This is a genomic window from Streptomyces sp. NPDC058246, assembly GCF_042881985.1.
Lineage (GTDB): Bacteria > Actinomycetota > Actinomycetes > Streptomycetales > Streptomycetaceae > Streptomyces.
This window is the reverse complement of the sequence record NZ_JBHVWZ010000006.1, coordinates 323,108-377,850: the sequence shown is the minus strand read 5'-3', so window position 1 is coordinate 377,850 and position 54,743 is coordinate 323,108. Positions and strand designations below refer to the sequence as shown.

General features: G+C 68.9%; 57 protein-coding genes, 2 tRNA genes, 1 pseudogene and 1 riboswitch (2 of these 61 running past the window's edge). Of the genes and pseudogenes, 35 read left to right on the top strand and 25 right to left on the bottom strand.

Translation table 11 applies throughout. From position 1 onward, the window contains the following. Positions 1-674, top strand: the 3' portion of a protein-coding gene (locus ACFVXA_RS12495; protein ID WP_383742635.1) for an FHA domain-containing protein. The gene continues 664 nt to the left of window position 1, outside the view; the window shows 674 of its 1,338 coding nt (coding positions 665-1,338); its start codon lies off the left edge, out of view; the stop codon is at positions 672-674. Between the two features lie 30 nt (positions 675-704). Here ACFVXA_RS12495 and ACFVXA_RS12490 read toward each other — a convergent pair whose 3' ends face one another. Continuing rightward, entirely contained in the window at positions 705-1,688 is a 984-nt protein-coding gene (locus ACFVXA_RS12490) for a methyltransferase domain-containing protein (RefSeq protein ID WP_383742632.1), read from the bottom strand. 203 nt (positions 1,689-1,891) lie between these two features. On the opposite strand from ACFVXA_RS12490, the gene ACFVXA_RS12485 reads away from it, so the two are divergent. Beyond that, positions 1,892-2,305 (top strand): globin, encoded by a 414-nt coding sequence (locus tag ACFVXA_RS12485; protein ID WP_362018015.1) that lies wholly within the window; start codon positions 1,892-1,894, stop codon positions 2,303-2,305. Positions 2,306-2,439: 134 nt separating this feature from the next. Here the strand turns inward: ACFVXA_RS12485 and ACFVXA_RS12480 are convergent, their stop codons facing one another. The 4 genes from ACFVXA_RS12480 to ACFVXA_RS12465 form a co-directional block, all read right to left on the bottom strand. Continuing rightward, positions 2,440-3,129: a hypothetical protein gene (locus ACFVXA_RS12480; protein ID WP_383742626.1), complete on the bottom strand. Its 690-nt coding sequence runs from the start codon at positions 3,127-3,129 to the stop codon at positions 2,440-2,442. Beyond that, positions 3,126-3,539, bottom strand: a complete 414-nt coding sequence (locus tag ACFVXA_RS12475; protein ID WP_362018011.1) for a thioesterase family protein — start codon at positions 3,537-3,539, stop codon at positions 3,126-3,128. Before ACFVXA_RS12475 ends, ACFVXA_RS12480 begins: the two co-directional genes overlap by 4 nt. A gap of 6 nt (positions 3,540-3,545) precedes the next feature. Continuing rightward, a complete protein-coding gene (gene ettA, locus ACFVXA_RS12470) occupies positions 3,546-5,210 on the bottom strand; it encodes an energy-dependent translational throttle protein EttA (RefSeq protein ID WP_362018009.1) in 1,665 nt (554 codons plus the stop codon). A gap of 299 nt (positions 5,211-5,509) precedes the next feature. Next, the gene (locus tag ACFVXA_RS12465) at positions 5,510-6,568 is read right to left on the bottom strand and encodes a zinc-dependent alcohol dehydrogenase family protein (protein ID WP_390024904.1); all 1,059 of its coding nucleotides are present in this window, start codon (positions 6,566-6,568) and stop codon (positions 5,510-5,512) included. Between the two features lie 365 nt (positions 6,569-6,933). On the opposite strand from ACFVXA_RS12465, the gene ACFVXA_RS12460 reads away from it, so the two are divergent. Next, positions 6,934-7,230 carry a DUF1876 domain-containing protein gene (locus ACFVXA_RS12460; RefSeq protein ID WP_383905985.1) on the top strand — a complete coding sequence of 99 codons (297 nt, stop codon included), beginning with the start codon at positions 6,934-6,936 and terminating at the stop codon, positions 7,228-7,230. A 379-nt stretch (positions 7,231-7,609) separates the two neighbouring features. On the opposite strand, the gene ACFVXA_RS12455 is transcribed toward ACFVXA_RS12460, so the two are convergent. Further along, positions 7,610-7,999 carry a LysR family transcriptional regulator gene (locus ACFVXA_RS12455; protein WP_389468318.1) on the bottom strand — a complete coding sequence of 130 codons (390 nt, stop codon included), beginning with the start codon at positions 7,997-7,999 and terminating at the stop codon, positions 7,610-7,612. Positions 8,000-8,117: 118 nt separating this feature from the next. On the opposite strand from ACFVXA_RS12455, the pseudogene ACFVXA_RS12450 reads away from it, so the two are divergent. Continuing rightward, a pseudogene (locus tag ACFVXA_RS12450) lies at positions 8,118-8,366 on the top strand (allantoicase); the annotation flags it as partial. A 157-nt stretch (positions 8,367-8,523) separates the two neighbouring features. Here ACFVXA_RS12450 and ACFVXA_RS12445 read toward each other — a convergent pair. Further along, a complete protein-coding gene (locus tag ACFVXA_RS12445; protein WP_390024902.1) occupies positions 8,524-8,970 on the bottom strand; it encodes an anthrone oxygenase family protein in 447 nt (148 codons plus the stop codon). A gap of 91 nt (positions 8,971-9,061) precedes the next feature. On the opposite strand from ACFVXA_RS12445, the gene ACFVXA_RS12440 reads away from it, so the two are divergent. Next, positions 9,062-9,643, top strand: a complete 582-nt coding sequence (locus ACFVXA_RS12440) for a TetR/AcrR family transcriptional regulator (RefSeq protein ID WP_362017995.1) — start codon at positions 9,062-9,064, stop codon at positions 9,641-9,643. Between the two features lie 238 nt (positions 9,644-9,881). Here ACFVXA_RS12440 and ACFVXA_RS12435 read toward each other — a convergent pair. The 6 genes from ACFVXA_RS12435 to ACFVXA_RS12410 all read right to left on the bottom strand — a co-directional run bounded on the left by ACFVXA_RS12435 (position 9,882) and on the right by ACFVXA_RS12410 (position 13,347). Beyond that, positions 9,882-9,952 (bottom strand) — tRNA-Arg (locus ACFVXA_RS12435). Positions 9,953-10,025: 73 nt separating this feature from the next. Next, positions 10,026-10,274, bottom strand: coding sequence for a hypothetical protein (locus ACFVXA_RS12430; RefSeq protein ID WP_390024900.1), 249 nt, complete (start codon positions 10,272-10,274; stop codon positions 10,026-10,028). A 449-nt stretch (positions 10,275-10,723) separates the two neighbouring features. Beyond that, positions 10,724-11,374 carry a hypothetical protein gene (locus tag ACFVXA_RS12425; protein WP_362017991.1) on the bottom strand — a complete coding sequence of 217 codons (651 nt, stop codon included), beginning with the start codon at positions 11,372-11,374 and terminating at the stop codon, positions 10,724-10,726. Between the two features lie 279 nt (positions 11,375-11,653). Continuing rightward, entirely contained in the window at positions 11,654-11,968 is a 315-nt protein-coding gene (locus tag ACFVXA_RS12420) for a hypothetical protein (RefSeq protein ID WP_362017989.1), read from the bottom strand. A 160-nt stretch (positions 11,969-12,128) separates the two neighbouring features. Continuing rightward, the gene (locus ACFVXA_RS12415; protein WP_390024898.1) at positions 12,129-12,458 is read right to left on the bottom strand and encodes a hypothetical protein; all 330 of its coding nucleotides are present in this window, start codon (positions 12,456-12,458) and stop codon (positions 12,129-12,131) included. 241 nt (positions 12,459-12,699) lie between these two features. Beyond that, positions 12,700-13,347, bottom strand: a complete 648-nt coding sequence (locus tag ACFVXA_RS12410) for a hypothetical protein (RefSeq protein ID WP_390024896.1) — start codon at positions 13,345-13,347, stop codon at positions 12,700-12,702. A 643-nt stretch (positions 13,348-13,990) separates the two neighbouring features. Between ACFVXA_RS12410 and ACFVXA_RS12405 the strand changes: the two genes are divergently transcribed. Continuing rightward, entirely contained in the window at positions 13,991-17,203 is a 3,213-nt protein-coding gene (locus ACFVXA_RS12405) for an NACHT domain-containing protein (protein ID WP_390024917.1), read from the top strand. Between the two features lie 420 nt (positions 17,204-17,623). Then, on the top strand, positions 17,624-18,589 hold the full coding sequence (locus ACFVXA_RS12400) for an NERD domain-containing protein (protein WP_390024894.1): 966 nt from the start codon (positions 17,624-17,626) through the stop codon (positions 18,587-18,589). Here the strand turns inward: ACFVXA_RS12400 and ACFVXA_RS12395 are convergent. Together ACFVXA_RS12395 and ACFVXA_RS12390 are read right to left on the bottom strand one after the other, a co-directional pair. After that, positions 18,562-19,098, bottom strand: coding sequence for a GNAT family N-acetyltransferase (locus ACFVXA_RS12395; protein ID WP_390024892.1), 537 nt, complete (start codon positions 19,096-19,098; stop codon positions 18,562-18,564). The two genes, ACFVXA_RS12400 and ACFVXA_RS12395, sit on opposite strands and share 28 nt — an antisense overlap. Before the next feature lie 19 nt (positions 19,099-19,117). Further along, complete coding sequence (locus tag ACFVXA_RS12390; RefSeq protein ID WP_390024890.1) at positions 19,118-19,891, bottom strand: GntR family transcriptional regulator; 774 nt, start codon at positions 19,889-19,891, stop codon at positions 19,118-19,120. A gap of 163 nt (positions 19,892-20,054) precedes the next feature. Between ACFVXA_RS12390 and ACFVXA_RS12385 the strand changes: the two genes are divergently transcribed. The 12 genes from ACFVXA_RS12385 (at position 20,055) to ACFVXA_RS12330 (ending at position 28,510) form a co-directional block, all read left to right on the top strand. Next, entirely contained in the window at positions 20,055-20,411 is a 357-nt protein-coding gene (locus ACFVXA_RS12385) for a hypothetical protein (RefSeq protein ID WP_390024888.1), read from the top strand. Between the two features lie 2 nt (positions 20,412-20,413). Then, positions 20,414-21,760, top strand: a complete 1,347-nt coding sequence (locus ACFVXA_RS12380) for an FtsK/SpoIIIE domain-containing protein (RefSeq protein WP_390024886.1) — start codon at positions 20,414-20,416, stop codon at positions 21,758-21,760. Positions 21,761-21,840: 80 nt separating this feature from the next. Next, complete coding sequence (locus ACFVXA_RS12375) at positions 21,841-22,044, top strand: hypothetical protein (protein ID WP_390024884.1); 204 nt, start codon at positions 21,841-21,843, stop codon at positions 22,042-22,044. A 269-nt stretch (positions 22,045-22,313) separates the two neighbouring features. Further along, positions 22,314-22,988, top strand: a complete 675-nt coding sequence (locus tag ACFVXA_RS12370) for a DUF2637 domain-containing protein (RefSeq protein WP_390024882.1) — start codon at positions 22,314-22,316, stop codon at positions 22,986-22,988. Between the two features lie 20 nt (positions 22,989-23,008). Continuing rightward, on the top strand, positions 23,009-23,203 hold the full coding sequence (locus ACFVXA_RS12365; RefSeq protein WP_354731531.1) for a mobile element transfer protein: 195 nt from the start codon (positions 23,009-23,011) through the stop codon (positions 23,201-23,203). A 14-nt stretch (positions 23,204-23,217) separates the two neighbouring features. After that, positions 23,218-23,373 (top strand): hypothetical protein, encoded by a 156-nt coding sequence (locus ACFVXA_RS12360; RefSeq protein WP_390024880.1) that lies wholly within the window; start codon positions 23,218-23,220, stop codon positions 23,371-23,373. 22 nt (positions 23,374-23,395) lie between these two features. After that, on the top strand, positions 23,396-23,710 hold the full coding sequence (locus tag ACFVXA_RS12355; RefSeq protein WP_390024878.1) for a SpdD-like protein: 315 nt from the start codon (positions 23,396-23,398) through the stop codon (positions 23,708-23,710). A gap of 92 nt (positions 23,711-23,802) precedes the next feature. Next, positions 23,803-23,988 carry a hypothetical protein gene (locus tag ACFVXA_RS12350; RefSeq protein ID WP_390024876.1) on the top strand — a complete coding sequence of 62 codons (186 nt, stop codon included), beginning with the start codon at positions 23,803-23,805 and terminating at the stop codon, positions 23,986-23,988. A 7-nt stretch (positions 23,989-23,995) separates the two neighbouring features. Next, positions 23,996-25,546 (top strand): DNA cytosine methyltransferase, encoded by a 1,551-nt coding sequence (locus tag ACFVXA_RS12345; protein WP_390024874.1) that lies wholly within the window; start codon positions 23,996-23,998, stop codon positions 25,544-25,546. Continuing rightward, on the top strand, positions 25,543-26,916 hold the full coding sequence (gene repSA, locus ACFVXA_RS12340) for a replication initiator protein RepSA (protein WP_390024872.1): 1,374 nt from the start codon (positions 25,543-25,545) through the stop codon (positions 26,914-26,916). The genes ACFVXA_RS12345 and repSA overlap by 4 nt, the downstream gene beginning before the upstream one ends. Next, positions 26,913-27,116: a helix-turn-helix transcriptional regulator gene (locus ACFVXA_RS12335; protein WP_390024870.1), complete on the top strand. Its 204-nt coding sequence runs from the start codon at positions 26,913-26,915 to the stop codon at positions 27,114-27,116. Before repSA ends, ACFVXA_RS12335 begins: the two co-directional genes overlap by 4 nt. Beyond that, entirely contained in the window at positions 27,116-28,510 is a 1,395-nt protein-coding gene (locus ACFVXA_RS12330; protein WP_390024868.1) for a tyrosine-type recombinase/integrase, read from the top strand. Before ACFVXA_RS12335 ends, ACFVXA_RS12330 begins: the two co-directional genes overlap by 1 nt. Before the next feature lie 179 nt (positions 28,511-28,689). Here ACFVXA_RS12330 and ACFVXA_RS12325 read toward each other — a convergent pair. Further along, positions 28,690-28,762: transfer RNA gene (locus ACFVXA_RS12325), tRNA-Arg, on the bottom strand. Positions 28,763-29,072: 310 nt separating this feature from the next. Between ACFVXA_RS12325 and ACFVXA_RS12320 the strand changes: the two genes are divergently transcribed. The 4 genes from ACFVXA_RS12320 to ACFVXA_RS12305 all read left to right on the top strand — a co-directional run bounded on the left by ACFVXA_RS12320 (position 29,073) and on the right by ACFVXA_RS12305 (position 35,282). After that, complete coding sequence (locus ACFVXA_RS12320) at positions 29,073-30,680, top strand: dynamin family protein (protein ID WP_362017960.1); 1,608 nt, start codon at positions 29,073-29,075, stop codon at positions 30,678-30,680. Then, the gene (locus ACFVXA_RS12315; protein WP_390024866.1) at positions 30,677-32,971 is read left to right on the top strand and encodes a GTPase; all 2,295 of its coding nucleotides are present in this window, start codon (positions 30,677-30,679) and stop codon (positions 32,969-32,971) included. Before ACFVXA_RS12320 ends, ACFVXA_RS12315 begins: the two co-directional genes overlap by 4 nt. A 171-nt stretch (positions 32,972-33,142) precedes the next feature. Then, positions 33,143-33,610 (top strand): single-stranded DNA-binding protein, encoded by a 468-nt coding sequence (locus tag ACFVXA_RS12310; protein ID WP_362017956.1) that lies wholly within the window; start codon positions 33,143-33,145, stop codon positions 33,608-33,610. Positions 33,611-33,890: 280 nt separating this feature from the next. Further along, on the top strand, positions 33,891-35,282 hold the full coding sequence (locus tag ACFVXA_RS12305; RefSeq protein WP_389468310.1) for a Cys-Gln thioester bond-forming surface protein: 1,392 nt from the start codon (positions 33,891-33,893) through the stop codon (positions 35,280-35,282). Between the two features lie 80 nt (positions 35,283-35,362). On the opposite strand, the gene ACFVXA_RS12300 is transcribed toward ACFVXA_RS12305, so the two are convergent. Continuing rightward, complete coding sequence (locus ACFVXA_RS12300; protein WP_362017955.1) at positions 35,363-35,740, bottom strand: helix-turn-helix domain-containing protein; 378 nt, start codon at positions 35,738-35,740, stop codon at positions 35,363-35,365. 100 nt (positions 35,741-35,840) lie between these two features. Then, positions 35,841-36,068: riboswitch (cobalamin riboswitch) on the top strand. A 27-nt stretch (positions 36,069-36,095) separates the two neighbouring features. Between ACFVXA_RS12300 and ACFVXA_RS12295 the strand changes: the two genes are divergently transcribed. Next, complete coding sequence (locus tag ACFVXA_RS12295) at positions 36,096-37,199, top strand: HoxN/HupN/NixA family nickel/cobalt transporter (RefSeq protein ID WP_384397689.1); 1,104 nt, start codon at positions 36,096-36,098, stop codon at positions 37,197-37,199. A 42-nt stretch (positions 37,200-37,241) separates the two neighbouring features. Here the strand turns inward: ACFVXA_RS12295 and ACFVXA_RS12290 are convergent, their stop codons facing one another. Beyond that, positions 37,242-37,982 carry a YcnI family protein gene (locus ACFVXA_RS12290; protein ID WP_362017951.1) on the bottom strand — a complete coding sequence of 247 codons (741 nt, stop codon included), beginning with the start codon at positions 37,980-37,982 and terminating at the stop codon, positions 37,242-37,244. A gap of 30 nt (positions 37,983-38,012) precedes the next feature. Continuing rightward, positions 38,013-38,600 (bottom strand): hypothetical protein, encoded by a 588-nt coding sequence (locus ACFVXA_RS12285; protein ID WP_390024864.1) that lies wholly within the window; start codon positions 38,598-38,600, stop codon positions 38,013-38,015. Between the two features lie 129 nt (positions 38,601-38,729). Between ACFVXA_RS12285 and ACFVXA_RS12280 the strand changes: the two genes are divergently transcribed. Next, positions 38,730-39,689: a D-2-hydroxyacid dehydrogenase family protein gene (locus ACFVXA_RS12280; protein WP_383746534.1), complete on the top strand. Its 960-nt coding sequence runs from the start codon at positions 38,730-38,732 to the stop codon at positions 39,687-39,689. Positions 39,690-39,879: 190 nt separating this feature from the next. Here ACFVXA_RS12280 and ACFVXA_RS12275 read toward each other — a convergent pair whose 3' ends face one another. From ACFVXA_RS12275 to ACFVXA_RS12255, 5 genes are all read right to left on the bottom strand, one after another. Beyond that, positions 39,880-40,746, bottom strand: a complete 867-nt coding sequence (locus ACFVXA_RS12275) for a tyrosinase family protein (protein ID WP_390024862.1) — start codon at positions 40,744-40,746, stop codon at positions 39,880-39,882. Beyond that, on the bottom strand, positions 40,730-41,233 hold the full coding sequence (locus ACFVXA_RS12270; protein WP_383746532.1) for a tyrosinase family oxidase copper chaperone: 504 nt from the start codon (positions 41,231-41,233) through the stop codon (positions 40,730-40,732). The genes ACFVXA_RS12275 and ACFVXA_RS12270 overlap by 17 nt, the downstream gene beginning before the upstream one ends. 241 nt (positions 41,234-41,474) lie before the next feature. Further along, positions 41,475-42,056 carry a vitamin K epoxide reductase family protein gene (locus ACFVXA_RS12265; RefSeq protein WP_384019630.1) on the bottom strand — a complete coding sequence of 194 codons (582 nt, stop codon included), beginning with the start codon at positions 42,054-42,056 and terminating at the stop codon, positions 41,475-41,477. Continuing rightward, positions 42,056-42,190 (bottom strand): DUF5949 family protein, encoded by a 135-nt coding sequence (locus tag ACFVXA_RS12260; protein WP_362017942.1) that lies wholly within the window; start codon positions 42,188-42,190, stop codon positions 42,056-42,058. The genes ACFVXA_RS12265 and ACFVXA_RS12260 overlap by 1 nt, the downstream gene beginning before the upstream one ends. Before the next feature lie 227 nt (positions 42,191-42,417). Continuing rightward, positions 42,418-43,149, bottom strand: coding sequence for a hypothetical protein (locus ACFVXA_RS12255; protein ID WP_362017941.1), 732 nt, complete (start codon positions 43,147-43,149; stop codon positions 42,418-42,420). Positions 43,150-43,650: 501 nt separating this feature from the next. Between ACFVXA_RS12255 and ACFVXA_RS12250 the strand changes: the two genes are divergently transcribed. From ACFVXA_RS12250 to ACFVXA_RS12235, 4 genes are all read left to right on the top strand, one after another. Beyond that, complete coding sequence (locus ACFVXA_RS12250) at positions 43,651-44,037, top strand: hypothetical protein (protein ID WP_383746529.1); 387 nt, start codon at positions 43,651-43,653, stop codon at positions 44,035-44,037. A 620-nt stretch (positions 44,038-44,657) separates the two neighbouring features. Beyond that, positions 44,658-44,978, top strand: coding sequence for a hypothetical protein (locus ACFVXA_RS12245; RefSeq protein WP_362017939.1), 321 nt, complete (start codon positions 44,658-44,660; stop codon positions 44,976-44,978). Positions 44,979-45,040: 62 nt separating this feature from the next. Further along, positions 45,041-45,358: a hypothetical protein gene (locus tag ACFVXA_RS12240; protein WP_362017938.1), complete on the top strand. Its 318-nt coding sequence runs from the start codon at positions 45,041-45,043 to the stop codon at positions 45,356-45,358. 60 nt (positions 45,359-45,418) lie between these two features. After that, complete coding sequence (locus tag ACFVXA_RS12235; protein ID WP_362017937.1) at positions 45,419-45,739, top strand: hypothetical protein; 321 nt, start codon at positions 45,419-45,421, stop codon at positions 45,737-45,739. 519 nt (positions 45,740-46,258) lie between these two features. On the opposite strand, the gene ACFVXA_RS12230 is transcribed toward ACFVXA_RS12235, so the two are convergent. Next, complete coding sequence (locus tag ACFVXA_RS12230; protein WP_362017936.1) at positions 46,259-46,582, bottom strand: hypothetical protein; 324 nt, start codon at positions 46,580-46,582, stop codon at positions 46,259-46,261. A gap of 615 nt (positions 46,583-47,197) precedes the next feature. Between ACFVXA_RS12230 and ACFVXA_RS12225 the strand changes: the two genes are divergently transcribed. The 6 genes in view from ACFVXA_RS12225 to ACFVXA_RS12200 are tightly spaced (at most 39 nt apart) and all read left to right on the top strand, a layout consistent with a single transcriptional unit that may run on beyond the window. Further along, complete coding sequence (locus ACFVXA_RS12225; RefSeq protein ID WP_389759059.1) at positions 47,198-48,382, top strand: glycosyltransferase family 4 protein; 1,185 nt, start codon at positions 47,198-47,200, stop codon at positions 48,380-48,382. Next, positions 48,379-49,836, top strand: coding sequence for an exopolysaccharide biosynthesis polyprenyl glycosylphosphotransferase (locus tag ACFVXA_RS12220; protein WP_390024860.1), 1,458 nt, complete (start codon positions 48,379-48,381; stop codon positions 49,834-49,836). Before ACFVXA_RS12225 ends, ACFVXA_RS12220 begins: the two co-directional genes overlap by 4 nt. 39 nt (positions 49,837-49,875) lie before the next feature. Next, complete coding sequence (locus ACFVXA_RS12215) at positions 49,876-51,180, top strand: O-antigen ligase family protein (protein ID WP_362018405.1); 1,305 nt, start codon at positions 49,876-49,878, stop codon at positions 51,178-51,180. Beyond that, on the top strand, positions 51,177-52,907 hold the full coding sequence (murJ, locus tag ACFVXA_RS12210) for a murein biosynthesis integral membrane protein MurJ (protein WP_390024858.1): 1,731 nt from the start codon (positions 51,177-51,179) through the stop codon (positions 52,905-52,907). Before ACFVXA_RS12215 ends, murJ begins: the two co-directional genes overlap by 4 nt. Next, entirely contained in the window at positions 52,897-53,685 is a 789-nt protein-coding gene (locus ACFVXA_RS12205) for a polysaccharide deacetylase family protein (RefSeq protein ID WP_383734897.1), read from the top strand. Before murJ ends, ACFVXA_RS12205 begins: the two co-directional genes overlap by 11 nt. Then, positions 53,682-54,743, top strand: the 5' portion of a protein-coding gene (locus ACFVXA_RS12200) for a glycosyltransferase (protein ID WP_384017062.1). Its footprint extends 69 nt past the window's final position; the window shows 1,062 of its 1,131 coding nt (coding positions 1-1,062); the start codon lies at positions 53,682-53,684; its stop codon lies off the right edge, out of view. Before ACFVXA_RS12205 ends, ACFVXA_RS12200 begins: the two co-directional genes overlap by 4 nt.

The following is a 54,743-nucleotide window of genomic DNA, read 5'->3' as shown; positions in this document are numbered from 1 at the left end:
CCACTCCCGGTGGCCCCGGCGCGCCGCAGGCCTTCACCCAGCAGCCGGCCGCGCCCTTCACCCAGGGCGGGCCGCCCGGGCCCGGCGGCCCGGCCTTCGGCGCCGACGACGACTGGGTGATCTCCCCGCCGTCGTCCGGTGCGCCCGGCGGCCCCGGCGGTCCGAACGGTCCAGGCGCCGGCCAGGGCGGCGGCTACGGCTACCCGCAGCCCGGCGCGACCCAGGCTCCGCCCGGCTCCGGCCCCGCCTACCAGCAACCGCAGCAGCCGCTGTCCTGGTCGGCGACGATCGGTCCCGACCGCGAGTACTTCATGGCGATGATGCAGCGCTCCGGCCCCGAGGCCGCGGGCCTGAACCTGCCCGCGTACTCCCCGGAGCAGCAGCGCCCGCTCATCGGCAACCAGATCACCATCGGCCGCCGCCGGCACTCCACCGGCGACACCCCCGACATCGATCTGTCGGTGCCCCCGGAGGACCCGGGCGTCTCGCACCAGCACGCGGTCCTGGTCCAGCAGCCGGACGGCAGCTGGGCGGTCGTCGACCAGAACTCGACGAACGGCACCACGGTGAACGGCGGCGAGGAGCCCATCCAGCCCTTCGTGCCGGTCCCGCTCCAGGACGGCGACCGCGTGCACGTCGGCGCCTGGACGACGATCACCATCCGGCGCGGCTGACGCGGGGGATCACGCGGCTGACCCGGGGGATCACGGCAGCGGCCAGGCGTACGGCCCCTCGGGGTCGTCCAGCCACGCCCAGGCGCGCTCACCGCTGACCGTGATCCCGTACCGCTCGCGCACCGGCTGGTCCTCGCGCTCCCACAGCGCGTACGCCTCGTACGGGTCGAGGCTGCCCGCCGTCAGGGTCAGCAGGAACCGGAACAGCTCGTCGCTCCTGACCCGGCGGGGCAGCCCGTCCAGGTGCCGCGGCTCGGGCGCCTCGGGCCGGGTCTCGCCGCGCAGGGGCACGAAATAGGCGGGCGTGTGCAGGAAGCGCCCCTCGGCATGCCCGGCGTCCCGGACGCGCAGCGCGATCAGGCCGGTGGCCAGCGGCGCGAGGATACGGGCGCCCGGGGTGCACTGGGGCAGCCAGGGGCGGGGGATCGAGGTCAGCGTGCAGGTGGCCATGATCCGGTCGAAGGGGGCGCGCTCGGGGACACCGCGGGCGCCGTCTGCGGTGACGACGGTCGGGTGGTGGCCGGCGGCGGCCAGGTGCCGCCGTGCCGATTCGGTGATCTCCGGGTCGAGGTCCACGGTGGTCACCAGCTCGTCGCCGAGGCGGTGGGCGAGCAGGGCCGCGTTGTAGCCGGTGCCGGCGCCGATCTCCAGGACGGCGTCCCCGTCCCGTACGTCCAGCTCGGTCAGCATCTTCGCCATCAGCGACGGCTGGCTGCTGGAGGACACCAGCTCCCCGTCGCGCACCCGGGTGGCCAGCGGGGCGTCCGCGTACGCGCCGCGCACCCAGCGCTCCCGGGCCCGCGGATCGGGGTCCTCGCCCCACACGCGCTCGAAGCCGCCCATGACGCCGATGTAGTAGTACGGCACGAACAGATGGCGCGGGACCGACTCGAAGGCCTCCCGCCAGACCGGGTCGGCGTCCCACGCCCCGCTCCTGTCGATCTCCCGTACGAGGGTCGCCCGCGCCAGGGTGGCGAGGTCGTCCAGGTCGTGGTCGAGAGCGTGCGCGCTCATATCTCCACTGTGCTGCCGGACGGCCCGCGAGGCGAGCGCCGGGCTCGGCCGATCACGTACGCGTGGCACGAACCGCCGATCCCGACGCGCCACATACCGCCGATCCCGACGCGCCACATACCGCCGAGCCCGACGCGGCGCATTACCGCCGATTCCGATGAGTGGTCCTAAGCCTTGAGTCCTCCGCCACCCCGTCTGAGACCATGGGTGATGTGAATGAGATTCGGCGCGGCACGCTTCAGGAGCAGACCTTCTACGAGCAGGTCGGCGGCGAGGAGACCTTCCGGCGTCTGGTGCACCGTTTCTACGAGGGCGTCGCCGAGGACCCGCTGCTGCGGGCCATGTATCCCGAGGAGGACCTGGGTCCGGCCGAGGAGCGGTTCAGGCTCTTCCTGATCCAGTACTGGGGCGGCCCGACGACGTACAGCGACAACCGAGGTCACCCCCGGCTACGGATGCGCCACGCCCCGTTCGCCGTCGACCAGGCAGCACACGACGCCTGGCTCAAGCACATGCGCGTCGCCGTCGAGGAGCTCGGCCTCTCCGAGGAACACGAGCACACGCTGTGGAACTACCTGACGTACGCGGCGGCGTCGATGGTGAACACGGCCGGCTGACATGACCGCTTACGTCGGAGCACCGCCTGCCGCCCGGCGCCGCATCGTCTGCCGCCCGGCGCCGCGCCGCTCGGCGTCCCGCTCGCGACGGAAGTCTCGCGCCCGGTCCCTGACCATGGAGGGGGCGGCGGCGATCAGCGCACGCTGACGTCCAGCGCCCCAAGTCCCGCCCTGCGTACGGCGATCGATCCGTACGGCGTACGCAGCCGGAGCCAGGCGCCGGACGAGTACAGCCCCAACGGGCTTTCGTCGGACGCGACATGGCCCCCGGGACGCAGGAATCCCAGCGACTGCGCCGCGTGCGCGGCCCGCACCGGAAGACCGGCGGCGCAGACCGGCCGGGACCAGATCTCCCGCCCGATCCGGTCGAGTTCGGAGCGGGTACGCAACTCGGGCGCCAACTCCTGTGTACGGGAACGGAATTCGGCGACCGCGGCGGCCACCATCGCCCGTACGGCGTCCGGCGCGGGGAGCCCGGGCTCCTGTCGCCAGCCCCCGCGGGGCGGGAGCACCCCGGCCCACGGCGGCCCGGTGACGGCGGCCGGGACGGCGGCGGTGGCCGCCGACTCGTCGACGGAATCCAGGAGTTCACCCGCGGAGACGGTCACGTCGAGGGTGACGTCGAGCCCGTTCTCGTACGGCTTGGCGAGTCGCGCCGTGCGGATGGCGAGGACCTCGAAGGACGGCGGTCGCCCGAAGACCGCGAGCGCGGTGCCGTGCGCCTGCAGGCGCACGGCGGCCGCACGGTCGTAGTGGATCAGCCGGGAGAGGAAGGCGGCGAGGTCCGCCGCCTCCCCCGCGTCGGCCAGGTGCAGGACGGTCATGCCGCGACGGCCTCGTCCGCCTTGTCGTCGCGGTACTCCTCCAGGAACTCCCGTTCCTCGGCGGTGATGCGGCGCGGTCGCTGGGCCTCGAAGTCGAACGGGACGACCACGGTCGCGGCCCGGACGTACAGCTGGTCCGCGTCCTTGACCTCGTAGGTGATCGTGAAGGCCGCCGCCCGGATCTCCGTGATCCACAGCTCGATGTCCACCGGCTCGCGCCGGTGGACGAGCTGGCGCTTGTAGTCGATCTCGTGGCGCGCCACCACGGACCCCTGCTTGAACTGCTTGTCCGGAGGGGACAGGAAGTCGATACGTGCTTCCTCCAGGTAGCGGAGGAAGACCGCGTTGTTGACGTGGCCGTACGCGTCCATGTCCGCCCAGCGCAGCGGGCAGCGGTAGAGATGCCGCAAGATCGATCAGCCCCGGGTCAGCTTCTTGTAGGTGGCACGGTGCGGGCGCGCCGCGTCCGGGCCGAGCCGCTCGATCTTGTTCTTCTCGTACGACTCGAAGTTGCCCTCGAACCAGAACCACTTGGAGTCGCCCTCGTAGGCGAGGATGTGCGTGGCGACCCGGTCGAGGAACCAGCGGTCGTGGGAGACGACCACGGCCGCACCGGGGAACTCGAGGAGCGCGTTCTCCAGCGAGGACAGCGTCTCGACGTCCAGGTCGTTGGTCGGCTCGTCGAGGAGCAGCAGGTTGCCGCCCTGCTTGAGGGTGAGCGCGAGGTTGAGCCGGTTGCGCTCACCGCCGGAGAGGACACCGGCCGGCTTCTGCTGGTCCGGGCCCTTGAACCCGAACGCGGAGACGTACGCACGCGAGGGCATCTCGACCTGGCCCACGTTGATGTAGTCCAGCTCGTCCGAGACCACGGCCCACAGGGACTTCTTCGGGTCGATGTTCTCGCGGCTCTGGTCGACGTAACTGATCTTGACGGTCTCGCCGACCTTGATCGTGCCGGAGTCCGGGGTCTCCAGACCCTGGATCATCTTGAAGAGGGTGGTCTTGCCGGCGCCGTTGGGGCCGATGACACCGACGATGCCGTTACGCGGCAGCGTGAACGACAGGTCATCGATGAGGACCTTGTCACCGAAGGCCTTGGAGAGGTTATTGATCTCGACCACGATGGAGCCCAGGCGCGGGCCCGGCGGGATCTGGATCTCCTCGAAGTCCAGCTTCCGCATCTTGTCGGCCTCGGCGGCCATCTCCTCGTAGCGGGACAGACGCGCCTTGGACTTGGCCTGACGTCCCTTGGCGTTGGACCGCACCCACTCGAGCTCTTCCTTCAGACGCTTCGCACGCTTGGCGTCCTTCTGGCCCTCGACCTTGAGGCGGGAGGCCTTCTTGTCGAGGTACGTGGAGTAGTTGCCTTCGTAGGGGTGCGCGCGGCCGCGGTCCAGCTCGAGGATCCACTCGGCGACGTTGTCGAGGAAGTACCGGTCGTGGGTGACGGCGACGACGGTGCCCGAGTACTTCGCGAGGTGCTGCTCCAGCCACTGCACGGACTCGGCGTCCAGGTGGTTGGTGGGCTCGTCGAGGAGGAGAAGGTCAGGGGCCTCGATCAGCAGCTTGCAGAGCGCTACGCGGCGGCGCTCACCACCGGAGAGGTTGTTGACCGGCCAGTCACCGGGCGGGCAGCCCAGCGCGTCCATGGCCTGCTCCAGCTGCGCGTCGAGGTCCCAGGCGTTGGCGTGGTCCAGGTCGTCCTGGAGCTTGCCCATCTCCTCCATGAGCGCGTCCGAGTAGTCGGTCGCCATCAGCTCCGCGACCTCGTTGAAGCGCTTGAGCTTGCCCATGATCTCGGCGGCGCCGTCCTGGACGTTCTCCAGCACGGTCTTGGACTCGTCGAGCGGCGGCTCCTGGAGCAGCATGCCGACGCTGTAGCCAGGAGACAGGAACGCGTCACCGTTGGAGGGCTGCTCGAGGCCCGCCATGATCTTGAGAACGGTGGACTTACCGGCACCGTTCGGGCCGACCACACCGATCTTCGCTCCGGGCAGGAAGCTCAGGGTGACGTCGTCGAGAATCACCTTGTCGCCGTGCGCCTTGCGCGTCTTGCGCATGGTGTAAATGAACTCAGCCAAGAGAAACCGTCCGGACGCTTGAAATCGGCAGTGGGCAGATACACCCCATCTTGCCTGACGGCTACCCCTGGGGGGAAACCCGTTCGGTCGGGCGCCCGTGACCTGGACGTTCGCTGCCCCAGCTGGTAGCCGACCTGTCACTGGGCGTCGCCGTCGATCGCTGCCGAGCGCCGTGGCGTGGCACGGGGACGGAGCAGGCCTACCGACCGGGGTGCCCACGCCGTCGCGCGGCCCGGGGACGGGCCAGGCCTACCGGCTGGGGTGCCCCCTTGCTCTTCTACCTGTCGTCTTCGTCCCGGCTACCTGTCGTCTTCGTCCCGGCCGTCCTCGAAGACGAAGAGCGGTTTGGCGCCGTGTGCGGGTGCTTCGGCGAACGAGATGGCTTCGGTGAAGCGTTCGAGCGGGAACGGCTCGCCTTGGGGGATGCTCAGCACTTCATCAGCGACGAGGCCGCGAACCTCGGACAGCGCGCGCAGCGCATCCTCGGGTGAGGCAGTGCCGAACCAGCGGTTCAGCCAGAAGCCACGGACTGCTTTGGTCTCGTAGATGAGCGAGCGTGCCATCAGCGGGATCGTCAGCGCTGCCGGGTCGGTCTGCCGATGGGTGGAGAGCGCGCCGTAGACCACGACCTCTCCACCCGGAGCCAATGCCTGGGACACCTGGGCACCCACCTGGCCCGCGACGCAGTCGACGGCCTTGCGCACGCCGGCCGGTCCCGCGATCTCGGCCACACGCCGCAACAGGTCCTCGTCCTCAGTGCAGATGACCTCGTCACCACCGAGCGCCTTGATCTCCTCGACGGCTTCGCGCCGCCGCACGACATTGATGGTGCGAATACCCAGATGCCTGGCCAGCTGAATGACGAGCCGGCCGACGGTGGAGCCCGCGGCCGTCTGCAACAGCCATTCACCCGGCTGTACGTCGAGTTCGCGAGTCACCAGGAGCAGCGCGGTCAACGGGTTGACGGCGAGCTGACAGGCGCTGGAGTCACTCAGATGATCGGGAACCGGCAGGAGCCTTCGTGTATCGGCAACAAGGTATTCCTGCCAAGTGCCCTCCACATGCGACCCGGGCACCGCCGGAACAGCGACGGCCACCACGCGCTCGCCGATCTTCAGCCCCTCGGTATCCGGGCCCAGGGCTGCAATACGGCCCACGCATTCCATGTGACCCCCGACGGTGGGAAACGCGGGGGAGAAACCGTAGCGGCCACGCAGCACGTGCAGATCACTGGCGTGAATCGGAGTCGCCTTCACGCGGATCAACGCCTGCCCGGCTCCCGGCGTGGGAACAGGACGGGATTCCAGCCGCAGGACATCGGCCGGCTCGCCCACCTTTCCGGCTACGAGCGCGCGCATGGAATGTGGCATGAGTGACCTTCCGTCTCTCAGTGCCCGACGCACTCGGCGAGCGTCTGTGGGCTGCCGGTCATCATTGATCACCTCGATGGACTGGATCCCGGGCGCATGCCCTGCCGCCCTGCCAAGTCCGCCGTACGCACCGCACCCGAGAGCCCCAGAGGCCCCGACATCACGCTAAGCGCCTCTGACAGGCTCTGCAATCCAGCCTCCGGCGGCTGCACGTAGCCAAGCCGTCACTCCTCGTCCGTACCGCCTCCACCTCAGCCGTCACTCCTCGTCCGTACCGCCTCCACCTCATGCGGAGTCGAGCGAAGAAGCACATTCTGGTAGCAGGGGCTGGGCCCGCCCCGGAGGTGATCGTGATGACGCAGACACAGGCACAGACGCAAGCACGGACCGCTGTCGGATGGCACGTCGAGCTGGAATTCGACGAGGACGACCACCGCACCCGCGCGGCCGCCCTCGTACGGCTCCCCGACGGGAGCGAGGTGCGCGCCCATGGGTACGCCAGCCGCCACCCGTCCGACTCGAACCAGCCGAGAGTCGGCGAGGAGGTCGCGGGAGCCAGGGCACTGAACGAGCTGGCGATGCAGTTGCTGACCAAGGCCCACGACGAGATCGACGAGGCGTCGGGCCGGACGTCGCACCCGCTGACCTGACGGGACCGGACGCGGGAGGGAACCCCGCGACCCGTCCGGCCGGTTGCTCAGCGACCTCACCCGCCGTTGCCCGGCTAGAAGCTCCACGGGATCGCGGTGTCCACCGGGCGGGCCGCTGCGGACGTTCCCGCCATGCCGGCGGCCAGTGTGGTGCCGTCAGCGGGGTCGATCAGGACCTCTGGGCGGGACCTATGGGGAGGGAGGCAGATCCGGTACGTATCCCACCCACGCATCGCGCACACTTCGGGCGGTCCCCCCATGGGGAACAAGGAGTTGATCCAAGAGCTGATCCACACATCGGGCGCGGCCCGGAGCGATAGCGATACCCCTCACCGAAGCGGAAGCCAGACCCAGTGCGGGCCCGCCCACGATTCGGGCGTCAGACGCGCGCAGGCAGACCGGAGTGGGCCGCGGGCAGCGGCCGGCGGTGGTGGGCCACCACGGTGCGGCTGTCGACGGCGGCTCGGCCGGCGACGACAGGCCGGCTCGCGGCGGCACCGCGGGCTCCGGCGGCGCCGCGGATCTCCCGGCCGGTCGTCTCGACCGCCTGGAGGATCTGCTCCGCCCGCGACCGCAACAGCGCACCGGCCGCGGTGAGTTCGATCGGGCAACGGCCGCGCCTGTGGAAGAGGGCCGTACCGAGGGAAGCCTCGAGGCTCTTGATCTGTCCGGTGACGGTGGACTGGGCGCAGTGCAGATTCCTGGCCGCCTGGGTGAAGCTCAACTCCCGTGCCACGTCACGGAAGACGCGCAACTGCTGGAATTCCATCGCGTTTCTCCTGCTGTACGAGGTCCGATGCGCGGCAGCTCAGCCGGCGCGGTCGAAGTGGTGCGGCCGATAGACGGAGGTGGCCCGGGCCACGGTCCGCCCGCCCTGGACCGCGGCCAGCGCGGCCGGCTGGGCCTCCCTTTCGGCCCGCGACGGCGAGAACGGCGAGTGGAGCGAGATCCTTCCCCGCACCCGGTTGGAGCCCGACACCCTCCACCGCTTGCCGCTCAGCACCCCGGCCACCGCGACCCACATCCGTCTGGACGTCTTCCCCGACGGCGGTATCGCCCGCCTCCACCTGCACGGCAGCTTCACCGCACAGGGCTCGGCCGAACTGCGCCGCCGTCACGGCGCCCTGACCGCGTAACCCCTCGGGCACGAGCCTGGCAGCCCCGATAGCCGCGGACCCCAGGCCTCGAACCTGTCGGCGGCGAGGTGGACCCTCGGATGTCGGGATTTCGGTGGCCCGCTGCCGCCCGGGGAGTGGGGATTGTGCGCCGCCGGCGCGGTGTCGGCCCGCGGGCTCAGGCGAGGGCGGCGACGAGCAGGGTGAAGGCGGCGACGATGACGGCGACGCGGACGTAGTGGAAGCGGTCCCAGCGGTTCATCTGCTCCTTCCAGTCGGCGGGCCGATTCTCGGGGGTCCATGTCTTGCCCCGGTTGTTGATCGGGACGAGCAGCAGAAGCGACATGATCACGCTGAGGATCAGCAGCGCGCCGGCGGTGACGGCGAGGCCGGCGCCGTCGTGGTGCCATCCGGCGATGGCCCAGACCGCGACGAGGACGAGCGAGCCGATGTACCAGACCGGCATGACGGCGCCGAGCATCCGGCCGCCGTGGCTTCGGCCGCGTTGGCTGCTGTCGTCGGGGAGCGCGTCGAGGATCGGGTTGATGACGAAGGCGACGGAGAACTCCACTCCCACCATCAGGCCGACGATCACGGTGGTGACGATCTCAAGTGCGTTGAGCATGACTACCCATCCCGGAATCTAGTGTTGCTAGATGATGAGGCAACGCTAATCCTGCTGCCGCTTGCTTGTCTAGCGATGCTAGGATCGAATCATGTCGGTACAGGAACGCAAGGAGCGCGAACGGGCGGTCCGCGAGCGCCTCATCGTGGCGACGGCCCGCGAACTCGCCGAGCAGCAGGGCTGGGACGCGGTCACCACCCGCCGGCTCGCCGAGCGCATCGAGTACAGCCAGCCCGTCCTCTACAGCCACTTCCGCGGCAAGCGCGAGATCATCGGCGCCGTCGCCCTGGAGGGCGCCACCGAGATGGCCGCGGCGCTGCGGGCCGCGACCTCCGCCGCGGACGGCCCGCGCGCCCGGGTCACCGCCCTAGCCCGCGCCTACCTCGTCTTCGCCGAGCGCAACCCGGCGGTCTACGACGCCATGTTCCAGCTCGACGGCGGCCTGGCGTTCGCGGACGAGGTGGAGACCCCGGAGCCGTTGAAGAACGCCTTCGCCGCCCTGCTGGAGACTCTCCATGAAGTCGCCGGGGAAGGCGTCCACCCCGGACTGTTCACCGAGGTGTTCTGGGCGGCCCTGCACGGGCTGGCGACCCTGACCCGGGCGGGACGGCTACCCACAGGGGACGCCGAGCGGAGAGCGGAGCTGCTGGTGGCCCGGCTCGCCGTGGTCTGACGCGTCGTACGGCCGGGCAGCAGGGCTCTTCGGGCCCGGCCGCCTGCTGCGGCATCGCTTCCGGTCGAGGTCGGCCCCGCCGGCGTCACGGCGGCCACCGAAAGCCACCGACGCCCCGGATATCGATGATGGCGCCCTGAGGGAAGACGCGGAAGGTGTCGCGGATCGGGCTTCGCCGTGTCGAGTGTCACCCATCCCGACCAGCAAAAAGACCCTCCGATGGGAGGGCTCTCAGCGGCGCCCCCGGCAGGACTCGAACCTGCGGCCAAGCGCTTAGAAGGCGCCTGGTGCGTAAGCCTGCGGCTGGGCTCCGACCTGGGTAATCACCCGCGCCAACGACGGCTTGCCACCCGGCTTCGACAGGCATTCGACACAGCGCGGACTACTCGTAGATGGTCGCGGCTCGCAGGGCTCGTGCGAAGAACGTCCAGTCGCCGCTGGCCGGCAGCTCGCGGCGCGTGCTGCTGTACCAGCCGTCCGCGTCGTCCATCCATGCCGCCAAGGCCTCCAGGAAGCTCGGGAGGTCCGGGTTCTCCCATGAGCTGCCATCCTCGGCGTGGCTGCGCTGTAGGGAACGAACGAAGGCTGGCAGGTCTTCTCTGCTGTCGACGTGCTCAGGAGAAGTAGTCACGCCCGGACCCTACTTGGCTCACCGGCTCCGGGATCCGGTGAGCACCGCCTCGTAGGTTCCACATTGACGTCACCCGTAGATGTCAGAACGGTGCAACCATGTGCGCTCGCGGCACGATGGCCCTGTGGTTGACCTGGAGCGCATCAAGGCGGAGACCACGGCGTACTTCCGAGCGCTCGATGAGAGGGCCACCCTGAGGCACCACTTCCGCGACAATGACGAGGAGGGCGGCTTGTGATACTTCGAAGCCGTCCCTGACCGCGGCGAGTTGGTCGCCGTCAAGCAAGCCGAGCCGACTTCGGCCGACCAACTCCCCCGGTACCGCTGGGAGCACTTGGAAGTCGAGCACCGCTTCCTGACAAGACCATGGCCTCTAACCGGTGGTCACCACTTAGGCAGGCTGACGAACGCGCGCCAGCATCGCCGCCGACTCGCTCCGTAGAGGCCTCTCAGCGTGTACCCGAACCGGGTGGACCTGGTTGGGTGGGTTGAGATTCGACGCGCACAACCACTGCTCCTTGAGCGACATCTTCCACGGACGGAAAGTTGTCAGTTTCCGCGTTTCGGACGACCTTCCTCACCGTTTCGACTTGCTCAAAATACTTATCTAGCTGTTTTTGTTGGTCACTCCCGAAGACGCCCGGACGATCGAGCATCCGGCGATACAGGTCATAGAATTCCGACTCCCCACTCCTGAACGCTTTGTAGTGGGCTTCGACGCGAAATGCTCGAGACAACGCCAGGAGTATGGCCGAGTGCGTGGCAACCACCGTCAGTAACCACTTCGACCAGGGATCTTCAGTGGTTGCCTGCGCCAAGAGAGGAATGCCTACCGATGAGAGACTGATCCAGGTCAGGGAGTAGATGTGGAACGTTCGATAGCGCTCAGCCTGAGTCTTCCAGAATTTCAGCGTTCCTTGCATGCGCTGGAAGTTCTGCACCAGGAGCAACTTGGTGTCATCAGGAAAGTGGGGCGATTCAGCGAATGAGGGGCCGCCGGGCTTTAGATCCACCCATTTAATCAAAACGCGCAGAACCGGCAAAAAGGACAAAAATGCCAGTGAAGTATAGACGATGAGTGCGATAGCCCAAGGACTCACTGGGGGCTCCTTCAATGCCGCATCTGACGTCCAGCAGAGCGTAACCGTAGACCAGCGCAGGGATCACTGGAGCTGCGGTCGACCTATTGGGGCCGCTGGCTCGGCCATGACAAGAAGCGGCCCCATCTTGCCTGACGGCCACCCCTCGACGGAAACCAGTCTCATCGGGGAGCTGTGACCTGGCGGTTCACTGCCCTCGCTCAGACCTGATCTGTCACTGACTGTCGCCGTAGGTCACCGCCGAGCACCTTCGCACGGCCCAGGGACGGCCCAGTGCGCTCACTCAGGCCGGTCCCACTCATCCAACTTGATCTTCACTTGGTGGTTGTGATCTGCATGCCAGATGACCACGCCTGCCACCGCAGCGCCCATGGCGGGCAGCTCCAGCTCATGCGGCATGCTGCCGACCTCGGCTAGCCCCACGGCATCGGGCATCCCATGAATCCGGATGAAGACACCGAACCGCTGACGGCCGATGACCTCTCCTCTGATGCGGGCGCCCTCAGGCAGCGCCGCGACGGTTGCTGTCCAGCTCTGTCGAACTGCCTCCGCTGCCGGCACTCCAGGACCCGCCAGCCATCTGAACTCATCCATGGCTAGAGCATGACTGTGTCGAGCGCCGCTTTGTAAGTTCGATCCGCAGCCGCCCCGGGCGTCGTCGTCGGTTGGCCCGACAGTCATCCAGGGGCGCCGTTGTGTGCCGCTGTCCGGCCTCGTTGATGTCAGCCATGGATGTCAGAAGTTGCGCGAAGCCTTACCGGCCGTCGAGCGACGGCAGCATGGTACTAAGAAGCCACGCGGCACCGTTCGCTTGCTCACCATCACCGTGGGCTGCTTCTACCATCGCCATCAGCGCAGCACCACTGCCAGTGCCAAGGCGGTACACCAGAACCATCCGATCTTGGCGCTTCGGTATCTCGAACGGTGCATGACCGAATCCAGCTGCCCGCAGGCCAGCAGAAATCTCTGCAACCACGTTCTTCTTCGCTCGGGCTGCCCCTACAGCGTTACGAAGCGTCTTGACGCTGACAGCTGCATAGCCCCTACCGTCGTCTACGGCCTTCTCAACCTCACTGAGGTCCAACGTTCCCTCCCCTTTAGCGGGCAGTGACCCTACCCGGCGCACCATGGCCTCATTCATCACTGGGTGCTCGACGGGGTGCCGGTCGGGTAACGGCTCCGGAGGCCGCTTGGGTCGTGGGCAGGGCACCAGGTCACGGCCCTGCATGTGGCAGATCAGGCCCGACGAGTCCATAGATAGGCCACCACCGGCTGAAGACGCTAGCTGCCGGCACCGCAGCGGTCTGCGGACGAGAACCACTCGTTCAGAGGCCCTCCGTCGAGATCGTGCCCATTTCTCGATCAAGTTGGCTCTGGGACGGGACGTCAGCCGTCCAGTCGTCCGCTGAGGGCACCAGATCAGTGATCTTCCCAGTCACGAACTCACAAGCTGCTACGAACTCTTCCGCCGCACTCCGACTCACAGAGACCCCCTCGTGGTTGATCTCTGCACGCATTCGTTGAAGCTGACGTGCTATGGAGTAGACGTTCTGCGAGAGCCCTTCCGAGACGAGCGACTCAAGGATTTTCGTGAACGGCCTGAACCTTCGGGCGTCAGGCTCAGGGTCCACGGCCTCCGCAGCATGGCGGGCCGTCAACTCCATGGCGCGGTGGGCCAGTAGCACGGCCGCTTCCGGTGAGACGTTCACGAGTGCTCGTGGATCATGAAGTCCAGGCAGCGTCAGCGGAGCAGGTTCGGCTACGTCGCCCTCCCTAGCCTGCTCTTCTTGCAACTGCTGGTCCAGTTTGGTGGCTTGATCGTTGAAGTTGAAGGTTCCAGCCGGTGTCTCAGCTGATTTGAGGCGGTCGATGAGACTGGCGAAATTTATCCCAAAACGCCACGCCAGCAAGCCGAAGAACGCTGGCCATACAAAGACCTTCGCATACTCAAGCACCAATTTAGCTATTTCCACGGACACATCATGCCTTCTGGAATGGCTGGAACCTGCGTCACGGAGCAGATGCAAGAAACACCCCATCTTGCCTGAGGTCCAGCCTTGGGTGGTAACCCGTATGGCCGTAGGTCGCTGACCTGGTACTTCGCCGATGGTCGCTGTAGATCGACTGTCACTGTTGGTCGTCGTCGAGTGGCCTCGGCGAGCCTCGGACGGCCCAGGGACGGCCCGAGCTTCACTGCCTTTGCACCGTGGTTGCCCCACGCCTAGGCACGCCGTGACACCCGGACACCAGCTCGGCGCCAGCACTGGCCCGTCTGAGAAGCGGAGCCCGACCCTCCCGTTGTTCGCGGTCAATCGGAGCGCACGCCAGCCCACCGGCTTCGTCGTCCAGCAGAGGCGCACGCTCAGCAGTCCGAGCCTGCCGTGATCCACACGGACGACCGCACCATGATCGACGGTCCCGCGCACCCCCATCCGAGGTCATGAGGCCTGTGTCTCTCCCCAGAGCCGTTTGGAGTGCTGCCGTTTCGGCACCATCAGTCCGGCGGTGGAGCGTCTCAAGCGGTGGCTCTCGTGGTTTGGCCCCCAACCACCTTCCCTTGTCGCTAGTGTTGATGGTTACTGGCGTGTGCATGCAGGGGGACAGACAGTGCTTGAGATGCTGGCAGGGAAGATCGCCGGGGCAGTGCTGGGTGCCTCTGCGGGAGCAGCAGCTAAGCGAATATCGCCGGGCCCGGGTGCCGGGTTTACCTCGAGTCCGGCATTTCCGCGGTTGCGTCTGAAAAAGCCGAATTCGGTGCAACCAAAAGACATAGAAAGCCTTACCAAGCACGTAGCCAATCGCCTTGTCGAGTTGGAGAAGAGGGAGTATTCGAATCTCCAGGAGAACGAAAGGCAAGCCGCCCTCATCCTGGCTGCAAACACTTTAGCGAATAGCTCCATCGACATCTGGGAATTCGACCTTAACCCAGAGTCTTACAGCCAGGCAGTGCTACGGGAATCTTCCAAAAACCGTACATTTGCAGAGCTGTCGGAAGCGGCAGAAGCATATTGCCGGACCCTGATCAGGGACATCTCAGTACAGCTGGTTCAATTCATTACTACCTGGCCAACGTTTGCTGCACGGGTAGAAGTAGAGCAACTAATTAGGTTGCGCTCCCTTGCAGATACTATAGATAGCATTAACACCAAAATGGGGCCTGATCTCCGAGTTGAAGATTCAGACTTCGAAAATCGATATGCAACTCTGGTTATTGATGGGCTTAATCGGCTACAGATCTTCGGCTTGGACCTTGCCGACAGGAGAAACCGATCCTACGATCTGTCAGCCGCTTACATCACACTTACTGTCGCCCCGATGACCCGCCGCGGGACCCCTGTTCTTTCCGCTTCGCGGAATTCTGTTGAACACTTCAACGATGCGGCGGACGAGGATCTGGCGACTTCCGCGAGCGGCATATCGGATAGCGATAAGGGTGTAGGGATGCGCGCAGAGGTTGCCGCAGCTTCCTACAAAAGGATTCTTCTACGCGGTGACGCCGGTTCAGGAAAGACGACACTTCTTCAATGGCTGGCAGTAAACGCAGCCCGCAGAAGCTTCTCCGCTGATCTAGCAGAGTGGAACTCACTGGTTCCCTTCATGCTGCCGTTGCGTAGATATGCTCGAGGCACACTCCCCAGCCCCTCTCAGTTCTTCCCAGTAGTCGGATCACTCCTTTCCGAGGAAATGCCTGACAGGTGGGTCCATCGGCTACTGAGATCAGGGCGAGCTCTTATCCTGGTTGACGGAGTTGATGAGCTTCCCGACGATCAACGTGAGGTAGCCCATGAGTGGCTTCGGTCACTAGTTACTACCTACCCTGACGCCCACTACATTGTCACCTCGCGGCCGGCTGCGGCAGAGATTGACTGGCTCAGCGATGATGGTTTCGCAGTCCTCGACATGCTTCCAATGAACCAAAAGGACGTCGAAAACTTCGTCGAACATTGGCACAACGCCGCTAGAAATAGCGAAAGTGACTCATTTGAGATCACGGCTCTAACTCAGGGTGAAGCGGATCTGATTAAATCCATTCGAGAGGAGCGTCAACTCCGACGCCTTGCTTCCAATCCGCTTCTCTGTGCGCTGTTGTGCACTCTAAATCGTGACCGGCATTCGCAACTCCCTCGCGATCGGATGGAACTTTATCGAGCGGCACTCGACCTCCTTCTCCTACGGCGTGATCGCGAGAGGAAAATCAACTATCCTGCACCCGCGCATCTGGGCGATTCTCAAAAGAAGTCTATATTGGGCGGGTTCGCACACTGGTTGATCAGGAATGGCCTGACGGACGCTTCGAGAGAACAAGCCATTAGGCAGGTTGGTATCTCGCTGCAGTCCATGCCTGCGATTGGGTCAGATTCCCAGGCAGTTTTTGATTACCTGTTGGTTCGCAGTGGCTGCCTTCGGAAACCGGTCCCAGAACGGGTTGACTTCATCCACCGTACCTTCCAGGAGTACCTTGCTGCTGCTCGCATCGTCGAGATTGATGACTTCGAAAATCTCCTCTCCAACGCTCATCTAGACCAGTGGCATGAAGTTTTTGTTATGGCTGTCGGTCATGCAAGGCCGAAAGAGCGTTCATTGCTTCTCTCCGGCCTAATTGAGCGTGGCGATAGGGAACCAAAGCATCGAAAGCGTCTCCATCTGCTCGCTGCAGCTTGCCTAGAGACAGCCATCGAGTGCGACCCTCCGAACATCTACAATCAAGTTCGCGAGATAACCGCTGAACTCATACCTCCGCGCCGAATCACGGACGCTAAGGAATTGGCTTCGGCTGGAGAGATGGTGATTCCGCTTATCCCGGATCGAAGGCTCTCCGCAGGCGAAGCGGCGGCCACCATTAGAATGGCAGCAATTGTTGGTGGAGACGGCGCACTCTCTTTGATCAGTCGTTATGCTCGCGACAAGCGAGTAACGGTGCAGAGGGAAATCCGGCAATCGTGGGAGTATTTCGACGCCGAAGAGTACGCTCAAAAAGTCATGTCGAAGGACCCAGAAAGTTGGCGGTCCATACATATTTACCTGCCGCATATGCTTCCGGCCTTGCATCACCTGCCGGAGTTGCAGGAACTTCACGTAGCTTGCCCTGTCGCAGGGATGGACTGGATCCAGGGACTGACAAAGCTAAATATGCTGCACTTCCGCAGAGAAGTCGCCGATTTTTCCTTTGCAGCTCTCGCCGCAGCCTGCCCTCAACTCCAGCGATTGAGCTTCGCCACCGGGAAGGCAGTTGATTCATTCGGAGATCTTTCGGGGCTGCAACATTTGGAGTCCATGAATATTTTGCGCGTGAGGGGAGATGCCTTTGAGCTGTCAGATTTCCCCAGACTTCCAAATCTGAAGCGGCTTCTCATCCACGGGAGTTCAGGCGGTCTCGACTTCTCAGATCTAGCTCAAAGGGTTCCCGGAATCGAGTTCCTGTTTCTATCCGCTGGAAGGCCAGTTGAAGATATTTCGGGGATTAGCCGGATGGACCACTTGGGGCAACTCACTTTGAGCATGTATCCCTCCCAGGCCGACTTTACTCCCCTGGCCAAGGCTCCTCGTCTTAAGAGACTCACCCTTCGGACTAATGAGCCGGTGGACACAAAGACTTTGGCTGGCTCTGACTCTCTTTCGGAAGTCAGGATTCTACCGCGTGAAGGGCTCAGCAGGTGCAGTCTCAATCAATTTGATCTGCGACCTTTCATTAACTCTGGCCGCACTTGGCAGATCAGTGTCTCGGCGCGATTTGATTGCCTCTTTGTTGGTAACGATCGTCCAGAAGTAGTTGCCGATCTGAGCCAAGATTCTTCACCGATGTGGAGATTCGCAATCAACTCTCCATGAGATACCTCTCCAAGGTCGGCGGAGCGGCTTTGGGCTGGAGCTGCTTTGGGGCGAGTGATCATGGCCCCGTAAGCTGATGGCGAGTCGGGCAGTCTGTGGACCTGCCCGTTAAAGCACGACGTTGGGGCCATGATCTTAGAGGCTCGCCCCAAAGTGGCTGCCTAAAGCCGTGGAGCCGACCGCCCCAGCCACAGAGGGTGTCTCCCACCTCATGCCCGCAGCTCGCCAGCGCGCCGCCTTGGCGCGGCCAGCCGGGGCGAAGACAGAGGCAGGCCGCGCCGTCGAGGCGGCGCGCGCCCGCGCCGTGCGCGGGCCTTGATGAAGTAGGGAAAGTTTGGCCGCATGGCGCCCTTGTACCGGGGCGTTGTCGGCTGCTGCCATGAGTGCTGGGGACAAAGGCGCACTTGGGGGGCGGATCCGATGGCAGACCTCACGGTGAATCCGTGGAAGCGGCACGGCAAGAACAGGCTCTACGTGAACCTGCCGGACGGCACGCCCGTCGCGTGGGCGGACCGGGATTCCAGGGTCATCACCGTCAAGGTCACCGAGCATCAGCACGAAGCTGTGGCGCTGCTCCGTCAACACCTCGGTGATCCGCTGACCGTGCGCACCGACCGGCCAGACTCATCACCTACTCGTCAGCCTCGGCCGGCCGAGCAACCTCAGCAGTCGTCACCCCCGGCGAAGCCCCGGCGTGATCGACGCCCTTTGTCGCTGCCAGAACTCACCGTTGCCGATGACTTGGCGAAGAACCCTCCCGGTGCAGCAATTCTCAGCGACATGGCCGTCCGTGGCCCCTCGGTTGTCGCGCGAGCCTGGTCCAAGCTGCTGCAGCGCCCTTCGGGCTGGGAATCCTGGCTCGATGGCCTCGAAGGGGAAAAGAGGGTAGGCCGTGAGCTGGAACGCCTGACCGTTCACGGCTGGCGTGTTCTGCACGGCATTCCCAAGGGCGATGGCGGGGACATCGATCACCTGCTGATCGGTCCCGGCGGGGTGTTCGTCTTCAACACGAAGCGGCACCCTGGTGCGTCGGTCTGGGTCGGTGACGAGGTGGCCAAGATCAACGGTTCCCCGCACGCGTACCCCGCGGCGAGCAAGTCGGAAGCCGTCTATGTGCGAAGGGTGTTGGAGCGCTACGCCGGCTTCGCACCCGACGTGGTGCCCGTCCTCGTCTTCGTCGATGTCGCTTCAGTGGTCCGCGCACCGACGCAGCACATCGTGCGGACCTATCAGGAACGGGAGGTCTCCGCCCTGGCACCGCTGACCGGTCAACTCACCTTGGATCAGGTTGAGTCGCTGTTTGCGGTGGCCCGCCACAGGCGCGCGTGGCTTCGCACCGACCCGCCTTCGGCACCCGGTCAGGCTTCGGGGGCTGGGGAGACGTAACAGACAGCGTCGATCTCCTGCCCCTCTCCGTACACGTGCCTGGCCGTGCCGAGGCGCTGCATCCCCAACCGTTCGTAGAGCCGGATGGCTGCCTTGTCCTTGGTCATCACGTCGAGAACGACCCGTAGTCCGTGGTCCCGGGCGTAGTCGAACCCGGTCCGCATCAACCGCTCGCCGAGTCCTTCGCCCCGTGCCTCGGGTGCGATGAACAGACGGGCGCCTACGGCAACGTGGTCCGCGGTGTCGCCGCTCTGCTCGAGCCATATCTCCACGGCGTCCTCGCCCTGGGGCCGGCTGAGCATGGCGTGCCCGACGATCTCGCCGTCCTTCTCCGCCACCCACGCCTGAAGAACGCCCGTGGGGCTCAGCCACTCCTGCGAGGCGTCGACACCTTCCACCGGGTATCCGTCAACGGCGTGAACGGCGACAAGTGCCGCCGCCGCTCCTGCCAGGTCTGCTTCAGTGCGTGGGCGGATGGTCGTGCTCTGTCCGGCTGCGTCGCTGTGCATCTCGCTCCTCACCTGGTCCTCACTCGACAGGGACGTTGTAGTTGAGCCCGTTCATATCGGCCCGCATCACGAACTTCGTCAGCTCGTACGGCTCGCCGTCCTGATCAAGACTGGTGTGGGCGACCTCGATCACAGGGACCCCAGAGGGCAGGCTGAGGTATCGAACCTCCTCGGGAGTGGGCATGCGCGCCGTGATCTCGTCGTTGATCCGGGTCATGACGTGACCCTTCTCTTCGAGAATGCCGTGGATGCCGTACTGGTGAGGAACTTCCTCCTGGAGTAGCCCGGTGCCCTCCGCGATGCTCCACGGGATCCATGTCGTGACCCGGTAAACGGGGTCGTCGTCCGCGTAGAACACGTTTTCCCGCCGCAGCACCGACTTCGTCTTGCCGGGCACCTTGAGCTGCTTGGCCAACTCGGCATCCGGCTTCACTCGCTCGATGCCGAGCACTTCGAACCGGCCGGTCTTTCCCTGCTTCGCGCACTCGATCAGGAACGGGGACAAGCCGGTTTCCCGGTACTTGGGTGAGTACCTGTCATTCCCCAGGCGGATCAGTGCCTGCTTCTCCCGCACGAACACCCCGCGCCCCCACTCCGAGGTGACGAGTCCCTCGCGGCCGAGGATCTTGAACGCTTCGTCCACGGTGTTGCGTGCTACGCCGTACTGCTCCGCGAACGCGCGCTGAGACTTCAGCTTCTCCCCGGGCTCGTACTCCCCGCCTTGAATCGCGGCGCGTAGTTCGTCGGCGATCCGCTGGCTGGGCGGCTTGCTGTCGCCGGCCTGATCCGTCATCGAGTCTCCTAACTGGCTGACGTCACTGTATCGCCTGGCTCAAGCCAGTTGAGGCAAAGGGGTTGACGTCACTGGCTTGAGCCAGTTCTACTGGTGCAAGCCAGTTCAACTGGCCTGCGCCAGTTGCTACTTGAGGTCAACACTCACCCAAGGAGTACGCAAGATGCGTCAGATCCCCGTCGACACCTCCGCCGCCTCCGTGATGGTGGCGCAGCCCCCGCAGCCCAAGGTCAAGGACCGTCGTACCGGTGAGATCGCCACGGACGCCGAGACCGGTGCTCCCCTGGTGACCGTGGACGTGATGTTCGTCCTCGACGGCAACGCCGAAATCCTCACCGTGACTCTCCCCGAGACCGGCGTCTCCGGTGAACTGACCATGGGCACCCCGGTCGCACTGACCGGCCTGATCGCCCGTCCGTGGGAGAACGACTTCAACGGCCAGAAGCGCCACGGCATCGCCTTCCGTGCGGTCGCCGTCACCTCCTTGGCGGCCGGCGCCACGAAGCCGAAGGCGGCCTGACCGTGGACCGGTTAACGATCGCGCTCGTCGCCGTCGTTGTCGTGGCGCTGCTCCTGAAGTGGCGGCGTCCGGCCTGGTACTGGATGAGCTTCGGCGTCGTCCTGGCCGCGCTGCGGGTCCTGATCCGCTACCGGTCAGTGATGGACGCGTGCGGGCTGACCGTCCCGCCCTCCCGCTGGCGTCTGGCCTTGGCGCGCATGGCCGATCGGCCAGTGCCCGGTCCTCGCGCGCCTCGTGTCTGCCGGGTGCGTCCGACCCGTACCGGGCTGGTGCTGCGGCTCAAGCTCCGCGCCGGACAGGACGCCTTCGACATCGCCGCCGCTACGGACCGTCTGCGGCACTCGTTCGCGATGTACGGGGTCACCTCCCGGGAACTGCGCTCCGGCGTCGTGGAGCTGAGCATGACCGGCTACGACGTACTGAGGCGCGTGCAGATGCCCGCCACCAGGGCAGAGGCGGGAGCGCTCAAGGTTCCCGTTGCCCTGCGGGAAGACGGGACCGTGCACTACCGCGATTACCGAGCGGTGCCGCACGCGCTCACCCTGGGCGCCACGGAGTCAGGCAAGTCGGTCTACCAGAGGAACCTGGTCGCCGCGCTCGCTCCGCTCGATGTCGCCCTGGTCGGGATCGACTGCAAACAGGGTGTGGAACTGTTCCCGCTCGCCCGGCGGTTCTCGGCCCTGGCTGACAATCCGGATGCTGCGGCTGACCTCCTTGACTCACTCGTGGATCACATGGAGTGCGTCTACCGGACGATCCGCGCTCATCAGGGCGTCGCTGTCGGGATGCCGGATGCGGAGATCGCGGCCGATATCTGGGATCTGCCCGCCAACCTGCGACCCACACCGGTCGTCGTCCTGATCGATGAGGTCGCCGAACTCGCGCTCTTCGCGAACAAGGAACAGGAGAAGCGACGGGACCGGATCATCACTGCCTTGGTCCGCCTCGCCCAACTCGGACGGGCCGCCGGGATCTACCTGGAGGTGTGCGGGCAGCGCTTCGGCTCCGAACTCGGCAAGGGCATCACCATGCTCCGTGCCCAGCTCACCGGGCGGACTGCCCACCGGGTCAACGACGAGACCTCGGCGAACATGGCGTTCGCCGACATCGCACCGGACGCCGTCCTCGCCGCGGTCCAGATCCCCACCGACATGCCCGGTGTCGCCATCACCGGCGACTCCACAGGCGGATGGGCACGCATCCGCGCTCCGCACACCTCGCTGCGGCAAGCCGCGAACACCTGCAACCGGTATGCCGACCGCGTCCCGGACCTGCCCGCGCTGGAGCCGTTCCGGCCCGCGCTCGCGCACCTCGAAGTGGTCAAGGAACCGGCCCCGGCCGCTGCCTGACGCGCTCCCGTACTGCGGCCGGCGTGACCGACTTCGCGCCCTGTCCCTACCCGACCCATGCCTGAAGGAGGGAAACGGCGATGTGCGAGCACTGCGAGGACTTCCACCGCACGGTGCTGATGCTCGGGGACCTGGCCCTGTACGCCGACACCCCCGGCGCCGACCCGGTGTTCATCGACTTCCTCGGCCCGGCCCTGGCGATCTCCCTGCCGGACCCGCCGCCCGGCCTCTTCCCGCCCGGCTACGACCCCGACCAGGGTCCCGACTACCCCGGCGGGTGGTGATCGTGGCCACCGCCAAACGCCAGACCCGTCGCGAGGCGGCCACCCCGGAACCGCCGAATGCCCGGACTGCGAGGGCACCGGCGAGATCTCCGAAATCGTCCAGGTCGGCAGCCGTAAGAAGCGCGCGACCGACGACCGACAGACCGGCTTGTGCCTGACGTGCCTCGGCACCGGCGACGCCCCGACCACCTGACCCGCCGGGGGGCGGGACGACCGGACCTAATCCTCGCTCCGTCCCCTGGCACCAACCCCGACGGGAGGTGACGACCGTGACCCGCTCGATCCGACTGGACGCCGTACTCGTACAAGCCGTGATCGCCGGTGCTCTGTCCTTCGCCCACCTGCACGACATCGCCGAAGCGGCCGGACAGACGGGCTGGAAAGCCTGGGCCTACCCGATCAGCGTGGACCTGCTCCTCGTCGCAGCCTGGCGACGGCTGCGCGCCGATGGTCCGTCCCACCTGGTGTGGTCCTGGTTCGTGACCGCCCTGGTCGCCTCGCTCGGCGCGAACATCGCCACCGCCGGACTCCTCGACCTGCACGACGTTCCGGCCTGGCTGCGCATTCTCGTGGCCGGCTGGCCCGCCCTCGCCTTCCTGGGCGGAACCCTCCTCGCCCACAACGCACACGCCGACACGACCACCGAGCCAGCGGCCACCGCCTCGGGCGACGCGCCGGAGGAACCGGTGCGCGTGGCACTCGAACGCGACCCGGACCCCGCTCCGCTTGCTCCGGCCGACAGCACCCCGGAACGCCCGGCCGTCGAGCCCACACCCGACCCTGCCCCGGCTCCGACGGTGCCCGCCGCCTTGGTCGACCACGCCCGAAAGGTCGCCGACGCGCACCGCGCTCGGACCGGCTCCGACATCGACACCGACACCCTGCGCGTCCGCCTCGGCGTCCCCGCGCCCTTGGCCGACGCCATCGCGGCCCAACTCATCTGACCAGACAAGGAGAACCGCTCATGCCCGCCCGTGACCACTTCCACTCCGTGATGCGGATCGGCCCGGTGCAGATCGGCACCCATCGAGACCGGCACGGCCACACCAAGCACGCCGCGGTGTGCACCTCGAACCGCTGCGGCTGGTCGGCCGACTACTCCAGCCAGTCCGCCGCCCAGCTCGCGGCCCGCACCCACCGCTGCCGCCTCGCCGACTGAGAGGAACCACCGTGATGGATGTCCCGCTCTGGCTCGCCGTGATCGTCGTCGGCTGGCTCGGCGTCAAGCTCTGGCGTCCGGCCTGGTGGCTCGTGGCCCTGCTCCTTCTGGGCGGCTACCTCCTCGCGGACAGCATCCTCGCCCCGGCCATCGACACCGCCATCAAGTAACTCCGAAGGGAGAACCCTCGTCATGTTCCGTCCGAAGATCCCCACCAACCCGATCCCCACGGGCACCGTAATCCGCCCGACCGTGGTGCAGCCCACCGCCATCGTCCCGTCGGCGCAGACCCCGCCCCCGGCAACCGTTCCGGTGTCGACCCGCCCCACGGTCCAGCTCACCCCGGGCTCGCTCGCCCTGGTGGTCGGCGGCGGTGTGGCCGTGGTCCTGGTCGTCGGGGTCGTGCTGGTCTCGATGCTCCTCGCCATAGCGGTCGCCGGCGCCTCGGTCGCCGTGTGCGCGGTCGTCCTGCGCTCCCTGCTCAAGTCCGAGCGCGCCCAACGCTGAACGGCCCCCGGAGCGGCCTCAGTCGGCAAACTCCGTCCGCTCCGGGCGCCTCCACCCTCCAGATCCAACGGACCCGAAAGGGAAAGCCCATCATGCCCCAGCACCACCCTGATACGCGTGTCTGCCCGGACTGCAACGGCTTCGCCTCCGTCGCCGTCACCACCGGTGCCCGCCACCGCGACGGCTCCCGCGTCACCCTCCGCATCGACTGCCGAGCCTGCAAAGGCGCGGGCATCGTCCTGGTCCGCCGACCCATCCTTGCCTCGGTCGGGAGGTGACGGGACGATGACGCACCGACCGCCCGACAGTCGCCCCTCCGTCCGTCCGGTCCGTCGTTCCGCCACGTCCCGGCCGACTTCCATCCACCTGTTCTGCGGTGCCGGAGGTGACTCCGACGGTTTCCGCCGCGCCGGCTTCGATGTCGTCCTGGGCGCCAATCACTGGAACCGCGCGGTGGAGACCCACGCCGCGAACTTCCCCGAGGCAGACCACCTGTGTGTGGATCTCGACCACTACGACATGCGGCGCCTGCCCAAAGCCCGGGTCCTGGTCGGCTCCCCCATCTGCACCGAGGGCAGTCCCGCCGACGGAGTCGCCCGGCCCAAGCCCGCTCCGACCGCCGGGCAGCTCTCCCTTCTCGAAGAGGGGCCGATGGAAGACGCGGCCTGGGAGCGCACCCGGGCCACCGCGTACGACATCCTGCGGGCCTGCGAGGTCCACAACTTCGACGCCGTGGTCTGCGAGAACGTGCCCCGGTTCGCGACCGGTTGGCCGCTGTTCCACTGGTGGCTGCACGGCATGGAACTGCTCGGCTTCCGGGCGCAGATCGTCTCCGTCTCCGCCGCTCACGTCGGGGGTGAGGGCAACCCGCACGCACCCCAGTGGCGTGACCGGATCTTCATCGTCTTCACACGCACCGACATGCGGGCCCCGGACCTGAGCGTGCGCCCGCTGGCCTGGTGCTCGGGCTGCGAGCTGGACGTGCAGGCTGTCCAGTCCTGGCGCAACGGACGGACGGTCGGCCGCTACCGGCAGCAGTACGACTACCGGTGCCCCAACGACCGATGCCGCCATCAGATCGTGGAGCCGTACGTCCGCCCGGCCGCCTCCGCGATCGACTGGAGCGATCCCGGTGTGCGGATCGCCGACCGGGGCGAGCACAAGATGCGCCCTCTGGCCGCGTCCACACTCCGCAAGATCAAGCTGGGGCTTGCCAAACACCGCGTCCCGTCCGTCATCACGGTCACCCACGCCGACCAGGGCGACGGCCGTGCGATCCCCGCCCTCGTGGCGCCCCTCGCCACGCGCACGGTCCGGATCGGGGACGGCATCGCCCTTCCGCCCCTGCTGATCCCCACCGGCGGGAGCTGGAACCGCGACGCGGCAACGGTGACCACTCCGATGCGCACCCGCATGACGCGGGAGAGCGAAGCGCTGCTCACCCCGTTGCCCTTCATCACCGAACTGCGCGGTGGCGGCTCCACCACCCGCGCAGTCGCCGACCCGCTCGCCTCGATCACCGCCGGTGGCAACCATCACGGCCTCGTCATCCCGTACCGCAAGGGCAACCCGACCACCACCGCCGGCCCGCTCCACACCATCGCGACGCGCGAGTCCGCCGGTGTCGTCCTCGGCGCCGACAGCCTCGGCGAGGAAATCGAGCTCAGGGACTGCTACTTCCGGATGCTGTCTCCCCGCGAACACTTGCGCGCCCAGCGCTTCACCGACGACTACACGGTCCTCGGCCATGGGGGCGAGCAGACCAAGCAGGCCGGAAACGCCGTTCCCAGCAACGTCGCCCAGTGGATCGCCTCCCGTCTGCTGGAGGTTCTGTGACAGTCGACCTGCTGAACGACCCGGCCGCCCTCAGCGACGCACTGCGGGTGGCTGGCTCGCCCGACTTCCGCCGCTGGGAAGACCAGATCATCCGCACCGGAGGCTGCTCCAACCCTGTCCACCTGGCCGGATGGATGATCACGAAGGACAAGATCACGGGTGAGGTCCTGAACCGGTACTCGACCGAGCATGAGCCCGGCGGCCGACTGCGGATCGCCTGCGGCAATCGCCGGGCCTCCCGCTGCCCGGCCTGCGCCTTCACCTACGCGGGCGACACCTACCACCTGATCCGCGCGGGCCTGGCCGGAGACGACCGTCGCGACATCCCCGCCACCGTGCGCGAGCACCCCCGGGTGTTCGCGACCTTCACGGCACCCTCGTTCGGCCCGGTCCACAACCGCCCCGATCATGGCCGCTGTCGCTGCGGAGTCCTCCACGCCCCGGATGATCCGGCGCTCGGCACCGCACTGGACCCGGATAGCTACGACTACGCCGGGGCAGTGCTGTTCAACAACCATGCCGGGGAGCTGTGGCATCGCCTGGTCAAGCGGCTGCACCGGGAGATCGCCGCACGCGCGGGACTGACTCAACGGGCCCTGAAAGAGGTATGCCGCCTCTCCTACGGCAAGGTGGCCGAATTCCAGAAGCGTGGCGCGGTGCACTTCCATGCCGTGATCCGCCTCGACGGACCGGACGGCCCCGACACGCACCCGCCGGCCTGGGCGACAACGGAACTCCTGGCCGACTCGATCCGGGCCGCCGCGGTCCACCGGTACGCCTCCGTGTCCGTTCCCGCCGCAGGGGACCAACCCGCCCGTACTTTCCAGTGGGGCAGGCAACTCGACATCCGCCCCGTGCAGGCCTTCGGCGACGGCTCCGCGCTCACGGAACAGGCGGTCGCCTCCTACGTCGCCAAGTACGCGACCAAAGCGGCGGAGACGACCGGCACTCTCGATCGCCCGGTGGGCAACCGCGAAGCTGTCGCGCTCCTGGGCGTTCCGGAGCACACCCGGCGCCTGCTGGATGCCTGCTTCGATCTCGAACCGCTCTACCCAGACCGGCGATTACGCGCTTGGGCCCACATGCTCGGCTTCCGGGGCCACTTCTCCACCAAGTCCCGTCGCTACTCGACCACGTTGGGCGCTCTGCGCGAGGCACGCGCCGACTACCGCGCCCACGAGGAACGTGAACGTCTCGGCCTGGACGACACCGAGCCGGACACCGTCCTCGTCCTGGCCTCCTGGCAGTACGCCGGCCACGGCCACACCCCCGGTGAATCCGCCCTCGCCGCCTCCATCACACGAGACCTTCAGCTCAACCGCGAAACCGCACGCGAAGCCTTGGCAGAGCTGGAAGGAGCTATGCCGTGACGACGTCCACTGTGAGGTCGCGAGACGAAAAGCTCACCCTCGCCGAAGTCTGCGTAGAGCTGAAGATCTCTCGTTCCACCTTCTACGACTGGCGAGCCAAGCGGCGTGCGCCGCGCTGCATCAAGCTCCCGAACGGCGACCTCAGGATCCGGCGGAGCGATCTCGATCACTGGCTTGACGACCGTGAGGACGCCGCCTGATGGAGACCACGTACGACGTCAAGGTTTACAAGATCCTCACGTACAAGGGCGCCCGGAAGACCACGTACACCGTGCGCTGGATGGTGGCGGGCAAGCCCTGGCGTGAGCCGTTCGGCACTGTCGCGCTCGCCGAGGGCTTCCGCTCCGACCTCATCCGGGCGACGGGCAAGGGCGAGGCTTTCGTCATCACCACCGGGCTGCCGGTGTCCCACCGCTCCAAGTCGGCTGCCATGAGTTGGTACGCGTTCGCCGTCGAGTACGTGGATGCCCGCTGGCCGGAGCTCGGGGGCAACAGCCGCAAGAACACCGCCAAGACCCTGACGGCGGTCACTGTCGCGCTGCTGCGTGCCCAGCCGACCCAGTACGCCCCGGTGGCCGTACGGACCGCGTTACGCGAATGGGCGTTCAACGCGACACGCCGTGCGGACGCCCCGCGGGATGTGGTGGCCATCCTCAGATGGGTGGAGCGCAACTCGCTGCCGGTCTCGGTCTGGGAGGAGGCGGAGAGGGTCGATGGAGTCCTGCGGGCCGTCGACACGCGGCTCGACGGCAGGCAGGCGGCGGCCTGGTCCAGGAAGCGTCACCGCCGGATCCTCAACGTCGTCATGAAGCACGCGGTCCGGCGGCGCGTCCTGCGGGCCAATCCGCTCCCCAAGGGCAAGGAGTCGACGGCCGTCGCCAGGACCAGCAACGCCGTGGACAAGCGGTCCCTGATGAACGCGGACCAGGCGGCGGCGCTCCTCGACTGGATCCGGCGCCGGCCCCGCGGTGGAAAGCGGCTGCACGCGTTCTTCGCCACGCTGTACTACTGCGGTCTGCGGCCGGGGGAGGCGGTAGCCATGCGCGTGCAGGACGTCACCCTCCCCGGGCCCGATGCCGCCGACCAGTGGTGCGAGCTGCTGATCCACACCGCGACCCCCGAGGTCGGCAGGCAGTGGACCGACACCGGAGAGATCCATGAGGAACGCGATCTGAAGGGCCGCGCCGAGGGCGAGACCCGCACCACGCCGGGGCACCCCGCCCTGACGCGCGTCCTTCGGCAGCACATCGAGGACGAGCGGCTGAAGCCCGGGGATCTGCTGTTCCAGGGTGAGACGGGCGGCATCCTCGCCGGTTCCGTGATCCGCCGGGCATGGCGCGGTGCGCGCAAAGCCGTCCTGCCCCCGCACGTCTTCGAGTCGCCCACGGGGAGGCGGGTCTACGACAACCGGCACACGCGGCTGACGAAGTGGCTCAACGACGGGATCCCGCCCGCCCAGGTGGCGGACTGGGCCGGGAACAGCGTCCCGGTGCTCCTGGCGACCTATGCCCGGTGCGTCGAGGGGCAGCTTCCTGACCTGAAAAGGCGCCTCGAAGCCGCCGGAGATCTTCCGGAGCCGCCCGACGCGGGCTGAGGCTCCTCGCCGAAAACTTCGACACGTATTCGACAGGGCCACCCGCGAAAACCCGGTCACAGCCGGACGGCCCCGGACCCTTCCCTTGATCATCGGGAAGACGTTCGGGGCTTCGTCGTATCGAGTGAAACATGCTCTGACCAGCAAAAAGCCCTCCCGAACGGGAGGGTGGAGACTTGCGCCCCCGGCAGGACTCGAACCTGCGGCCAAGCGCTTAGAAGGCGCCTGCTCTATCCACTGAGCTACGGGGGCCGGGTGTGGCGGCCGGTGTCCTGGTGCCCGGGTGCGGGCTGATCCGTGACCTTGCCGGGGACAAGGATAGGGCTCCCGCATCCCTGCCCCTCACGCTTCGCCTCCGTGGCTCAATGTGGAGGTTCGGTGAAGCGGTCCTGATAATCGCAGGCGGGTACGAATCGTGCACCGCTTTTGGCGTCTCACGCATCGGGTGTTGTGCACTCGTTATGCCTGCGCCCCAGTCATCCCTTCCGCCCCGTGTGTCCTGTCGGCGCGCAGACATACTCATATGCTTCAGAAAGCCTCCAAAATTGGGCATTCTTCGCATGTGGTGACCTTGGACGTACGGCCTCAGCTGCTCGACGCACTCTCCGCCCTGCGCGACCGTGTCGCCGCCGCACGCTTCCCGCTGCCCCTGGCTGGGGCTCCACGCGCGCGTGCCAACCGCGACGAACTGCTCGCACAGCTCGACGACTATTTGGTGCCCCGGTTGAGAGACCCCGAAGCACCACTCCTCGCCGTCATCGGCGGGTCCACGGGCGCGGGCAAGTCGACCCTCGTCAACTCCCTTGTGGGGCGCCGGGTCAGCGAGGCCGGCGTGCTGCGGCCGACGACCCGTACGCCGGTGCTGGTGTGCCATCCGGAGGACCATCACTGGTTCAGCGGGATGCGGGTGCTGCCCGAGCTCACGCGCGTGTGGGTGCCCCATCAGGAGCCGGGCGACGAACTGCCCTCGCTCACCGAACGCGGGGAGCGGGTGCTCCGCATCGAGACCGCGGACACCCTCCCCCGCGGCCTCGCCCTCCTCGACGCGCCCGACGTCGACTCCCTGGTGGCCGACAACCGTGTCCTCGCCGCCGAGCTGATCTGCGCGGCCGACATCTGGGTCATGGTCACCACCGCCGCGCGGTACGCCGACGCCGTGCCGTGGCACCTGCTGCGTACGGCCAAGGAGCACAAGGCGACCCTGGTGACCGTGCTCGACCGGGTGCCCCACCAGGTGGTGTCCGAGGTCTCGCGGCAGTACGGCGCCCTGCTGACCAAGGCCGGGCTCGGCGAGGTGCCCCGCTTCACCGTGCCCGAACTGCCCGAGTCGGCGTGGGGCGGCGGCCTGTTGCCCGCCACCGCCGTCGCGCCCCTGCGTACCTGGCTCACGTACCAGGTGCAGGATCCGGCGGCCCGGCACCACGCGATGGCCCGTACGGCCTACGGAGTCCTCGACTCGCTGAAGTCGCGCATGCCCGAGCTGGCCGGCGCGGCCGCCGCGCAGTACGCCGCCGCGCTACGGCTCACCGCGGCCGTCGACGGGGCCTACGACAGCGAGCACGCGCGCGTGAAGGGGCGTTTGCAGGCCGGAGCCGTGCTCTCCGGGGACGCGCTCAAACGCTGGCGCGCCTATCCCCTCGACTGCAGCGCCGGCGAACTGCTCGACGCGCTCGTCGAGAGCCTGGGCGCCCTGCTGCTGTGCGCGGTCACGGCGGCCGACGAGCGCGTGAACGAGGCCTGGCGGCGCGAACCGGCCGCGGGTGCCCCTGGGCTGACGGACCGTGATCCGACGCTGGAGAGCGCCGAGCACCGGATCGGGATGGCCGTACGACGCTGGCGGCGCGTCCTGGAGGAGTACGCCGAGGAGGAGGTGCGCGTCCTCGACAGGAGCGTCGCGCCGGACCCCGAGGCGATCGCCGCGCTGGTCGCCACCGCGCTCCTGGGCGGCCACAGGGCCCGGACAGCGGGCGAGGGGCTCGCCGAGCGGATCGGTGCGCATGGTGCGCTACGGCTGCGCGACAAGGGCGGACGGCTGCTCACGGACTACCTCGACACGGCCCTGTACACCGAGCGCGAGCGCCGTCTCGCGCCCCTCGACGCGCTCGACGTCCATCCAGAACCCCAGGCCGAACTCATCGCCGCGCTGTCGGTACTGCAGAAGGAGAGGTGACCGCGGTGACTGCCGTCACTGACCACACGGATCACGCCGACCGCCCCGGAGACGATCACCCCGGAGACAACCGCTCCGGAAACAACCGCTCCGGAGACGACGACTCCAGAAACGGCCACCCGGGGGCCGGCCATCCCGAGGACGGTCACACCGGGACCGCCCATACCGAGGACGGCCACCCCGAGGACGGCCATCAGGAAGACCGCCACCCCGAGGACAGCCATCAGGAAGGCGCCCCCTCCGGGGGAACACCCTCCGGGGGAACGCCCTCCGAAGAAGGCGCGTTCGCTGACAACACCTCTGAAGAGGGCACTCTCGAAAACAGCCCCCCTGGGGAGGCGACTTCCAAGGCTTCCGAGGCTTCCGAGATTTCCGAGGCCTCCGACGCCCCGAAGGCCTCCGACGCCCCGAAGGCCTCCGACACCCCCGAGGCTTCCGAGGCCCCCGAGATTTCCAAGGACGCGCCCCAAGGGCGCGCCAGGGACAGCGTGACCTCCGAAAAGGGCCTTCCTGGAGGACCCGGCAACAGGCACGCACGCGTGCCTGAGAAGGACAGAGCCGACGACACATCCGCGCGCCCGGACGGCAACCCCGTCTGGGACGACGGACTCATCGCACGCCGCGTCTCCGAGACCGCCCTCCCGCACGAGCCACCGGTGGTGCAGCCCAAGCCCCCCGTACAAGGCCCACCGGCCCCGCTCGCCTACGACGGACCGCTGCGCTCACGTCTGGACGCGCTCCGCGAACTGGTGGGCCTCTCGCGCACCCGGCTCGACAGCAGGACACTCTCCGAGGCGGGCCGCGTCCTCGACGAAGCGGCGGCGCGCCGCAAGCTCTCCGGTGAGCACACGGTCGTCGCCATCGCCGGGGCCACGGGGAGCGGCAAGTCGCAGCTCTTCAACGCGCTCGCCGGGGTGGCCATTTCGGAGACCGGTGTCCGTCGGCCGACCACCGCGGCGCCCATCGCGTGCAGTTGGAGCGACGGCGCGGCGACGCTCATCGACCGGCTCGGCATCCCCGGACGGCTGCGCAGGCGTCCGCTGCAGAGCCCGGAGGCCGAGGCGCAACTGCGCGGCCTCGTCCTGGTCGACCTGCCCGACCACGACTCCGCGGCCGTCCAGCACCGCGAACAGGTGGACCGCATCCTGGCGCTCGTCGACGCGGTCATCTGGGTCGTGGACCCCGAGAAGTACGCCGACGCCGTCCTCCACGAGCGCTATCTGCGGCCCATGGCCGGGCACGCGGAGGTCACCTTCGTCGTGCTCAATCAGGTGGACCGGCTGCCCGGGGAGGCCGCCGACCAGGTCCTCGACGATCTGCGGCGGCTGCTCGACGAGGACGGGATCGCCCTCGGCGAGTACGGCGAACCGGGCGCGACCGTGCTCGCGCTGTCCGCGCTGACCGGCGACGGCGTCGGTGAACTGCGCGAGTCGCTCGGCCAGTTCGTGGCCGAACGCGGTGCCGCCGCACGTCGAATTTCGGCCGACTTGGACGCGGCCGCCGCGCGCCTGTGGCCCGTGTACGCGACCGGACGGCGCGTCGGGCTCAGCGAGGAGGCGCGCGACGAGTTCGCGGGCCGCCTCGCGGACGCGGTGGGCGCGGTCGCGGCCGGCGAGGCGGCCGAGCGGGCGTGGCGCCGCAACGCCAACCGCGCGTGCGGGACGCCCTGGCTGCGGCTGTGGCGCTGGTACCAGGATCGGCGCGAACCCTCGACCGGCCGCCTGGCCGTAAGGGCCCCCGCGGACGAGGAGGCCACCGCGCGCCAGCGCGTCGAGCAGGCCGTACGGACGGTCGCGGACCGGGCGGTGTACGGACTTCCCGCGCCCTGGGCCCAGGCGGTGCGCGAGGCGGCCGTACGGGGGGCGCAGGGGCTGCCCGAGGCGCTGGACGAGATGGCGGCGCGCGCCACGAGTCCGGTGGGGCGTCCGCCGCGGCCGGGCTGGTGGCCGGTCGCCGTGCTGGCACAGGCCTCGATGACGATCCTGCAAGTCGTCGGCGGACTCTGGCTGCTGGGACAGATCATCGGCATCAGCTCGCCGAATCTCGGGGTGCCGGTGCTGCTGATGGTGGCGGGCATCATCGGCGGTCCGGCCGTCGAGGGAAGCAGCAGAATGGCGGCACGCGGACCGGCCCGGCGCTACGGACTCGAAGCGGAGCGACGGCTGCGTGAGGCCGCCGCCGGTTGCGGCAGGGCCCGCGTCCTGGATCCGGTGGCAGCGGAGCTGCTGCGCTACCGGGAGGTGCGCGAGCAGTACGGGCGGGTGACGGGGGCGGCGGCGCCTGTCGGGTGACCCCCGGGCGTCGCTCGTCGGTAGCCCCGGCGGGTGACGCGGTTTTCCACAACCGGCCGGTAGCCCACAGCGCTCAGCGGGCTCGGCCCGGCGAAGGCAGTCTGAACTCGCGGCGATCGCAGCGCATGCGATCGCAGCGACAGACGCATTCGTACGGGAGAGGGGTCCGGGATGAACGAGACGATGGTGTGCACGGTGGGCAACGTGGCGACACGGCCGGTGTACCGGGAATTGGCGAACGGGGCGTCGGCGAGGTTCCGGCTCGCGGTGACCTCGCGGTACTGGGACCGCGAGAAGAGCGCGTGGACGGACGGACACACCAACTTCTTCACGGTGTGGGCCAATCGTGCGCTCGCCACGAACGTGGGGGCATCGGTGTCGGTGGGCGATCCCGTCATCGTGCAGGGCAGGTTGAAGGTCCGCACCGAACAACGCGACGGGCAGAGCTGGACGTCGGCGGACATCGACGCGGTGGCGATCGGCCACGACCTCTCGCGGGGTACGTCGGCCTTCAGGCGCCCGTCCAAGGAGGGGGACGCGACGGCGGCTGCCCGAGCCGAGCCCTCTTGGGAGACCGAGCCGGACAGCCAGCCGGAGACCGCGTCCCAACAGCGTCCGGAACCCGCGGGGGTGACGTGATGTTAGGGATTCACACATCCTGACCGAAGTGCGGCTTATCGACAAATCCATTGCGAACGGTCCCCATGGATTTGTCGATAAGCGCAGCTCACAGCTGTGCGAGCGATAACGATTCCGAGTCGGATCGGTTATCGGATGACATGCCTGGGGAGCGTGGTGCGCCGCGTCCTTAGGATGCCGGGCATAGCTCTCGTGGCTTCTGATTCTGCTGGCGGGACCGTCCCCCCATGTCAACGGGTCCTGCACGAAGGGGAATTCTGTGCTTTCTTCGCTGTCTGCGTTGTCCGCGCGCAGGCGAGGGGCCGCCGCCCGCCTCGCCGCCGCGACGTTGGTGTCCGGGCTCTTCGCCGCGGCGGCGATCGCCACCGCCGGTACGGCCGTCGCCGACGAGACTCCGCAGAACCAGGGCGGCGCGACGGCCACCATAGGCGACCTGAAGACGTACGGGTCCGCGGTCATTCATGACGGCGGCGAGGACTCGTGGGTGTCCGCGGGGCTCTTCGAGATGTCCGTGGACAACGGCGGCATGCTGCAGACCTACTGCATCGACATCCACAACCCGACGCAGCGGGACGCCAAGTACCAGGAGACCTCCTGGAGCGGTACGTCGCTGAGCGGCAACAAGGACGCCGGCAAGATCCGCTGGATCCTGCAGAACTCCTACCCGCAGGTGAACGACCTGGCGGCGCTCGCCAAGCAGGCCGGCGTCAGCGGCCTCACCGAGAAGGACGCGGCGGCCGGCACCCAGGTGGCCATCTGGCGGTACTCGGACGGCGCCGACGTGGACGCGGTGGACCCGCCGGCGGAAAAACTCGCGGACTATCTGCAGAAGAGCGCGCGGAACCTGGCGGAGCCCAAGGCGTCCCTCACACTCGCCCCGGCCGCGGTCTCGGGTCACGCCGGTGAGCGGCTCGGTCCGGTCACGGTGCACACCAACGCGGACAGCGTGACGGTGACCCCGCCCACGGACGCCGCCGCCAGCGGGGTGAGGATCGTCGACAAGAACGGCAAGGCGATCACCTCCGCGGCCGACGGCAGCCGGCTCTACTTCGACGTGCCGAAGGACAGCGCGGACGGTTCGGCCTCGCTGACCGTGCAGGCGTCCACGACCGTGCCGGTCGGTCGCGCCTTCACCTCGGAGACCCACTCCCAGACCCAGATACTCGCGGGCTCCAGCGAGTCGACGGTCTCCGCGACGGCGACCGCGAACTGGGCGGAGAGGGGCGCGATACCGGCCCTGTCCGCCGAGAAGAACTGCGCCAAGGGTGGCGTGGACATCACGGCGGCCAACAAGGGCGACGAGGCGTTCACCTTCGAGTTGATGGGGATCGAGCACACCATCGCGGCGGGCGCGACGCAGACGGTGACCATCCCGCTCCAGGAGGACCAGGCCTACGACTTCACGATCACCGGTCCGAACGGCTTCGCGAAGCGCTTCAAGGGCGTGCTCGACTGCGAGACCCAGGGCGGCGCGCACGACGTCACGACGCAGACGGTCAGTGAGCCGAGCCCGGCGACGGTGGGCGGCACCTCCACCGGGGGCACCGACCTCGCCGCGACCGGCGGCACCAGCGCGACGCCGCTCATCGCGGGCACAGCCATCGCCCTGGTGGTGATCGGCGGCGGGGCGGTCTTCCTCGTCCGCAAGAAGAAGGCACCGACGCAGGACTGAAGACCGGACCGGACAAGAGCGGAGGCGCAGGCCTCCAGCCTCAGCACCTTGGCAACTCGACAGTGAGCGACCGGAGCGGCTCAACCGCCGTCGGACGTGCGGTGTTCGTCGGACGAGCAGTGTTCGAGGAGTTCGGCGATCGGGCCGTCGGTCACCCGGTAGCGCACGACGCGCCCGTCCTTGTCGCCCTCGACCACCCCGGCGGTACGGAGCAGACGCAGGGCCTGGGACACGGCGGGGTCGTTCATGCCGGTCGCGATGGCGAGGTCGGAGACGGCAAGGGGCCCGGCTCGGTGCAGGGCCAGGAGCAGAGCGAGGCGGCGTGGGTCGGCCAGCAGGGAGAAGCGGTCGGCCCACGTGCGTACGTGCCCGGGCTCACCGATGGCGGCGACGGCGTCGCAGACCCGGTGGCCGTCGATGGTCCGGCGGTCGGCCCGCTCGGCGGGGACGAGGTGCATGGCGGCCATCTTCGCAGGCGGACACGGGACGCACGCCGCCGTCCCCGCGGCGGCCCGGGCGAGGTGCCCCATGTGATCTTCAATACCTGCGCAGCTGTGCAGCTTTGCAGGAGACCTCGGCCACCCCTACGGTGGGTGGGCCGTGGTGTTCGGGAAGACCGGTGACGACCCCTCAGGAGGTCCATACCGGAGCGGCCCTCGCCACTGTGATCGGGGAGTTCCCGTCCCGTGCCGCCTTCGGCGGCGCCACTGGCCGCGAGGCCGGGAAGGCAGGGTCGGGCGCGTGCACCCGTAAGCCAGGAGACCGGCCACGGCATCTCACGAAGTGATCCACGAGGTGCTGGAGCGTGACCGAATGACCCTGCCCACTCAGTCGTCCCCACCCGCCGCCGGGTTCCGCTGGCGCCGCGAGGACACCCTCCGAACCGCCGTACTCCTGGCCGTGATCGCGGCGTTGCACGTCGTCGCGTTCGGCATCCTGTTCCTGCTCGTGGTGCCGGAGCACTACGAGGTCGGCTCCAAGGCGTTCGGCATCGGCCTGGGCGTCACCGCGTACACCCTGGGCATGCGGCACGCCTTCGACGCGGACCACATCGCCGCGATCGACAACACCACCCGCAAGCTGATGGCCGACGGCAAGCGGCCGGTGTCGGTGGGCTTCTGGTTCGCGCTCGGGCACTCCAGTGTGGTGGTCGTGCTCGCCGCACTGATCGCCGGCGGCACCCAGCTGGCCGGTCGGATCATGAACGAGGGGTCCAGCACCCACCAGGTGCTGGGCGTCATGGGCACCACGATCTCCGGGTCGTTCCTCTACCTCATCGCCGCCCTCAACCTCGTCGCGCTCGTCGGCATTCTGCGGGTCTTCCGCGCGATGCGCGCCGGCGCCTATGACGAGGCCGAACTCGAACAGCACCTGGATTCCCGGGGTTTCATGAACCGGATCCTCGGCCGCTTCACGAAGTCCATCACGCGGCCCGGGCAGATGTTCCCGCTGGGCTTTCTCTTCGGGCTCGGCTTCGACACCGCCACCGAGGTCACCTTGATGGTGATGGCGGGCAGCGGCGCGGCGGCCGGACTGCCCTGGTACGCGATCCTGTGCCTGCCGCTGCTGTTCGCGGCGGGGATGAGCCTGTTCGACACGCTGGACGGCACGTTCATGAACTTCGCCTACCAGTGGGCCTTCTCCAACCCGGTGCGCAAGGTCTTCTACAACCTCACCATCACCGGACTGTCCATCGCGGTGGCCTTCTTCATCGGCACGATCGAGCTGGTGGGCGTCCTGCACGACAAGCTCGACCTGCGCGACGACGTGACCGGCTGGATCGCGGGACTCGACCTGGACAACGTCGGGTACATCATCGTCGGCCTGTTCGTGGTCGTCTGGGCGGCGGCCGTGGCGTACTGGCGGCTGGCCAAGGTCGAGCAGCGGTGGGCGGTCCGCCCCGCCGACGGGAGTTGACACCGGCGGGGCGGTAGCCGCGTCAGCAGCCAGGCGTACCGGCTAGGAGCGGGCGCTCCGGCCGCGCGCGAGGGCGAATCCGGCCGCGGCCAGACCGAGGACGCCGACGACCAAACCCGCGATGCCCAGACCACGAGCGGTCGAGTCACTGGACTTGCCGTTCGCGGTCGAGGTCTTGGGGGTCGAGGCGGACGGCGAGGCCGCGTCGGACGACTCGCCCGACGAGCCCTCCCCGGCGCCCTTGGCGGTGAGCTTGAGGACCGGCGCCGGGTTCTCAGGCTCCGCGCCGCCCTGCTGCGTCTCCTCGATCCAGCGGACGACATTGCCGTCCGAGTAGGTCTGCAGCGTCTTGAAGCTCAGCTGGTCGGTGTTGTCCGGAAGTTGGCCGAAGGCGACATCGAAGTCCTGGTACTCGCCGTGGCGGATCCTGCCGCCGGTCCAGGTGATCTCGGAGACGGCGTCGGTGATCGTGCCGTCGTCCGTCTTGATGGGCGTCTTGAGCTTGGTGGTGGTCACCTTCGCGGTCCAGCCCGCCTGCGGGGTGACCAGGACGCCCAGGACCGGATGGTCGGTGGGCAGGAAGACCTGCACCTTCGTGGTGCTGGCGGTGTCCTCCTCGTTGGGGACCCGGAAGGTCAGCACGCCGTCCGTGGCGCCCTGGGCGTAGCTCTCGGGGTGGACCGTCACATGCGCGAAGGCGGCGCCCGCGGCGGTCAGGACGCCGGCCGTGGTGAGGGCGGCGACAAGGCCGGCCCGGCGCAGGGTGGTACGAATCGGGGACATCAGGGCAACTCCGTACTGGTGTGGGTGCGATCAGGGCGTGTACGCGAGCCCTGCCGGCGGTCCCCGTCGGCAGACCGCATGCCGCAGCAGCGCCTGCCCGAGCGGGGAAGGCGCAAAGGCATTCCGGCGTACGACGTCCCGGCGCGCCGGTGCGTGAGACGGTCCCGTCCGCACCCGCCACCAAGCCGCGAGCCCGGGCACGAGCGCCACGGCCCACCGCAGCGAGGACCACAGAGCCGCCTCACCGCGCCGCAGCCACCAGGTCGCGAGCAGGGCGGCGGCCACATGCGCCACCGTGGCGTGGGGCGTCATGGCGTGGGCGTGCGCGGGCATCATGTGCGCCCCGTGCATGTGCATCGCCATACGTGGCCGGGCGGCCTCGAAGCCGAGGTGGAGTCCGGCCTGCGTGGCCAGCATCCCGCCGCCGATCCCGAGCAGGGACCGTTCCCGGCCGCCGAGCAGACAGCCGACCGCGAAGACGGCGAGGAACCCGACGCCGTCCGCCCACAGCGGCGGCGCCTCCCCGGTCGCCAGCCCGTGGCCCCCGGCGGCCAGCAGCACGCACAGCACGGCGAACACCGCCGCGCGCAAGCTCCGTACTGCCAGGGACGCACTCATGAAGCCCAGATACTGCCATGGGGAGCGAGCGGCCGTCGTGGCTTCCGGCGCAGCGCCTCCACCCGGGCCGCCCCGGGGGCCCCGCCGTCGGTCGGGTAGGGTCCGGTTGAGCCTGGGGAGGGACCTGACATGCGACTTCGCTGCGCCGTGCTGGACGACTTCCAGGGTGTCGCGACCGCCATCGCCGACTGGTCGCCGATCGCGGACGAGGTGGAGGTGGTCAGCTTTGCTCGGCACCACCCCGACGAGGACGCGCTGGCCGCAGACCTCGCGGACTTCGACATCGTCGTCACCCTGCGCGAGCGGGTGCCCTTCCCCGCCTCGCTGTTCGCCCGGCTGCCGCGGCTGAAGCTGCTGATCGCCTCCGGTATGCGCAACTCGGTGATCGACTACGCGGCCGCCGAGGCACACGGCGTGACGGTGTGCGGCACCCCGAGCTCCTCGACGCCTCCGGTCGAACTGACCTGGGCGCTGCTGCTCGGCCTGGCGCGGGGCATCGTCACGGAGAACAACGCGCTGCGGGCTGACGGCCCCTGGCAGAGCACCGTCGGCGCCGATCTGCACGGCCGCCGGCTCGGTCTGCTCGGGCTCGGGAAGATCGGCGGCCGGGTGGCCCAGGTCGGCCTCGCCTTCGGCATGCGGGTCAGCGCGTGGAGCCGGCACCTGACCAAGGAGCGCACCGCCGAGGTGGGGGCGGAACTGGCCGCCTCCAAGGAGGAGTTGCTCGCGAGCAGCGACTTCGTCTCCGTCCACCTCGCGCTCGGCGACCGCACCCGGGGCCTGATCGGCGCCGCCGAGCTGGCCCTCCTCAAGCCGACGGCCTACCTCGTCAACACCTCACGGGCGGCGATCGTCGACCAGGACGCGCTGCTCGCCGCGTTGCACGAGGGCCGGATCGCCGGGGCGGGCGTGGACGTGTTCGACATCGAGCCGCTTCCCGCCGACCACCCGATGCGTTCGGCCCCCCGCCTGCTGGCCACCCCGCACCTGGGCTATGTGTCGCGGGCCAACTACGAGACGTACTACGGCGCGGCGGTCGAGAACATCCAGGCGTTCCTGGCAGGCACACCGGTACGTCGCCTCGGCTGAGCCGGGCAGACCACCGGTACACCGTCCCGACTGAGACGCACCCCCGTACGCCCGCCCGCCTCGGCTGAGCCGAGCACACTACAGGGGATCTCCCGATGTACGGCCTGACCAGCCGTGGGTGGCCGGGCCGGCCGCTGATCAAGAGCCCCGGCGCCTCGAGCGCCGGGGCAATTCCCGTACACGCAGCCGGTCAGGCGTACCGATAGATCCGGCTCACGTCTTCCATCTCGTCCGGCGTCACGCCCCAGGGCGGCATCTTCTCGTACCGGGCGATGATCCGGCCGCGCTGCTCACTGCCCGGGTCGGGCGGGTCGGCGGGCAGGTACCGGGCGCCCTTGTGCTGTCCCTGCCAGCGGGTCCACTGCAGGTCGATGAAGGCGTGGTGCACCCAGAAGACGGGGTCGTTGACGGAGGCGCCGCCGAGCATGGCACCGCCGACCCAGCGGTGGACGAGGTTGTGGTTGCGCCAGGCGACACTGTCCCCCCCGGTCCCCCACCCCTCCAGCTTGTTGCGGAGCCCCTTGGTGCACGTGGAGTCCCAGGGCGAGGTGTCGTAGACCGGGTCGGCGAGCGCGGACTCCAGCTCGGCCTTCGTCGGCAGTGCGAGCGGGGCGCGGGCGCGCCCGAGGTCCCGGGTGAGGAACTCCCCGTTGGTGACGCCCTCCCTGATGGTCCACTTCCCCTGCGCGTAGGCGAACGGCCCGGTGATGACCTGGTGGTCCGGGCTGCGCCCGTTGCCGCCGAGGAGGTCCTCGGTCCAGGGCACGGCCGTCGTCGAACGGTCCCGCGTCCAGTCCCAGTACGGCACCGTCACCGACGAGTCGACCCGGCGCAGCGCCCGCTCCAGGTCCAGCAGGAAGCGGCGGTGCCAGGGCAGGAAGGAGGGCGCCATGTGGGCCGCACGCAGGCCGTTCTCGCCGTCGGAGGTGTAGTACGCGATGTGCATCCGCACGAACTCGTCGTACTCGCCCCGCCGTTTGACCTCGAGCAGCGCGTTGACGAACCGCAACCGCTCGGTGCGCGTCAGCGTGCTCACGTCCTTACGCACGTACACCATGCTGGTCCCCCATGTGCAGATACCTCCCGCCGGTCGGGCCCGAAGCCAGGTCGCGCAGCCGCTGCCCGGGGCCGAGTTCGTCGACGGCCGCCCGGGTGGCCTCCAGCGAGGTCCGGTACGAGCTGTAGTGGTCGACCATGGTCAGCCAGGTGCCGTCGGCGCGGCGCATCAGGTGCAGCGGGCGGCCGTCCACGGTGACCTGCCACTCGCAGCCGTCGGCGCCGCATCCGGTGGCGGGGAGGAGGGTGCCCTGGATGCGACGGCCGTGGTAGATCTCGTCGAAGGCCGTGTCCGCCGCGTCCACGGGGCCGTCCGCGGGCCGCCAGGCGCGCGAGGCGGCCACGACGGGAGCGAGCGCCAAGGCGGCGACGGCGGCGAGCAGCCCGCGCCCTATGTCCCGCCGCGTCCGTCGCTGCGGTCCGCTTCTCGCCGGGCTCCCGGTCCCCTGCTCCGCACCCATCGGTACTCCGCCGGCACCGACGACCATGGCTCGCTCCCTCGTACTGGTTTCGGATGTCCGTAGCGGTAACCGCCAGGCGGGCCGTACGGTCACCACCGGTACGGCCATACGGTGCTGTCCGCACCCGGAACGCCGGCGGGCCCGACGCGCTCCCCGGCTCCCGGGCCCGTCCGTGTCTCTCCTCGCACCGGCCGGAGAATCGAGGTCCGTACCGCGGAACGAGCGCGAAGACGCCATCAGTTCAAGAATCCCCCGGCCGCAGCACGGGTCAGCTCGTCCAGAAGTCCCACCAACGGGTCAGGATCAGCATTGCGACGACTCCGATGTGCAGCAGCGGCAGCACCCAGGAGAATTCCGCGAAGAAGGCCTTCAGCAGGCCCGGCGCGGGCAGGAAGCCGTTGCGCACGTTGAAGGACGTCACGTACCAGAACAGCAGGATCGTCGCGAGCCAGGCCAGACAGCACCACAGGCACAGCGCGCCGATCCGGTACAGCGACTCGAACTGCAGCCAGGACACGAACCCGATCCCGAACAGGCAGCCCCCCTCGAAGGTCAGCCAGTACCAGCGGGGGAACGCCGCACCGGCCAGCAGGCTCACCCCGACGCAGATCACGATGCCGTAGGCCACCAGGCCCAGCATCGGGTTGGGGAATCCGAAGGCCGAAGCCTGGTCGCTCTTCATCACGCTGCCGCAGGACACCACCGGGTTCAGGCTGCACCCCGGGACGAAGTGGGGGTCCTCCAGCAGCTTGAACTTGTCGAGGGTGATGACCCAGGAGGCCAGTAGCCCGGCCGCGCCCGTGAGCACCAGCAGCAGGGCGAACGCGGAGCCGCCCGCGGCCCGCCGCATCAGCCGCGCAGACCGAGGGCCGGCAGGTACTGCATGTCGGTTCCGTCGGGGGCCTCGCCGCTCCAGCGCGGCGCGACGAACGTGCCGGGCTCGGCGCTGCGAAGGGAGCGCGTTTCGCTTGGGGTTGAGGTCACCACGTGACCTTATCGACGGGCTGGAGAACGGCCCGGCGCCTGCTCACCCGACCGGCCGATGCCACCGGGGCCGTCCACACGGACGAGGGACGCCCCTCCATGAGATCTCTGAAGGATCGCGGCCGTACAACACCTCCGCCGTTGGGACGGCCACAACGACCGGCCCAACGGCGGAGAACGCGGTCCGCTTCAGATCATCGCAAGGTCACCAGAGGCTCACCCGAGGATCACTTGACCGGCAACGGCACCGGCAGGGGCAACGGCACCGGCAGGCCCGGCAGGCTCGGCAGCGGGGGCAGGCCCGGCAGGTTGGCCGCGGGCAGTCCGCCGCCGAGCAGCTTCGCGACGAGGAAGTTGACCAGGCCGGTCACCACGCCGGTGACCGCCGGGAGGACCTGGGCGACGTTGCCGGAGGTGACGGCCGCGAGCAGGGTGTCGACCGCCTTCTGCAGGCCGGCGAGCGCGTCACTCGCGAGGTCCTTGGCCGCAGGCGCCTTGCTGTCGCCACCGTGCTTCGCGAGCGAGGACAGTGAGGACGGCGAGGCCGGCGAAGACAGTGAGGACACCTCGGACGCCGAGGTCCCAGTCGGCGCCGCGGCGGTCTTCGGCGTGGCCGGAGCCGCCGGGGCGCCCGCGGTCGAGGCCACCGCGGTGATCTTGGCGATGGCGTCCTTCACGGCGCTGACGAGCTTCTGCGCCGCCTCGGGGGAGAGTTGGCCGTTGTCGGCCTTGAGCACTTCGTTGAGCAGGTCGGTGACCGGAGTGAGCACGCTGCCAAGATCGCCGAGACCCTTGACCTGGGCGATCAGCGCGTCCGCGCCGGGGACGGGTGCATGGGACGCCGCGTGGGTGCGCTCTCGGGCCGAGTCGGCCGCGACGGCGGCCGGACCGGCGATGCCGACCAGGAGGGTGGCGCAGAGAGCGGTGGACGCGATACGCCGTGCGGGCAGACCACGCATGGGTGTTCCTTTCGATGTTCATCGGATCTTGAGCCCACCGTGAAATCGCCCGTCGCCGTCTGCAACCGCTCACACCCGATCCGTCACCACCCGTTGCCCGCGGTGGCGGCATCGTGCCTGGTGAGGCCGCCTGTCAAGGGCGCCCCGCCGGGTTGCGGCGGTAACCCCCCGTTAGGGGTAACACGCACTAATAAACCGTTGAAGTACCCGCGCCCCCGGCCGGTGCGGACAGGGCGCGCCGTGGAGCGGCCGGCCCCGCCAAGGTGCCGGCCGCCATACTGAGATTCCTCTTTCGTATTACCGAGTGGCCGAAACCGGACGCACCATACGATCAATCGATTCACCGACCAGATGTGAATCCCTCTGACGGCACCATACGCACGGCATTGTTCACTCCTTTGACCTTCATACGTATGGAGTAACGCGTCGCTTTTGCAGAGGGCATGGACTGCTATGTTCTCCAGCCGTCGGATCAGAGGTAACTTTCAAACGAGGTGAATCATGAAGAAGGCAGTTTTCACCACTGCGGCGTTGGCCATCGGCGCGAGTCTCGTGGGCGGCTCCGCCGTCGCGGCCTCCGCCGCCCCGGCACCCGTCCCCTCGACCGGTCCGCTCGGTCTCATGTCCCCCACCAAGGTGTCTCCGGCGGTCCTGCCCGCGGTCGACACCGTGACGCGGCTGGCCCGCAACGGCAAGCTCGCCAACGGGAGCGCGTTCGACGAGAAGAGGCCGGAGGGGGTCTCTGGCGTGTACCTGGACGGTATGGACCCGCACGCCGCCAAGAAGCCCACGATTCCGGTGAAGAACCCGGCCGGCAAGGGCTCCGTTCAGGTCCACCCGCTGCAGGCGCCGACCGCCATCGGGCTCGGCACCCTGCTCGGCAAGTGACCTCACGGAAACCGTAAGAGTCGGCCGTACCGGCGAAAGTCCTCACTTCTCGGCGATGCTTTCGCTGCCTCATGGTCCCGTCGGTTCGCGGGACTCCGGCGGGCCCGGAATTCTGAGGCTCTGATCCGGTTCGCGACAACCGGAGACCGACACCGCAGGTGCCGCGGGCGGTTCGGCCCGCTGTCGGCCCTGGTTCCCCACACGTCCGTCACCTCGGAGCCGCAAGGCCGGGCGCTGGATCCGGACCGGCGGCTCCACATCCTGACTCGGCGGAACCGAACACCGCCGGGACCCGCGAACCATCTGTCCGGCCCACCGGCCCTCTCCCTTCCGGTGGGCCGGACACACGTCGACGCTCGTTCCGTACGCGGCCCGGTGCAGCCCGACGGACGGGGTATTTCTCCAAGCTGCCGTCGGCCGCGGCCTTTCGGGTTGTCGTGCACCCTGATGAGCCGCACGGAATTTCCCCCTCTATTCCAGCTCGGCCTGCCGGGACACCCGGCATTGCGCCATCCGATGGAATCAGCCCCCGTTAGGCCCTCTTCCCGTGACTTATGTGCGCATATCAAGGTTTCCTGGTATGTAAGCGTGCGCAACGGTGAATTCAGGAAGGAACCGAGTTGCCCAGGAAGTTCGCGGTCATCACTGCCCTCGCCCTCGGCGCTGTCGTCAGCAGCGTCGGCGGTGCCTCGGCCAGCGACAACAGCACCCAGGTCCAGGGTGGTGGCGGCTTTTCGTCGTCCCCGGTCGTCGTGAACGCCCCTCAGCAGGGTGTTCTCATCGTCAACGGCACGCTCGTTGACGGTCGCTGCATCGCGCCGTGGTCCAACGGAGCCGTCCTCGCCGGCGTTCTCGCGCCGAACTCGCACTACGCCGCCTGCAACACGGCGCAGATCAACCAGTCGCAGAACGCCCCGTCCGCGGGCGGCCTGCTCCTCTGACCCCTGTCCCGAACAATTCGGCGCAGGTGAATCCCCAAACGCAGCCCGGAAAGGCGCATCTCATGCGTAACAAGGTTACGGCCATTTCCGCCCTCGCCGCGGGCATGGTCCTCGCGGCGGCCGGCGCCGCCGCGGCCGACAACTGCACCACCGTCAAGGGTGGTGGCGGCTTCTCGTCGTCCCCGGTCGTCGTGAACGCCCCCCAGCAGGGAATTGCCGTCATCAACGGCACGGGCGTCGACCTCCGTTGCGTCGCGCCGTGGTCCAACGGCGCTGTCCTCGGTGGCGTGGCCGCGCCGAACTCGCACTACGCAGCGTGCAACACGGCGCAGATCGACCAGTCGCAGAACGCCCAGTACGAAGGCGGCCTGCTCCTCTGACCTGCTCCGAGCAATTCGGAGCACGGAAAACCCCAACCGCCCCACCGAAAGGCGCATCTCATGCGTAACAAGGTTACGGCCATTTCCGCCCTCGCCGCGGGCATCGTCCTCGCGGCCGGCGGCGCCGCCGCGGCCGACGACAACAACACCACCGTCACCGGCGGTGGCGGCTTCTCGTCGTCCCCGGTCGTCGTGAACGCCCCCCAGCAGGGCGTTGCCGTCGTCAACGGCACGCTCGTCGACGGCCGCTGCATCGCGCCGTGGTCCAACGGCGCCGTCCTCGGCGTCATCCTGGCCCCGAACTCGCACTACGCCGCGTGCAACACGGCGCAGATCAACCAGTCGCAGAACGCCCCGACCACGGGCGGCCTGCTCCTCTGAACCGTGCTTCACCCGATGGCGGGCCGCCGGAGTTCCGGCGGGCCGCCATCGGCTTTTCCGCGCCGTTCGTTCCGGCGACGGAGCGCCGAGGTCTGCTGAGTTCCACAGAAGCCCGCGGGGCCTGTCCGCATCAGACGCAGACAGGCCCCGCGGTCGGGAGGCGGCCGACGAAGGCCGGCAGGCACGTCGCCGGTCGAGGAGGGCGCGCCAACAAGGAGGAAAGGCGCCCTTCCGCCTACGGCATTCCTGCCGGCGCGCCACAAAGCGGCCGACGCCGACGGATGCGCCACCTCACGAGATGGCCGCCTCCGCAGCGGAAGACCCCGATGCATGAATCGAGGACATTCCAATAGAACCAACGACGCACCGCCACTCGGGGCATCCTGAATCGTTCGTTCGGCCTAGCGCGCAGAGCGATCGCAGTCCCCTCTCAAAGGCGGTCGCACTCCCCCGTACATGCCGAAGGGCCGGCTCCGAGGAATGCGGAGCCGACCCGAATCGTCGAACAATAGGGATTGCCTACTTGCCGACCGGAAGCCCACCGAGCAGTCGGCCGCCGTCGGCGAGGTTCGGCAGAGCGGGCTTCGGCAGCGTACCGCCGACCACGGGAGTCTTCACGACTCCCGACTGCTTCACACCGTCCTTCACATCCTGCGCCACCTGCTCGACATTGTTGCCCACGTAGCCCGTCGACACCTTGGCTGCCGTGGGAACGTTGTCCGCGACCGTCATTCCGCTGTCCACGAGCCCCTGCGCCGGCATGTCCGCCGCGATGGCGGGCACGGCGACACCGGCGATGGCAAGGGAGCCAGCAACGACGGCGGCAGCCTTCAGAGTCTTCATCGTGTGCCTTTCTTTGGTAACTCGTCTTCCGTAACCCGCGGTCGCCAGAGAGTGCTTCTTTCTTCAGACGTCGCGAGAGACTCGTTCTCACTTCTCCTGGCCTAACGAGAGTGGAGCTTTCTGGAAACCCTGTCGCCGGCACTTCCAGGAACTCATGCACAAGGGCCCGTTGCGCCGAACTGCGCCGGGCAGATCCGCTGCGGCAGGCCGCCTGCGGAGAGGGCCGAAGCGGCGATACGCCGTGTGGACCGTGCACGCACGGGTGAGCCTGCGAGCGCGTTTCAGATGATGTGACCGCTCTCGGACCGGCATACCGAGTCCGGAACCGATCGCGCTGATGACAGGCCCCTTTTAGCCGGTCACCCCGAATGGAGCACGGCTCCGCCATTCGGACGACCGCCAGGGATCACACCCCACCACGACTCCAAAAGGGTGATCCCACGCGAGAAATAGCCGCGGAGGAAGGACGCCATTCCGAAACAGTTGACGGCTTCGCAGATAAGTACGGATAAGCGGCTACTGTTGCGTCCCGAATCCGGCGCATTCTATATCGGGCGTGCGACCGCACATCTTGTGCTGGGTTCGGAGTCTTTCTTCGGAAGGGAAGCCTCGGTCATGCGCAGTCCCCTGGGACCCGTCCCGCACCATGCGACGCCGTCCGCTGCACGTGGGCCACACGTCCTGCACGTCACTCAACCGGTCGAGGGCGGTGTCGCCCGGCTCCTGACGGACCTGGCGGCGGCACAGCTTTCCGCAGGGCTGCGCGTCACCGTGGCCTGCCCGCGAGGCGGTTCACTGCCGGACGCACTGCGCGCGGTGGGCTGCGAGGTGCTCCCCTGGGACGCGACCCGCGCACCGGGGCGTCAGCTCCCGGGCGAGGTACGGCGGCTGGCGCGGCTGCTGCGCGACGTGCGGCCCGACGTCGTGCACGCGCACAGTGCCAAGGCGGGGCTCGCGGCGCGGCTCGCGGTACGCGGCCGACTCCCGACCGTCTTCCAGCCGCACGCGTGGTCGTTCGAGGCCGTGGACGGAGTCATGGCCCAGGCGGCTCTGCGGTGGGAGCGGTTCGGGGCGCGATGGGCGACGCGTGTCCTGTGCGTGAGCGAGGCGGAACGGCGTACCGGGGAGCAGCGTGGCATCACCGCCCCATGGCAGGTGATCCCCAACGGCGTCGACACGTACAGGTTCCGGCCGGAGGGGAACAGCGCTCGGTCCGGAGCGGGTCCGCTCGTCGTGTGCGTGGGACGGCTGTGCCGCCAGAAGGGCCAGGACGTGCTCCTGGAGGCCTGGGCCGCTGTCGCGCGGCAGGTGCCCGCCGCCCGGCTGGTGCTGGTCGGCGACGGTCCGGACGCGGACCGACTGCGCTCTGGTGCGCCCGCTTCGGTGGAGTTCGCCGGCGCGGCACCCGACGCCGCCCCCTGGTACCGGGCCGCCGATGTCGTGGTCCTGCCGTCCCGCTGGGAGGGCATGGCGCTCGTCCCCCTGGAGGCCATGGCGTGCGCCCGGCCGGTCCTCGTCACGGACGTGGACGGGGCGCGCGAGAGCCTGCCCCCCGGCCATCTGCCGTACTGCCTGGTACCGCCGGAGGACCCCGACGCGCTGGCGCGGGCCCTGACGACGCTGCTGCGCCGCGCGCCGCTGCGCGCGGCGCTGGGCGCACAGGGCCGCTCCCACGTGCTCACCGCCCACGACGTACAGCACGCCACGGATGCGGTGATCGACGTGTACCGCGAACTGCTCGGCGCTGTCACCACGCCGGTCGTCGTACCCAACCAGAGCAGGGAGTCCATCAACACATGACTGCGGAAAGCACCGTTCCCTCTCCTGGCCGGCAGCCTCGGGCGGCGGAGCGCGCCGTCTCCGTCCTCGAACCGACCGGCACCGCCCGGCGCGGGCTGCCCTCCGGACGGGGATCCCGTCCGCGGCGGACCTCCTGGACGCCCTTGCTGATCGTCGACGGCAGCGGCACCCTGCTGGGCGCCCTGGTCGTGCCCGGGGCTCAGCGGTACCCGTTGCTCATCGCCTTCCTGGGTCTGTGCGTGATCGGTCTGAACCGACAGGCCTCGTTGTACGACACCTCGGTCGTTCCCGGCGTGCTCGACGAACTGCCCGCCGTCTGCGGGCGGGTCGCCGTCGGCTGGGCGGTCGTCGCGGCGCTCTCCCCGCTGCGGCCGCTGCCGATGACCGTCCTCGTCACCGCGTGCGCCGTGCACTGCCTGGTGGCCTGCACGGGTCGCGGAGCGGTGCACGGGCGTCGCCGCAGGGCGCTGCAGCACCGGCCCCGTCCCGCTCTGTTGGTGGGTCCGGTCCCGGCGGCCATGCGTGTCGCGGCCGCCTTGCAGCGCTGCCCGGGCAGCGGAGTGCGGCCGGTGGGTATCGTCGCCGACGCCCCGGACTCCGTCCCCGATTCCGGCGACGGGCCCGCGCTGCCGGTCCTCACCACGGGTGAGGAGGCGCATCGCGCGCTGATCCAGAACGGTGTGGAGACGGTGCTCGTCGTGGGGCCCGCGACCCGGGTGCGGAAGTCCTCCTTGCTGGGGGAGCTTGCCGCGTTCGGATGCGAGCTGTGGGAGCTCGACGTGGACTCGCCGTCGTACGACCCGCGTGGGCAGCGTGCGCGGACGGGGCACCTCGCGGGGTTCTCCCGCAGGTTGCTGTGTTCCGGCGCCGGGCAGCGCGACAGCGTGGGCAAGCGGGTCCTCGACGTGGTCCTCTCCGGCCTTCTCCTGCTGCTCGCCAGCCCGGTGCTGCTGGTGTGCGCGAGCGTGCTGAGGGTCGTCGAGGGGCCGGACGTGGTGTTCCGGCAGGAGCGGATCGGCAAGGACGGGCGGCCGTTCACGATGCTGAAGTTCCGCACCCACCGGCCCGCCAGCGCGCACGAGGCCGCGACCCGCTGGAGTGTGGCGGACGAGCAGCACATGAGCCGCTTCTGCCATTTCCTCCGCCGCACCTCGCTGGACGAGCTGCTCCAGCTGTGGAACGTCTTCCGCGGCGACATGAGCCTGGTCGGACCGAGACCCGAACGGCCTTACTTCGTCACCAAGTTCGGCCAGACCTATCCGGGTTATCCGGCGCGCCACCGGATGCGGACCGGGATCACCGGACTCGCCCAGATCCAAGGGCTGCGCGGCGACACCTCGATCGAGGATCGGTGCCGCTTCGACAACGCCTACATCGACAACTGGTCGCTGTGGCAGGACGTCTGCATCCTGGTGCGCACGGCGGCCCTGTTCGTACGGCCGACGGGAAGCTGAGCACCGGTGAGCACTCCCTCGGCAGCCTCGCCCGCGCTGGTGCTGCCGCAGCCGGCGCTGCGCCGGGCCGGCTCCGTCCTGTCCGTACTGCCCGTGGTGGCGGTCATCGTCCTGCTGGGGCTGCCGGTCGCACCGGACAGCAACGCCACACCCGCCGACGCGGCCTCGGGGCTGGTCGTGCTGTGGGCCGTCGTACGCACCGCGCGGCAGGCGCGGCGCCCGCTGACGCGGACTGCGGCGGTCGTACTCGGGCTGCCGGTGGTGGGCATCGCGGTGGCCGCGAGCGGGGCGGCGACGCCCGGCGACGCCCTCACGGGACTGGCCCGCTATCTGCAGGTGTTCGTGCTCGTCCCGGTCGCGGTGGTGCTGCTGGTGCGGGACCGGCGCGACGCCCGGGTGGTGCTGTGGTCGCTGGTCGGCCTCGCGCTGTGGCAGGGCTCGGTCGGGGTGCACCAGTACCTCACCGGAACCGGGGCCTCGTATCAGGGCGCCTATATCCGGGCGGTGGGCACCTTCGGGCCGACCGACGTGATGGGGATGGCGACGGTCGTCGCGTTCGGACTGGTGGTGGCGACGGGTCTCGCCCTCGGGGCCCGCGGGCGGCAGCAGCGGGCCGTGGCGGTGGTATGCGCGCTCGCGCTCCTCGTGCCCCTCGCGCTGTCCTTCAGCCGGGGTGCCTGGATCGCCACGGCCGCGGCGTGCGGGGCGCAGCTGCTGATGGCCGGTCTGCGGCGGGCGGTGAAGTTGTTCGCGGCGGCGGTCGCGGCGGCGGTGGTGCTGGTGGGCGGGCTCGGCATCGGTACGGCGGTGCTGCAGGAGCGGCTGACCAGCATCACGCAGGTCACCGCCGCACCGGACCAGTCGGTCGTCGACCGTTACACCCTGTGGGCGGCGGCGGCCGGCATGTGGCACGAACACCCCGCGACGGGCGTGGGGTTGAAGGCCTTCCCCCAGCACCGGGACGGGCACGCCTCGCTCGCGCTGTCGTCGGGCAGCGACACCGAGGGAGCGGGCCGGGCCTTCCGGCGCCAGCCGCTGCTCTCGCCGCACAACATGTACCTGCTGGTCCTCAGCGAGCAGGGCCTGCTGGGCGTGCTCACAGTGGCGGGCAGCTGGCTGGCCCTGCTGGTCTGCGCCCTGCGGCGGCTGCGGCGGGCGGGACGCGCCCGGGACTGTGCCATCGCGGCCTGCGGGCTGCTGCTGTGGCAGCTCGTTGACTTCCTCTACGCCGACATCGGCGGGCCCTCCACCGTCCTGACGGCCGTGAGCTTCGGCCTCTGCGCCTGGTGGGCACTGGCACGTGACGCGGCGACGGCCACCGCCCCGGAGGCGGGTACGCGATGAGTCCCACATCCGCCACGCCGGGACCCGCATCCGCCACGGCAAGGGGCGCGTCCGCCACGACCGGGGATACGTCCGGCCGGGCGACCGGTGCGGACGGCCTCGGTCCGGTCGACGGCCGCCCGGGCCCGGCGGCCGTCGACCGGACCGACACATCCTCCGGCGGCTTCGTCGCGAGGGCGACGCTTCTCTCCGCTCTGCTGTCCGTGGCCGGGTCGCTGCTCGGACTCGGACGGGACCAGGCGCTCGCGCATCTCTTCGGCGCCGGCGAGGGCACCGACGCGTTCCTGGTGGCCTGGACCGTGCCGGAAATGGCATCGACGCTGCTGATCGAGGACGGGATGGCGTTCGTGCTCGTGCCCGCGTTCAGCGTGGCGCTGGCGCGGCGGGCAGCCGGGAGCGCTTCCCCCGACCCGGTGCGCGCGCTGGTCGCCGCCTCGCTGCCGCGGCTGTGCCTCGCCTTCGCCGCCGCGGCGGCCGTGCTCGCGGCCGGGGCGCCGCTCCTGGTCCGCGTGCTCGCGCCCGGCCTGCCCGACCCGTCCCTCGCCGTGGCCTGCACCCGGCTGACCGCGACCTGCGTGCTGAGCTTCGGGCTGGCCGGGTACTGCAGTGCCGCGCTGCGGGCCCACCGCGCGTATCTCGCTCCGGGGGCGATCTACGTCGCGTACAACGCCGCGATCATCGCCACGATGTTCGTCCTCAGCGGGCGCTGGGGCGTGCGGTCCGCTGCCCTCGGTGTCGCCCTCGGGGGGTGCCTGATGGTCGCCGTGCAGGCGCCGTCCCTGTGGCGCCGGATCGCCGAGCGGGCCGACCGGCCCGCCGCCGCGAGCGGCGGGGACGGCGACCGGCGGCTCACGCTCGCCCTCGTCTCCACGGTCCTGCTCTTCGCCCTGTGCCGCCAGTCGCAGGTGCTCATCGAGCGCCGCTTCGCCTCCGGGCTGCCGGCCGGCGCCATCTCGCACCTCAACTACGCCCAGAAGGTAGGGCAGTTGCCGATGTCCCTGGCGTTGATGCTGTGCGTCGTCACCTTCCCGGTGCTGGCACGGGCCATCGCCGAGGGCGACACACAGCGGGCCCGGGACCGTATCGAGCGGGATCTGGTGATGGTGGCCGGCATCGCGCTGCTGGGCGGCGCCGCGATCATGGCGTGCGCCCCGCAGATGGTCCAACTCCTTTTCCAGCGCGGCGCCTTCACGGCCGAGGACACCGCCGCGACCGCCGCGGTCATGCGGGTGTACACGCTCGGGTTGCTCGGCCACACGCTGGTGGGCGCGCTGGTGCGGTCGTATTTCTCTGCGGGCCGCGCCACCTGGTACCCGACGGGTGTGATGGCCGTGGGCATGGTCGCCACCGCTGTCATCGGCGCCTGGGCCGTGGGGCCCTGGGGCGCGTGCGGTATCGCCGCGGCCAACACGGTCGGCATCACTCTCACCGCACTGCTCCTGCTGCGCGGGCTGGGCAGGCGCAGCCTCGCCGTGCGCGTCCGCCGCGTCGCCGCCGAACTGGCCAAGCCGGTGGGCGCGGCCGTGGGCGCCGCCGGAGCCGGCTACGTCTTTGCACAACTGTTCACCTCGCCGCCGGCCGCCCTCACCGCGGGCTGTCTGAGCGTCACCGCCGTCTACCTGCTGCTGGCCTGGGTCCTGGACGCCGCAGGCGCCAGGTCGCTGGCCCTCCTCGCTTCCCTCACCATCCGTTGCTCCCTCACACGAAAGCTGCGCCATGGTCGTTGACGCCTTCGAAGCTCCCCGTACGGCTGAACCGGCCCCTGGGCCGGTCGTACGGGGACGTCCCCGGCGGAGCCCCGCCTGGGTGGCCATGTACCACTCCGTCTCGGACTGCACGGAAGACCCGTTCAACGTCACCGTCTCCCCCGCCCGCCTCGACCGCCAGCTCGCCTGGCTGCGTGGCCGCGGCCTGCGCGGGGTGAGCGTGCGGGCGCTGCTCGACGCCCGCGCCCGGCGGGAGGAGCGGGGGCTGGTCGGGCTCACCTTCGACGACGGGTACGCCGACTTCCTCACCACCGCGCTGCCCGTGCTGAGCCGCTGGGAGTGCGGTGCCACCGTGTTCCCGGTGGTCGGGCGACTCGGCGAGGAGAACGACTGGGAGGTGTCCGGGCCACGCAAGCGGCTGCTCGACGCGGACGACCTCCGCCACCTCGCGGCCGCGGGCTTCGAGGTCGCCTCGCACGGCCTCACTCACATCGACCTGACTCGGGTCCCGGACGACGTGCTGAACGCCGAAGTCCATGGCAGCCGCGCCCTGCTCGCCGAGCTCACCGGCCATGAGATCCAGGGTTTCTGCTACCCGTACGGCACGGTCGACGCACGGGTCAGAGCCGCCGTGCAGAGCGCCGGCTACCGCTACGCCTGCGCCATCGCGCCCGGCTCCGAGAACGTCGGTGACCTGGCGCTGCCCCGTATCCACATCGGGCAGTCCGACACCGCGCCGCGTCTGGAAGTGAAGCGGCGGCTGGCTCGTGCCTGGGGACGCGCGGTGGAGGCGTCATGAGGGTGCTGCACATCATCACCGGTCTCGGCGTGGGCGGAGCCGAGCAACAACTGCGCCTGCTGGTACGCCATCTGCCCGCCAAGTGCGAGGTGATCACCCTGACCAATCCCGGTCAGGTCGCCGACGGCCTGGCAGCCGACGGCGTCCGCGTCATCAACCTGGGCATGCGCGGCAACCGAGACCTCGGTGCCCTCTTCCGCCTGGCCGGGCAGATTCGCGCCGGCCGCTACGACGTGGTGCACACGCACCTGTACCGGGCGTGCGTGTACGGCCGGATCGCGGCGCGCCTCGCGGGTGTCCGGGCCGTGGTGGCCACCGAGCACTCGCTGTGCGCGACGCGGTTGGAAGGCAGGACCCTCAACGCGGGTATCCGGGCCCTGTACCTGGCCACCGAACGCCTTGGCCGTGTCACGGCCGCCGTCTCACCGACGGTCGCCGGACTGCTGCGCCGCTGGGGCGTGCCCGATGAGCGCATCCACGTCGTCCCGAACGGCATCGACGCGGCCCGCTTCCAGTTCGACGAGGTGCGCCGCAAGGAGGCCCGCGCGTTCTACGGACTGCCCGAGGACGCGTACGTGGTGGGCTGCATCGGCCGCCTCGTCCCCGCCAAGCGCTTCGACGTGGCCGTGCGCACGATGGCCCTGCTGCCCGGCGACGTACGGCTGCTGTTGGCCGGCGCCGGGCCCGAGCGGGAGGAACTGCGGCGCACCGCGCGAGAGCTGGGGATCGCGGACCGGGTGGTACTGACCGGCGAGCTCCCCTACTTGCCGGATCCGCGCAGCGATGTGCCCGAGCTCCCCGCGCTGCTGTCCGCGATGGACGTGCTCGCCGCGCCCGGCACGGACGAGACGTTCGGCCTGGCCGTGCTGGAGGCGCTCGCGGCCGGGCTCCCCGTGCTGTACACGACCGCCCCTGCCCTCGCGGATCTGCCACCCGACGCGGCGCCGGGCGCCAAGTGCCTCACGGGCGGTGCCGAGACGTATGCGCGGGAACTGCTGCGGCTGCGTGCGGCCGGCCCCGGTGAGCGAGCCGTCCCGGACGCCGTGCGGCATTACAGC

What these genes read in the sequence shown, in the direction of transcription:
- ACFVXA_RS12490 (WP_383742632.1), bottom strand. Translation starts at nt 1,688, where the DNA reads ATGAGCGCGCACGCTCTCGACCACGACCTGGACGACCTCGCCACCCTG.
- ACFVXA_RS12485 (WP_362018015.1), top strand. Translation starts at nt 1,892, where the DNA reads ATGGGTGATGTGAATGAGATTCGGCGCGGCACGCTTCAGGAGCAGACC.
- ACFVXA_RS12480 (WP_383742626.1), bottom strand. Translation starts at nt 3,129, where the DNA reads ATGACCGTCCTGCACCTGGCCGACGCGGGGGAGGCGGCGGACCTCGCC.
- ACFVXA_RS12465 (WP_390024904.1), bottom strand. Translation starts at nt 6,568, where the DNA reads ATGCGCGCGCTCGTAGCCGGAAAGGTGGGCGAGCCGGCCGATGTCCTG.
- ACFVXA_RS12460 (WP_383905985.1), top strand. Translation starts at nt 6,934, where the DNA reads ATGACGCAGACACAGGCACAGACGCAAGCACGGACCGCTGTCGGATGG.
- ACFVXA_RS12455 (WP_389468318.1), bottom strand. Translation starts at nt 7,999, where the DNA reads ATGGAATTCCAGCAGTTGCGCGTCTTCCGTGACGTGGCACGGGAGTTG.
- ACFVXA_RS12445 (WP_390024902.1), bottom strand. Translation starts at nt 8,970, where the DNA reads ATGCTCAACGCACTTGAGATCGTCACCACCGTGATCGTCGGCCTGATG.
- ACFVXA_RS12440 (WP_362017995.1), top strand. Translation starts at nt 9,062, where the DNA reads ATGTCGGTACAGGAACGCAAGGAGCGCGAACGGGCGGTCCGCGAGCGC.
- ACFVXA_RS12420 (WP_362017989.1), bottom strand. Translation starts at nt 11,968, where the DNA reads ATGGATGAGTTCAGATGGCTGGCGGGTCCTGGAGTGCCGGCAGCGGAG.
- ACFVXA_RS12405 (WP_390024917.1), top strand. Translation starts at nt 13,991, where the DNA reads ATGCTGGCAGGGAAGATCGCCGGGGCAGTGCTGGGTGCCTCTGCGGGA.
- ACFVXA_RS12400 (WP_390024894.1), top strand. Translation starts at nt 17,624, where the DNA reads ATGGCAGACCTCACGGTGAATCCGTGGAAGCGGCACGGCAAGAACAGG.
- ACFVXA_RS12395 (WP_390024892.1), bottom strand. Translation starts at nt 19,098, where the DNA reads ATGCACAGCGACGCAGCCGGACAGAGCACGACCATCCGCCCACGCACT.
- ACFVXA_RS12390 (WP_390024890.1), bottom strand. Translation starts at nt 19,891, where the DNA reads ATGACGGATCAGGCCGGCGACAGCAAGCCGCCCAGCCAGCGGATCGCC.
- ACFVXA_RS12385 (WP_390024888.1), top strand. Translation starts at nt 20,055, where the DNA reads ATGCGTCAGATCCCCGTCGACACCTCCGCCGCCTCCGTGATGGTGGCG.
- ACFVXA_RS12375 (WP_390024884.1), top strand. Translation starts at nt 21,841, where the DNA reads ATGTGCGAGCACTGCGAGGACTTCCACCGCACGGTGCTGATGCTCGGG.
- ACFVXA_RS12365 (WP_354731531.1), top strand. Translation starts at nt 23,009, where the DNA reads ATGCCCGCCCGTGACCACTTCCACTCCGTGATGCGGATCGGCCCGGTG.
- ACFVXA_RS12360 (WP_390024880.1), top strand. Translation starts at nt 23,218, where the DNA reads ATGGATGTCCCGCTCTGGCTCGCCGTGATCGTCGTCGGCTGGCTCGGC.
- ACFVXA_RS12355 (WP_390024878.1), top strand. Translation starts at nt 23,396, where the DNA reads ATGTTCCGTCCGAAGATCCCCACCAACCCGATCCCCACGGGCACCGTA.
- ACFVXA_RS12350 (WP_390024876.1), top strand. Translation starts at nt 23,803, where the DNA reads ATGCCCCAGCACCACCCTGATACGCGTGTCTGCCCGGACTGCAACGGC.
- ACFVXA_RS12345 (WP_390024874.1), top strand. Translation starts at nt 23,996, where the DNA reads ATGACGCACCGACCGCCCGACAGTCGCCCCTCCGTCCGTCCGGTCCGT.
- ACFVXA_RS12330 (WP_390024868.1), top strand. Translation starts at nt 27,116, where the DNA reads ATGGAGACCACGTACGACGTCAAGGTTTACAAGATCCTCACGTACAAG.
- ACFVXA_RS12310 (WP_362017956.1), top strand. Translation starts at nt 33,143, where the DNA reads ATGAACGAGACGATGGTGTGCACGGTGGGCAACGTGGCGACACGGCCG.
- ACFVXA_RS12300 (WP_362017955.1), bottom strand. Translation starts at nt 35,740, where the DNA reads ATGCACCTCGTCCCCGCCGAGCGGGCCGACCGCCGGACCATCGACGGC.
- ACFVXA_RS12295 (WP_384397689.1), top strand. Translation starts at nt 36,096, where the DNA reads ATGACCCTGCCCACTCAGTCGTCCCCACCCGCCGCCGGGTTCCGCTGG.
- ACFVXA_RS12290 (WP_362017951.1), bottom strand. Translation starts at nt 37,982, where the DNA reads ATGTCCCCGATTCGTACCACCCTGCGCCGGGCCGGCCTTGTCGCCGCC.
- ACFVXA_RS12285 (WP_390024864.1), bottom strand. Translation starts at nt 38,600, where the DNA reads ATGAGTGCGTCCCTGGCAGTACGGAGCTTGCGCGCGGCGGTGTTCGCC.
- ACFVXA_RS12280 (WP_383746534.1), top strand. Translation starts at nt 38,730, where the DNA reads ATGCGACTTCGCTGCGCCGTGCTGGACGACTTCCAGGGTGTCGCGACC.
- ACFVXA_RS12275 (WP_390024862.1), bottom strand. Translation starts at nt 40,746, where the DNA reads ATGGTGTACGTGCGTAAGGACGTGAGCACGCTGACGCGCACCGAGCGG.
- ACFVXA_RS12270 (WP_383746532.1), bottom strand. Translation starts at nt 41,233, where the DNA reads ATGGTCGTCGGTGCCGGCGGAGTACCGATGGGTGCGGAGCAGGGGACC.
- ACFVXA_RS12265 (WP_384019630.1), bottom strand. Translation starts at nt 42,056, where the DNA reads ATGCGGCGGGCCGCGGGCGGCTCCGCGTTCGCCCTGCTGCTGGTGCTC.
- ACFVXA_RS12255 (WP_362017941.1), bottom strand. Translation starts at nt 43,149, where the DNA reads ATGCGTGGTCTGCCCGCACGGCGTATCGCGTCCACCGCTCTCTGCGCC.
- ACFVXA_RS12250 (WP_383746529.1), top strand. Translation starts at nt 43,651, where the DNA reads ATGAAGAAGGCAGTTTTCACCACTGCGGCGTTGGCCATCGGCGCGAGT.
- ACFVXA_RS12240 (WP_362017938.1), top strand. Translation starts at nt 45,041, where the DNA reads ATGCGTAACAAGGTTACGGCCATTTCCGCCCTCGCCGCGGGCATGGTC.
- ACFVXA_RS12235 (WP_362017937.1), top strand. Translation starts at nt 45,419, where the DNA reads ATGCGTAACAAGGTTACGGCCATTTCCGCCCTCGCCGCGGGCATCGTC.
- ACFVXA_RS12230 (WP_362017936.1), bottom strand. Translation starts at nt 46,582, where the DNA reads ATGAAGACTCTGAAGGCTGCCGCCGTCGTTGCTGGCTCCCTTGCCATC.
- ACFVXA_RS12225 (WP_389759059.1), top strand. Translation starts at nt 47,198, where the DNA reads ATGCGCAGTCCCCTGGGACCCGTCCCGCACCATGCGACGCCGTCCGCT.
- ACFVXA_RS12220 (WP_390024860.1), top strand. Translation starts at nt 48,379, where the DNA reads ATGACTGCGGAAAGCACCGTTCCCTCTCCTGGCCGGCAGCCTCGGGCG.
- murJ (WP_390024858.1), top strand. Translation starts at nt 51,177, where the DNA reads ATGAGTCCCACATCCGCCACGCCGGGACCCGCATCCGCCACGGCAAGG.
- ACFVXA_RS12205 (WP_383734897.1), top strand. Translation starts at nt 52,897, where the DNA reads ATGGTCGTTGACGCCTTCGAAGCTCCCCGTACGGCTGAACCGGCCCCT.